This window comes from Streptomyces sp. NPDC059853, from assembly GCF_042731495.1.
GTDB lineage: Bacteria > Actinomycetota > Actinomycetes > Streptomycetales > Streptomycetaceae > Streptomyces.
This window is the reverse complement of sequence record NZ_JBHWJL010000006.1, coordinates 1-46615: the sequence shown is the minus strand read 5'-3', so window position 1 is coordinate 46615 and position 46615 is coordinate 1. Positions and strand designations below refer to the sequence as shown.

Here is a 46615-nt window from a genome sequence, read left to right as displayed (position 1 = left end):
GGGTACCCGCGGAGGTCGGCTCTGGTGGGCCGCGATGTAGCGGACCGCGTCGTCGACCGTGCCGGTCATCTCGTCGTCCGGGATCTTGACCCCGAACCGGTCCTCGGCCTGGACCACGATCTCCAGCAACGACAGCGAGTCGATGTCCAGGTCGTCCACGAAGGACTTCTCCAAGGTCACGTCAGCCGCCACCACATCGGCGATCTCCGCGACGATGTCGCGGAGGTCGGCCAGGATTTCCTCGTTCGTCGCCATCTGCTGTGTCCTTTCCTGAAGGTGCCTGATGCGCGTCGTGGGTCACGGAAGGGCCGGGGCGTGCGCCCGGGTCACCGCGCGTCCGGATCCGTCCGGACGACGAGGGCCGCGTTGTGCCCGCCGAAGCCGAAGGAGTTGCTGAGGGCCACCCGCAGGCCGTCGTGGGCCTGCGCCCGGTGCGGCACGAAGTTGATCTCCGGGTCGATCGGCCGGTGGCAGTTCACCGTGGGGGGCACGGTGCCGGTGCGCAGCGCCTGGATCGCGGCGACCAGTTCCACCGCCCCGGCCGCCCCGATCATGTGCCCGGTCATCGACTTGGTGGAGCTGACCGGGATCCGGGTGATCCGCTCGCCGAGGACCTCGCGCAGGACCGCCGTCTCGACGGCGTCGTTCAGGACGGTCCCGGTGCCGTGGGCGTTGACGTAGTCCACCTCGTCCGGCGCCACCCCGGCGTCGCGCAGCGCGGCCTCGACCGCCAGCCGCGCGCCCCGGCCCCGCGGATGCGGCGCGGTCCAGTGGTGGGCGTCGGAACTCGCGCCGTAGCCGGCGAGTTCGGCGAGCACCGCCGCGCCCCGGGCCGCGGCGGTCTCGGCCGCCTCCAGCACGACCACGGCGGCGCCCTCGCTCATCACGAACCCGTCGCGGTCGGCGTCGAAGGGGCGGCAGGCCGCGGCCGGGTCGTCGTTGCGGGTGGAGAGGGCGCGGGCGTTGCCGCTGCCCGCGAGGTCGATCCTGGTGACACAGGCGTCGGCTCCCCCGGCCACGACCGTGTCGGCGTCCCCCGCGCGGATCATCCGCAGGGCGGCGCCCACCGCGTCGGAACCGCTCGCGCACGCCGTGCTCTGGGCCCGGCTCGGGCCCTGCGCGCCCAGCCGCATGCTGATCTCCCCGGCGGCGCCGTCGATGGCGGTGGTGATCGGGGTGAACGGGCTGATCGCCGCCGTGCCCCGGTCGCGCAGTGTGTTCACCGAGCGGGCGAAGGAGGCGACCGGGCCGTAGCCGCTGCCGATGACGACGGCGACCCGCGGGGCGGTGTCCTCGTCGACGACGAGCTTGGCGTGCTCGCTCGCCTCCAGCGCCGCCGCCAGGGCGTACTGGGCGTAGGGGTCGGTGCGCCGCCGGACCGGAGAGGGCATGTGACGGGCCGCGTCGAAGCCGCGGACCTGGCCGCCGATGCGCGCCGGGAGCCCGGTCAGGTCCATGCCCTCCAGCGTGTCGATGCCGCTGCGGCCGGCCAGCATCGCCTCCCAGGTGGCGGCAGCGGTGTGGCCGAGCGGGGTCACGGCGCCGTATCCGGTGACGACGACCTTGCGGGGAGTGGTGCTCACTGCGGGATCACCTCCGCGTCGCGGATGGGCGGGGGAATGTCGCCGGGATCGACCGGCACCATGAGGACGGCCGTGCCGCCCCGTGCGCAGACCTCCCGCGCGGTGCGCAGTTCGTCGGTCAGCGTGTCCTTGTCGCGCAGCACCCGGTGGTGGATGCCCGCCTCGTCGAACGCGGGCGGCGGCGTGCCGGGCCGGGCGAAGGCGTAGCGGTCCGCGTCCAGGCCGAGCCGGGCGCGCTGGGCGTCCAGCCACCCGTAACCGCCGTTGCACAGCACGACGTAGAGCACCCCGCCGTGGGAGCCCGCCGTCGCCGCGATGTCGCCGCGCGCCGCGACGAAGGCGCCGTCGCCGATGAACGCGGTCACCTCGTGGTCGGGGGCGGCGCGCTTGACCCCGATCGCCGCGGCCGCGCCGAAGCCCAGCGGGGTCTGTTCGGAGGGCACGACCGAGCCGCCGCCGGTGTGGAAGGGGTAGCAGTAGGACCACATGTCCTGGAGGCCGTTCTCGGCCACCAGCACCCGGGGCCCGCTCGCGGTGGCGTCCAGCGCGGCCAGCAGTTCGGCGATGCGGATCCCCGGCAGCCCGGCGGCCCGCGCGCGTTCGTCGTCGGCCTCGGCGGCCATGGCCTTGCGGGCGACGGCGATCTCCCGCGCCCACGGCTCGGTGTGGCCCCTGAGCCCTTCCGCGTGCGCGTCGCTCAGCGCCCGCGACCAGGCGAGTACGGCGCGGCGTGCGTCGCCGAGCACGCGCGGTCCCGGGAACTCGGCCGACAGACCGGCCGGGTCGATGTTGACCTGGAGGACCGGCACCGGTGGCCACGGCGTGCCGCCCTCGGTGACGGTCTCCTCCAGCCGGCCGGCCAGGGAGATCACCAGGTCGCAGGTGGCGAAGAGCTGACGGGCGGGCGCCGAGGCGTAGAGGCCGGCCACGCCGCAGAACAGCGGGTGGCGTTCGTCGACGGCGCCCCGGCCGGAGGCGGTGGTGAACAGGGCCGCGTCCAGGCGTCCGGCGAACCGCTCGACCGCCCCGTCCGCGTTGCGGTGGCGCATCCCGCCCCCGACCAGCACCACCGGGCGCCGGCTCGCGAGGAGCGTGGCCGTGGTCGGGCCGCCGGGGAGCGGGGAGGAGGCGTCCTCCAGCGGTTCGGGCAGGCTCGGCCACGGGCCGGTCCGTACGATCCGCGCGGTGCGGACGTCGTCGGCGACCTCCAGGTAGACCGGCCCCGGCGGGGGCCCCGTGGTCAGGGCGAGTGCCTTGGCGGCGGCGGGGACGACCCGGTCGGGGTGGGCCACCCGGTGGGCCCACCGGACCAGCGGGGCCACCGCCGCGACCTGGTCGAGTTCCTGGAACCCGCCGCTGCCCCGGCCGCGTTCCGGGGTGCCGGCGGCGAGCAGCAGCACCGGCGCCCCGGACTCCCGCGCCTCCAGCAGCCCGGTCGCGGCGTGCGTGACGGCCGGGCCCTTGCCCAGCGCGCACACCGCGGGCCGGCCGGACTGGAGGGCGTAACCGGTCGCCATGTACACCGCGTTGCGCTGGTCGCGGCACGGCACGACGTCCACGCCCGCGGCGTCGAGGGCGCGCAGCAGCTCCATGTCGTCGCCCGGCAGCCCGAAGCAGGTGTCCACGCCGGACCGCACCAGCAGGTCGACGACCGCGGGCCAGGCGCCGTCGTACCGCGCCCCGTCGCCGGTCACGGCCGGCCCGCCGCGACCGGGCCGGCGGAGGGCAGGTACTCGGCCGCCGTCTTGGACATGAGCAGCGGTTCGGAGCGCCGCCGGCCGCCGACGGAGAGGTAGTTCGCCATCATGCCGAGCCCTCCGAACGGCCTGTTGCCGTTCTCGGCGTCCAGCAGGGTCTGGTCGACGCAGACCCGGTGCCGCCTGGACAGCACCTCCACCGCCTGCGGGGCGGTCCCGTACACCATGGCGCCCAGCGCGCGTTCGCCGAAGTAGGGGCTGGACAGCCGCTCGCACAGCCGGGCCTCGTCGGGATAGGTGACGACGTTGAACACCGGCGCGAACATCTCCTCCAGGGGCATCCGGTCCTCGAAGTCCCAGGTGAGGACGGTCGGCTCGACGCGCCGGGTGCGCAGGTCGATCCGGCCGCCCTGCCGGATGCGGTCCGCGTGCCGCAGCAGGTACTCCGAGCACTGGGCGAGGGCGGCGTCGTAGTACATCGGCCCGTAGTCGCTGCCGGGGTCGGTGTTGGGGCCGTAGCGCAGGGCGGAGAGCCGGGCCGAGAGCAGATCGGTGAACGCGCGCGAGCGCTGCTCGGGGACGAAGACGACGTCGGGGCCGTAGCAGTCCTGCCCGGAGTTGTAGAGCCGGATGGTCACCAGGTCGCGGACGGCGTGGTCGAGGTCGGCGTCGGGCGCGACGACGAACGGGTTGAGGCCCTGGCCGAAGAACAGGAACAACTGGTCGGCGGTCAGTTCCTCGCGCACCGTCTCGGCGTTGGCGTAACTGCCGGTGAACACGATGAGGTCGGCCTCACGGACCGGCCCGGAGACGAACGTGCGCTGGGACAGGTCGGACAGCTCGATCGGCAGGCCGTGCACCGGGGCGAGCAGGGCGTGCAGCCGCCGCGCCTGGCTCCCGATCTGCGAGGACGGCCGGAAGCTGACGGTGTCGGTGTAGAGCGAGGCCACCAGGAGGTAGAGCGCGTACGCGTACAGCGGGATGTTCGACGGCATGAACACCGCCGCGCGGGGCACCCGGCCGGGCCGGAAGTGGCGGATCTCCTCCTCGGCCCCGTCGAGGGTGGCCAGGAACGCCTCCAGTTCCGAGACGGCGGTGCGGTGGGGCGAGACCTCGGTGAGGATCTCCAGCACGGCGTCCCGGTGGTCGTGCACCCAGCGGCGGACCGCGCGCAGCGCCTCCAGGCGCTCCGGGAAGGGGATGGTCTCCGGCGCGGTGCGGGACGCGGGGGTCTCGTCACCGGCCGGGCCGGCGGAGGTGGGCGGTAAGGTCATGGCAAGGGACTCCAGTGCGGCGGGGTCGGGCTTTCCGGTGCTGTTCAGGGGGAACTCGCGGACCACGAGGACGTCGTCGGGCCGCTCGTAGCGGGCGAGCACCGCGCGGAACGCCCGCTTCCAGTGCGCGCGGTCGCGGCCGCGCGGGTCGGCCACCACGAAGACCAGGCGGACGCCGCGGCGCTCGTCCGCCAGCGCGACGACCTGGGTCGGGGCTCCGGCCGCCTCGGCCAGCTCGGCGAGGTGGTCGGGGTAGAGGGTGTGGCCGTCGCGGTGCACGGCGCGTTTGCGGCCGATCGGGGCCACCCGGCCCGCGGCGTCGATCAGGCCGATGTCACCGGTGCGGTGCACGGGGCCGGGCACCGGGACGATCCCGCCGTCCTCGCCGAGGTGACCGGTCATCAGCCCCGGGCTGCGCACGACGAGTTCGCCGAGCTGCCCGGGCGGCAGCGGCCGGCCGGCCTCGTCGTGGACCTCGACGACCACGCCGGGCAGCGGGGTGCCGCACCGGACGGGATCGGACGGCGGGGCCAGCGCGATGTTGCCGACCTCGGTCGCCCCGTAGCCGTCGAGCAGCGGCCGGCCGGTGACCGCCGCGAAGCGCTCGGCCAGCGACCGGCCGAGCGGGGCGCCCCCGACGCACCAGGCGCGGACCCCGCTCAGCGTGTCCCGGAGCGCGGGCCGGCTGTCGAACAGGCTGAGCAGGCTGTGATAGGTCGGCGGGGTGGCGTCGACGATCGAGAGGCCGTGCGCCGCGCCGGCCTCCAGCGCCCGGTCCAGCCGGGCCGCCGGCCCGTAGACCACCAGCGTGCCGCCGCGCAGCCACCAGCACAGCACCAGCGACAGGCCGTACTGGTGGGAGTAGGGCAGGACCGGCAGCAGCACGTCGTCGGTGCGGTAGCCCATCCGCTCGGCGCTGAGGGCGAGGTTGTCCAGGATCGATCGCCCGGAGCGCACGATGCCCTTCGGGGCGCCGGTGGTGCCCGAGGACCACGAGATGACCGCGTCCCGCCGGCGCGACCAGGCGGTGAGATCCGGTATCCCGCCGGGCGGGCCGCCCGGCTCCGGGACGGCACCGGGCGGTGCCGAGGCGCCGTCGATCTCCAGCACGACCCGGGCGCGGTCCCGGACCGAGGCGCGGTGCGCCGCCGTGGCGCGGTGGTCGCACAGCACCACCGAGGCGTCCAGGTGGGCGAGGGCCAGCAGGGCCACGACCCATTCCGGCGTATTGGGCCCCGACAGCATCACCCGCGAGCCCGGCCCGATTCCCCGGCGGGCCAGAGAATCGGCCTCGGAACGCACGCGCGTGATGATCTGATCGGTTTCCCACGTGGTTCCGTCAGGCACCAGTAATCGCCTGAAAAGAAACATCCGGCCCCTCCAGGGTGCCTGCGTAGGGACATCGCCGAGCCGGCGCGGAATTCACCGTGATCTGTGGCGCTTTTCAGAGGTCGCCGCGGTGCGGAACACGCGGACGCCGGCTCACAACGGGGAGCGAACACCAGGTGGTGCCGCACATCCGTCCCGGTGGACGGGGAGGTGCGACGGCGCTGTGGGTGTCGCTGCCTCTACCGAGAACACGGCGCGGACCGCCGCGATGGTTCATTCGGAGAGAAATCTAGTTCCGCGAAAGAATGCGGCCGCTCGGGGTGCGGAGCCGGCGCGGTGGGCCGGTGAACCGTACGCGGCCGCCGCTGCGTGTTCAGTATGTGACTCCTTCTCAGTCGACCTTCCCGCACCCATACCGGCGAGTATTCACAGCGATTCGGCCGGCGCCGCACGACGCCGCCCGGGGCAGCACGGCGGGCGCGTACACCGCGCGGCCCCCGCACGCCGTGTTACGCCCCGGCGGTGCCGCCCCCGGGGCCCGGCCGGGTCCGGCCCCGGCATGACGGAGCACGGAGCGCCCGCATGGGGCGCCTCGATGCGGGCCGCCCGGCCGCACCTCGGCACGGGAACCGAGGATCACGGCGCGGTCGACCACTACAACCAGGACCGCCCGGCCGGGCCCATCTACGTGCAACGGGCCTACGAGTACGGCCGGTCGGGCGTGCAGAGCTACATGGGGCTCCCGCTCTGCCTGACCCCCGATGACCTCGTGGCCGGCCGGATCGACATCGCCGCCTGCGGGGTGCCCTGGGACGCCACCGGCACCGGACGCAGCGGCGCCCGGCGCGGCCCCGTCGCCCTGCGCACCAGCGGCATGAACTCCACGCTCGAATTCGCCCTGCCCGACCTGCACACCCGGGTCGACCCCTTCAAGGTGCTGCGCTGCGCGGACTACGGCGACGCCCCGACCGCCTCGGGCAACACCGTGGAAACCTTCGTGGACATCCGCAAGTTCGTCACCACCATCGTCGAGGCCGGCGCCCGCCCGCTGGTGCTGGGCGGCGACCACGGCATCACCTGGCCCTGTCTGACCGCCGTCGCCGACCACCTCGGCCACGGCACGGTCGGCGTCATCCACCTGGGCGCCCACACCGCGATGGAGCCGGTGGAGGGCTGGGAGATGGGCACCGCCCGCAGCGCGCTGCGCCGCGCCGTCGACGCGGGGGTGATCCGCGGCGAGCACGTGATCCAGCTCGGCGCCCGCGGCTTCGACACCAGCGCCGGACTGCGGCCCTGGCTGGACGCGGCCGGGGTACGCCTCCACCCGGCGAGCGAGGTCGACGAGCACGGCATCGACACCGTCACCGACCGGGTGATCGCCGAGGCCACCGCTCCCGGAGCGCCCGCCGCCCACTATCTGTCGATCTCCATCGACGTGGCCGACCCGATGTACGCCCCCGCCACCGGCAGGCCGGAACCGGGCGGACTGCGCAGCACCGCCCTGCTGCGCGCCGTCCGCCGGATCGGCGCCGAGGTCGATCTCGCCGGGGTCGAACTCGTCGAACTCAGCCCCCAGTACGACAACTCGGGCCAGATCACCACGCTGCTGGCCCACCGCACCCTGCACCACGCGCTGACCGGGATGGCCATGCGACGGCTGGGGCTGACCCAGCGCGACTGGCTCCACCCCGACGCCCTCGACCATGGCCTCGCCGACCGTCCCGGAGACCGCTCATGACCGGCACCCACGCCAGCCCCGACCACGCCGACCAGCACGCGCACGACCACGACCACGGGCACCACCACGCGCGGTGGCCCGAGGGGTTCTGGTCGCAGCCACCGCGGCTGGGCGAGGGCCTCGAAGGACACCAGGCCGTCGACGACTACAACACGGACCGCAAGCCCGGGCCCATCCACGTCAACCGGCGCTACGAGGGCGGCTACTCGGGCATCCAGACCTTCGCCAAGCTGCCCGTCTGCCTGACCCCCGAGGATCTGGCGGCCGGCGAGATCGACGTCGCGGTGTGCGGCGTGCCGTGGGACTCCACCACCAGCGGCCGCAGCGGCACCAACCACGGCCCGATGGTGATCCGTTCGGCGGACCACCAGGCCGGTCACGGCCGCCCGCAGCTGAGCCTGGACACCGGCGTGGACGCGTTCGAGGTGCTCAACTGCTGCGACTACGGCGACGCGCCGATCAGCGTCGGGAACACCCCCGTCACCTTCGAGGGCATCCGCAAGTTCGTCGGCACCATCGTCGACGCCGGCGCGATCCCCCTCATCCTCGGCGGCGACCACGCGATCACCTGGCCCTGTGCGACGGCGGTCGCCGACCACTGGGGGTACGGCAAGGTCGGCATCGTCCACTTCGACGCGCACGCCGACACCGGCGCCGACGCCCCGCAGAGCCTGGCCAGCCACGCCACCCCGATGCGCAAGCTCATCGAGTCGGGGGCGGTGCCCGGCTCGAACTTCGTCCAGGTCGGTCTGCGGGGCTACTGGCCCGACCCGGAGACGCTCGACTGGATGAAGGAGCAGCGCATGCGCACGCACTTCATGGCCGAGATCGAGCGCTTCGGCTTCGACCACGTCCTGCAGCGCGCCGTCGAGGAGGCCCTCGACCAGGCCGACCACCTCTATCTGTCGCTGGACATCGACGTCGCGGACCCCGCCTACGCCCCGGGCACCGGCACCCCGGAACCCGGCGGGCTGACCAGCAACGAGATCCTGCGGGCGGTCCGCCGGCTCTCCGCCGAGGTCGGCATCGTCGGCATGGACATCGTCGAGGTCTCGCCGCCCTTCGACGACAAGAGCGAGATCACCTGCCTGCTGGCCAACCGCGCCGCCCGCGAAGCGCTGACCGGGACCGCGATGCGCCGCCTGGGCATGACCGGCGCCGGGCACCCGGCACCCGCCGCCCCGACCACGGAAAGGTGACCGCGTGCGTCCCCAGCACCCTCTCGACCCGCTGACCGCCGAGGAGATCACCCGGGCCGGCGAGATCGTCCGCGCCCACCCCGTGTTCGGCGACCGGACGCACTTCTCGTCCATCACGCTGGCCGAGCCGGGCAAACCGGCGCTCGCAGCGTACGCGCGCGGCGCCGCCGTCCCCGACCGGCAGGCCCACATCGTGCTCTACGACCGTGAGCAGCGGATGGTCCGCGAGGCGCGGGTGTCGCTGACCGGCGGCAGCGTGCTCTCCACGGTGGACCGGCCCGGGCAGCGTCCCCGGATGCAGGACGCCGACTTCGAGGAGGTCGTCGCCGCCATCAAGAAGGACCCCGCGTGGCGGGCCGCGATGCGCCGCCGCGGCCTGACCGACCCCTCCGTGATCGAGGTCCACCCCTGGCCGCCGGGCTACCGCGACGAGCGCGACGACCCCGCACACCGCCGGGTGACCAAGGCGCTGACGTTCGTCCGCCCCGACCGGGAGGACAACCCGTTCGCCCGCCCGGTGGAAGGGGTGGTCGTCACCGCCGACCTCGACACCGCGGAGGTCCTGCGGGTCGAGGACGTCGCCCGGGTGCCGGTCGGCGAGGACGGCGGGCGCCACGGCCCGCGCCTGGCCACCCGCGCAGGCGTACGCCGGCTGGACATCACCCAGCCCGACGGCCCCAGCTTCACCCTGGAGGGCCATCTGCTGCGGTGGCAGAACTGGTCGATGCGGGTCGGCTTCAACGACCGCGAGGGACTGGTGCTCCACCGGATCGGCTACGAGGACGGGGGCCGCCTGCGGTCGGTCATCCACCGCGCCTCGCTCTCGGAGATGTGGGTCCCCTACGGCGACCCCGCGCCCCTGCACCGCAACAAGGCGGTGTTCGACGAGGGCGAGGCGGGGCTGGGCAAACTCGCCAACTCGCTGGTGCTGGGGTGCGACTGCCTCGGCGAGATCCGCTATCTCGACGGCGTGTGCGCCGACTGGGACGGCACACCCTCCGTCATCGAGAACGCGATCTGCATCCACGAGGAGGACACCGGCATCGCCTGGAAGCACACCGGGCCCAGCGAGGACTCCGGGGAGCCCACCACCGACGTCCGCCGCGGCCGGCGCCTGGTCGTCTCCTCGTTCTCCACCCTGGAGAACTACGACTACGGGTTCTTCTGGTACTTCCACACCGACGGCAGCGTGGAGTTCGAGGTCAAGCTCACCGGCATCATCTCCACCGGCGGCGTGCCCGCCGGCGAGGTCCCCGCCTCGGGCGTCGTCGTCGCGCCCGGCGTCTACGGGCCGCACCACCAGCACGCGTTCAACGTCCGGCTCGACATGGCCGTGGACGGGGAGCGCAACTCCGTCGTCGAGTGCGACTCCCGGCCCGCCCCGCTCGGCCCGGACAACCCGCTCGGCAACGCCTGGACCGTGCACACCACGTACCTGGAGCGCGAACAGGAGGCCCAGCGCGTCGCCGACGCCTCGGTCGCGCGCACCTGGACGATCCAGAACGAGAGCGTACGCAACGCCCATGGCGAACCGGTGGGCTACCAACTGGTCCCGCAGAACGGCGTGCTGCCCCTGCTCCACCCCGACAGCCCCGTGCTCGGCCGGGCCCGGTTCGCGACCAGGCACCTGTGGGTGACGCCCTACCGGGAGGGGGAACTCTTCGCCGCCGGGGACTACCCCTACCAGAGCCCGCCGGGCGAGGGGCTGCCCCGCTACACCGCGGGCGACAAGAACGTCCGCGACACCGACATCGTCGTCTGGCACACCTTCATCGCCCACCATGTCGTCCGCCCCGAGGACTGGCCCGTCATGCCGGTGACCACCGCCTCGGTGCACCTGCGGCCGGTCGGCTTCTTCGACCGGAACCCGTCGCTCGACCTGCCGCTGCCCCGCGACACCACGAGCAGCGGCTGCCACCCCGCCCCGGGCGCCGCCACCGGCGCCGACGCGGCCTGCCACCCGTGAACCGGTCCGTGACCTGGCGGCTGCTGATCCTGTCGGTGGGCGCGTTCGTGCTCGCCATCGACGGGTTCGTCCTGCCGGGGCTGCTGCCCGAGGTCGCCGCGGATCTCTCGGTGAGCGTGGCGGCCGCGGGACAGCTGATGACCGCGTTCGGCGTGACCTACGCCGTGAGTTCGCCGGTCATCGCGACGCTCACCGGGCAACTGGACCGCCGGGTCGTCATCGGCACGGGCATGGTGGTGTTCCTGCTCGGCATGGTGCTGCAGGCCGCCGGGCCGAGCTACGGCGTCGTCCTGACCGGGCAGGTCGTCGCCGCGCTCGGCGCGGCCGCCTTCCAGGCCAACGCCTTCGCCGTCGCCGGTGTCCTCGCCCCGCCCGGCCGCAGATCCCGGGCCTTCGCCCTGGTCGCGGCGGGCGCGGGCCTGGCCGCCGTCCTCGGCATGCCCATCGGGCTGCTGATCGGCCAGTTGTGGGGATGGCGCGGCACGCTGTGGACCATCGCCGCGATGGCCGCGATCGCGGCGGTGCTGGCCGGCCTGTTCGTGCCCTCGGTACGACTCCCGGCCACCACGCTGCGCGAACGGCTCGCGGTGCTGGTGAATCCGGCCGTCCTGGCGCTGCTCGTGGTCAGCGCGCTGCTGATCACCCCGCAGTACCTGCTCGGCTCGTACATCTCGGCGGTGGTGGGCATCAGCGCGCCGGGCGACAGCTCGGCCGTCGTGCTCGCCCTGCTGCTGTACGGCGCCGGGGTGTTCGCCGGCACCCGCCTCATCGGCCGGTTCGCCGACCGCTTCGCGGCGGTCGCGGTGATCGTCACCGGTCTCGGCGTCGTCGCGCTGAACGCCGTGCTCCTCGCCGCCGTCCAGCACTGGCTCCTGCCCACCCTGGCCGTCCTGTTCATCCTGGGCATGACGGCCCTGTCGCTGGTCGTCCCGCAGCAGAACCGGGTGTTCGTGGCGGGCGGCGACGTCGCGGTGATCGCCCTGAGCCTGTCCGGGGCGATGAACCACGCCGGTGCCGCGCTGGGCGCCGGCCTCGGCGGCGTCGTCCTCGCCGGGGCCGGCCCGCTCTGGCTCGCCCCCACCGCGGCGGTGCTCGCCCTCGGCGTCATCGCGGTCGTCCTGATCACCGCCCCCGAGTCCGCCGCCCGGCGGGCCCGCGCCCCGCGGGCCCGCGCCGAGGAGGCCGGGACGAGCTGAACCGGCCGGCGCCCGGCGTCAGGTGACGGTCAGCCGCAGCAGGCTCGTCTCCGTCAGCAGCCACAGGTCCTCGCCGTCCGGGGTGGGCAGCACCGCCGTCAGGGGGCCGAGGTCGTCGGTCAGGAACGGCTCGGGCGAGGCGTTCGGCAGCGGGTAGCGCCACAGGGTGCCGGATTCCGTGGTCATCCACAGGGAGCCGGCGATCTGGGTCAGGTCGGTGGGGTTCTCCGTGGCCGGGACCGTGGTGTCGGCCGGGGGGAGCGGGTTCTCGGGGGTGATGGGCAGCACGTCGGTGGTGGCGCCGTTGCCCGGGTCGATCGTCCACAGCTGGCCCATCGGGTCCCAGGCCAGGCCGCGCAGGTCGGTGTGGCCGGTGGAGATGGCGGCGGTGGCCGCGGGGCGGGCGGGGTCGATGCGCAGGATCTCGCCGGCCGGTCCCGTGCTGGTGTACAGCAGGCCGTCCGGGCCGAAGGCCATCAGCCCCGCGCCGCGCGGCAGATCGCGGGCGGCGGCGGATCCGGTGGGGCGCAGGGTGCCCGCGTCGTAGGTGTAGCGGGAGATCCGGTTGCTCTGCGCGCCCTCGTAGGCGATGTACACCGCCTCGTCGGACGCGGCGATGTCCACGATCGTCGGCTCGCCGGTGGTGCTCTCCACCTCCCCGGCCACGGTGAGGTCCCCGGTCGCCGGGTCGAGGTGGTGGACGGTGCCGCCGGTGGCGGGGGTCAGCAGCAGGGTGCCGTCGGGCAGCGCGGCGGCGCGGCGCAGACCGGCCGGGAGGTCCTCGGCGACCGTCTCGGCGATGGCCACCGTGCCGTGCTCGGGAGCGATGACGACCGGGTCGGCCGGGGTGTCCCCGGGCTCCTGCGCGGGCGGCGGGGCGGACGGCGTGCCGTCCGGGCCGGTGGGCTCCTCCCCGGGCGCCGCCCCGGGGGCCGCGCCGAGCTGCGCGGCCCGGTCGGCCGCCGGGCCGCCCGCACAGGCCGTGGTGAGGGCGGCCAGCGCCGCCGCCGCCGCCAGCGCGCGCCGCATCGTGCCTAGACCGCCATGCCGTAGATGATGGTGAACAGCGTGCCGAGTGAACCGATGATGAACACCCCGGTCAGCCCGGCCACGATCAGGCCCTTGCCCTGTTCCGCGCTGAAGGAGTCCCGCATCGCGGTGGAGCCGATCCGCTGCTTGGCCGCTCCCCAGATGGCGATGCCGAGGCAGATGAGGATGGCGAGGGCCATGATGACCTGGATCATCGTCCGGGCCTCGTCCCCCACCGTGGCGAACGGCCCCCAGTCCGGGGCGATACCGCCGATGAGTTCAGTGATGTCCTCTGAGTCGGCCGCAAGGAACATCCGGGTTCACCGCCCAACTGGCTTGAGTACGTGCTGTGCTGTTCGATACGCGTTCCGCTTGCGATTGTGCCACGCCGCACTGTCCGAAGTACGGTCCGCGGCTGTTGTGTTCGGGGGAACGCCGGGCAGACTTGGGGTGATCGAGGGGAGCGGTGGGAGATGCGCAAGGTGGCGCTGGTCGCCGGGCTGGGACTGGGGGGCCTGGCGTTGTTCGTGGCGCTGCTGGTGGTGGGCGTGTACACCGCCGCCGCCGGGATCATCGGGGGTGCCGGCAAGAACGGCGGGAAGCTCGCGAAGAACGCCGTGCCCGCCGCGTACGAGGATCTGGTGCAGGAGTGGGGGAACCTCTGCCCCGAGCTGTCGCCCGCCCTGCTCGCCGCCCAGCTGAACCAGGAGAGCGGCTGGAACCCGGGGGCGCAGAGCCACGCCGCCGCGCAGGGCATAGCGCAGTTCATCCCGAGCACCTGGGCGGTGCACGGGCTGGACGCCAACGGGGACGGGGTCGCCGATGTGTGGGATCCGGAGGACGCCATCCCGTCGGCGGCCAGTTACAACTGCTCGCTGGCCTCCTATGTGCGCGATGTGCCCGGCGACCCGGTGGACAACATGCTCGCCGCCTACAACGCGGGCCCGTACGCGGTGATCCAGTACGGCGGCGTCCCGCCGTACACCGAGACGCAGAACTATGTGCGCATCATCCGGGGCGCCGAGGAGAGCTTCGCCGCGCCGCCGGAGGACGGGCAGCGGCTGGATCCGTCGGAGCTGGCGGCGGGCGCCGTGCACTTCGCGCAGGACCAGCTCGGCACCCCGTATCTGTGGGGCGGCAACGGCACGCCCGAGCACGAGGGGCGGTTCGACTGCTCGGGGCTGAGCCGGGCCGCGTACGAGTCGGTCGGCATCGAGCTGCCCCGGGTCGCCAACGATCAGTGGGCGACCGGGCCGCATCCGGAGCGTGACGAGCTGCTGCCGGGCGATCTGGTGTTCTTCGCCAATGACCTGACCGATTCCCGCAGCATCCACCATGTGGGGATCTATGTGGGCGGGGGGTACATGATCAACGCCCCGTACACTGGCGCCGTGATCCGCTTCGACCCCATCGATTCGGCCGATTATTTCGGCGCGACGCGCCCCACCGCGGGGTAGTAGTCTGGTCGTCGCGCTGCGTCACATCACGGGCGTCTCTCTTCGATAACGCTGTGATGGTCTTTCGGGGACATCGGAACTCCGGGCGCGGCGGATGACGTTTCCTGGACGGGTACGCGGGTGCTCCTCCCCCCACCCCACGACGACATCATGAAGGGGCCGTAACGGCACATGGCTGGACTCGACAACCCCGACATCGATGTCGATCTTCTCTACAAGATCAACGGCTATGCCGAAAGCCTGCCCGGCTGGGTGTCCGACGCCGTGACGTTCCTGGTGGAGTACGGCTTCGCGATCGGCCTGGTGCTGGCGGTGCTGGGCACCTGGTTCCTGGTGCGTTCCCGTCCCGGCTCCGCGCAGGCGGTGGCCGGGGTGTCCTGGGCGCTGGGCGCGGCCGGTGTCTCGTACCTGATCAACCAGCCGATCAGCAGTTTCGTGGCCCGCCCCAGACCGTTCATCGACCATCCGGATCTGCATGTGCTGGTGCAGGGCAAGGAGGGGTGGTCGTTCGTCAGCGATCACTCGGCCGGGGCCATGGCGATCGCCGTGGGGCTGCTGCTGGTGCACCGCAAGATCGGGATCGCCGCGATCGCGCTGGCGATCGTGCAGGGCGTGGGCCGGGTCTTCACCGGGGTGCACTACCCCACGGACGTGCTGGGCGGTTTCGCGCTGGCCACGGCGGTGGCGCTGCTGCTGTCCCCGCTGGCGCTGTACGCGCTGACCCCGCTGGTGCGGGTGCTGGCCGGTACCCGGGTGTTCGGCTGGGTCGCGGCCGGGGAGGACGTCCGGCCGGAGGCGGAGCGGGAGCCGGGTGACCACGTCGACGGCGGTGAGCCGGGCGGCGAGGACGGCGGCGGCCGGCACCGGGCGCGGGCCCGGCGCGGAGTCGGTGCCCAGTCCCCCTCCTGATCGTTTCCCTGTCTCTTCTTCCGCACGGCCCTCTCCGCCGCTGGTCTCAGGCGGGGCGGGCCGTTGCCGTGTGGGCGGCGGCCTCGTCCCGGGCCAGGGGCCGGGAGCGGCGGGCCGGCCCGTACCAGCCGCAGCTGCACCGGGGGGCGATGAAGGGTCCGCGTTCCTGGAGGGTGACGTCGTGCCTCGGGGGGACGTCCGCGCTGGCTTCCTGCACCTCTCCACGGTAACCACCGGGTGTCCGCCCGGCCCGTGACGGGTGGGCGGGGCCCTCGTTAGGCAGGCCATGGTGGGCAGAATCGCCTCGCTGGCCGCCCTGCTGCTCGCGGTGAGCGGGTGCACGGGAACCGGTGCGGCGGCGGAGGAAGACGCCGGGGCGCGGCAGGCGCGGGAGACGGTGCGGCAGCTGCCGGAGGCGCTGGCGGGCGCGGGCAGCTCGCTGGTGGCGACGGCGATGGAGATGACCTCGGGCGGTACCCGGGTGACGGTCAGGGGCGAGGGCGGCTACGACTTCGCGGCGCGCTCGGGTGAACTGAGGGTGACGCTGCCGCTGGAGATGCCGGCCGGGCGGGTGCCGCCGGTGACGGAGGTGTTCACCCCGGGCGCCCTGTACATGAAGAACCGGGGCGCCGGGGTGCCGGCCGACAAGTGGGTGCGGCTGGATGTCACCACGCTGACGGACGGCAATCTGGTGGCGAACGGGGCCACCGAGCCGCTGCTGGCGGCCGAGCTGCTGCGCGGCGTGGTGAGTGTGCGGGAGCTGCCGGGGACGGAGCTGCGCGGGGAGCGGGTGCGGCACTTCCGCGGGGTGACGGATCTGGTGGTGGCGGCGCGGGAGGCGTCGGGCCCGGCCGGGGAGCAGCTGGCGGCGGCGCTGGCCGGGCCGGCGGACCCGGCGGTGCCGTTCGACGCCTATCTGGGGGAGGACGGGCTGCCGCGCAAGATCCGGCTCCAGTTCAGCCTGGGCAGCGAGACGGGTCCCGAGGGGATCGACGTGGCCTCCACGGTGGAGTTCTCCGGCTTCGGCACACCGGTGCCGGTGACCCTGCCGGGGCCGGAGGACATCTACACGGGGGCGGTCGGCTGATCCGGCGGCGGCCGTCCGGGGCTCAGGTGCGCAGCAGGCGGGCGATGGCGGCGGTGGCCTCCTCGACCTTGGCGTCGATCTCGGGGCCGCCCTCCTGGGCGGCGTGGGCGACGCAGTGCCGCAGGTGTTCCTCCAGCAGCTGGAGCGCGAAGGACTGGAGCGCCTTGGTGGAGGCGGAGACCTGGGTGAGTATGTCGATGCAGTAGACGTCCTCGTCCACCATGCGCTGGAGGCCGCGGATCTGGCCCTCGATGCGGCGCAGCCGTTTGAGGTGGGCGTCCTTGTCCTTGCTGTAGCCGTGCGGGCCGTGGGGGGCCGCCGCGGCCGGAACGGCGGGTGTCGTCTCCTCGGTGGCGGTCATGATCGTCCTTCCCTGCGGCCGTATACCCCCGATGGGTATAGCGTAACGAATGTGCCGTCTGCCTGGCAGTATCGTGCACCGCCCGGGTGACATGTGGCGGCGTCCGGTCCACCGGGCTGCCCTGTGGGGTTCATTTTCTGTTCACTTATGACCTTCAGTCGCTTCATCTGCTCTGCTTACTTTCGGTCTCGGACGTCTCCCGGAAGGAAATGAACGACAGTGAAGCTCGGCGCGGCAGCGGCCCTGGTCACCAGCGCCCTGCTCCTCACTGCCGCCTGCGGTAGCGACGACAATTCGGGGCTGCCCGGTGCGGTGGACTTCTCCGCGGACCACATCGAGTGCGCGCCCTCCGGCTCGCTGCTCGCCTCCGGGTCCAGCGCGCAGGCCAACGCCATGGAGGTCTGGGTGAACACCTACCAGGCCAATTGTGACGACAGCCAGATCAACTACAAGGCGACCGGCTCGGGCGCCGGCATCCAGGAGTTCCTCCAGGGCAGGACCGCCTTCGCCGGCTCCGACTCCCTGCTGGGCGACCAGGAGCTGGCGGACTCCCGCGCGGTGTGCCGGGACGGCGGCCAGGCCATCCACCTGCCGATGGCCGCGGGCCCCATCGCCATCGGCTACCACCTGCCCGGCGTGGACGACCTCGTCCTGGACGCCCCGACGCTGGCCCTGATCTTCGACTCCGGCATCACCCGCTGGAACGATCCGGCCATCGCGGCGCTCAACCCCGGCACCGACCTGCCCGACCTCCCCATCACCCCGTTCCACCGCTCGGACGGCTCGGGCACCACCGACAACCTCACCCAGTACCTGCACGGCTCGGCCCCCGAGCAGTGGCCGTACGAGCCGGGCAAGAACTGGACCGGCAAGGGCGGCCAGGCCGCCGACGGCTCCTCCGGGCTGGTCGGCATGGTGCAGCAGAACCCCGGGGCCATCTCGTACTTCGAACTGTCCTACGCCCACCAGAACGGCATCAGCACCGTCGCCATCGACACCGGCGCCCCCGAGCCGGTCGGGGTCTCCGTGGAGAACGCCTCCAGCGCCATCGCGGCCGGCGAGGTCGTCGGCACCGGGGACGACCTGGCCCTCGAACTCGACTACGCCACCCGCGAGCCCGGCGCCTACCCGATCGTGCTCGTCACCTACGAGATCATCTGCGACAAGGGCAACAACCCGGGCACGCTGGATCTCACCAAGGCCTTCCTCGGCTACGCCGCGGGCGAGGAGGGGCAGGGCGCGCTCGCCGAGATCGACTACGCGCCGATCCCGGACGGGATCATCGACCAGGTGCGCGACCGTGTGGCCGGGATGTCCTGACATGACGCACCCACCCGCCCCGAACGCTGCCGACGCCGTCCGTACCTGCGAGCCGATATGAGCGGAACACCCATGGGAACGCCCGCCACCGCCCCCCGGAAGAACACGGTGCGCCTCGGTGACCGGATCTTCAGCGGCCTCTCCAAGGGCTCCGGCATCGCCCTCCTGGTGATCATGGCGGCCATCGCCGTCTTCCTCACCATCCGCGCCGCGATCGCCATCGCCCACAACGAGGGAAACTTCCTCACCACCTTCCAGTGGGACGCCAACGCCTCACCGCCGGTCTTCGGCATCGCGGTACTGCTGTTCGGCACCGTGGTCTCCTCGGTGATCGCCATGACGCTCGCCGTCCCGGTGGCCATAGGGATCGCGCTGTTCATCTCGCACTACGCGCCGCGCCGCCTGGCCGGGATCATCGGCTACGTGGTGGACCTGCTGGCCGCCGTGCCGAGCATCATCTACGGCCTGTGGGGCGCGCTCTTCCTGGTGCCGCACATGACCGGCCTCTTCGACTGGCTCGACCGGTTCTTCGGCTGGACCGGGATCTTCGCCTACGACGGCACCCCGGCCCGTTCCCTGATGACCGTCGGCATCCTGCTGGCCATCATGATCCTGCCGATCATCACCAGCGTCACCCGGGAGGTCTTCAAGCAGACCCCCAAGGCCCACGAGGAGGCCGCCCTGGCCCTGGGCGCCACCCGCTGGGAGGTCATCCGCATGACGGTGCTGCCCTTCGGCCGCTCCGGGATCATCAGCGCCTCGATGCTGGGCCTGGGCCGCGCGCTCGGCGAGACGATGGCCGTGGCCACCGTCCTGTCGCCCAGCTTCCTCATCAACGCCAGCCTGCTGGAGTCCGGCGGCGGCACCTTCGCCCAGAACATCGCCAGCCAGTTCAAGGAGGCCGGCTCCATGGGCCGCGACGCGCTCATCGCCTCCGGCCTGGTGCTGTTCGTCCTCACCCTGCTGGTCAACGGCGCCGCGCGGCTCATCATCGCGCGCCGCAAGGAGTACTCGGGGTCCCTGTGAGCCAGACACACCGGGCGGCCGTGCCGCAGACGACGACGAGGCCCGCGGGTTGCCACGCGGGCCGGGCAACGAACGCGAGGGGCAACGCATGAGCCAGACCACCGTGACCGAAGAACCGCCGCGGCCCCGGCCCTCGGTGCGGCCCACCACCCTGCGCCGCCCCCGGCTGCCGGGCTGGTCGCGCGGCGCGCTGCTGCTCGGCTCCGCCGCCATCGGCACCGCCACCGGCCTGGTCGCCGGCCTGGAGAGCCGCATGCAGTGGGGCCTGATCGCCGCCCTCGTCTTCGTCGTGGGCGGGTTCGCCCTCACCTCGGCCGTCGAGGGCCGCCGGCAGGCCGTCGACCGGCTGGCCGCCTCCCTGGTGTGGACCAGCTTCCTGGTCGCCGTCATCCCGCTGGCCTCCCTGCTGTGGGAGACCATCGCGCGCGGCATCCCCGGCGTCAGCTGGTACTTCCTGACCCACTCCATGAACGGCGTGCTCAGCTGGCAGGACGGCGGCGGCATCTACCACGCGCTGCTCGGCACCGTCCAGCAGGTGCTGCTCGCCTCCGTCATCGCCATCCCGCTCGGCCTGCTCACGGCCGTCTACCTGGTCGAGTACGGCTCGGGGCGGCTCGCCCGCGCCATCACCTTCTTCGTGGACGTGATGACCGGCATCCCCTCCATCGTGGCGGGCCTGTTCATCCTCTCCATGTGGATCATGATGATGGGCTTCGGCTACTCCGGCTTCGCCGGCGCCCTCGCCCTGTCCATCCTGATGATGCCGATCGTCGTCCGCTCGACGGAGGAGATGCTCAAGCTCGTCCCCAACGAACTGCGCGAGGCGTCCCTGGCCCTCGGCATCCCCAAGTGGCGCACCATCCTCAAGGTGGTCCTGCCCACCGCGATCGGCGGCATCACCACCGGCATCATGCTCGCCCTGGCCCGGATCGCCGGCGAGACCGCGCCGATCATCCTGCTGGTCTTCGGCAACAACATGATCAACGGCAACCCCTTCGAGGGCGCCCAGTCCTCGCTGCCGCTGTTCGTGTACGAACAGTGGGCGTTCGGCACCGAGTCCGCCTACGACCGGGCCTGGGCCGCCGCCCTGGTGCTGATCGCCTTCGTCATGATCCTCAATCTGGCCGCCCGGGCCGTCGCCCGCTGGAAGGCCCCGAAGTCCGGCCGCTGACGGCCACCATGCAAGGAGGCACACCCCCATGGCCAAGCGCATCGACGTCACCGGCCTGACCGCGTACTACGGCACCCACAAGGCGATCGACGACATCTCCATGCACGTCGAGCCGATGTCGGTGACCGCGTTCATCGGCCCCTCCGGCTGCGGCAAGTCCACCTTCCTGCGCACCCTCAACCGGATGCACGAGGTCACCCCCGGCGGCCGGGTCGAGGGCAAGGTGCTGCTCGACGACGAGGACCTGTACGGGCCGGGCGTCGACCCGGTGTCGGTGCGCCGCACCGTCGGCATGGTCTTCCAGCGGCCCAACCCGTTCCCCACCATGTCCATCTACGACAACGTCGCGGCCGGGCTGCGGCTGAACGGCTCGTACCGCAAGTCCGAGCTGGACGACATCGTGGAGAAGAACCTGCGCGGCGCCAACCTGTGGAACGAGGTCAAGGACCGGCTGCACAAGCCCGGCTCCGGCCTCTCCGGCGGCCAGCAGCAGCGGCTGTGCATCGCCCGCGCCACGGCCGTCGAACCCGAGGTGCTGCTGATGGACGAGCCCTGCTCGGCACTCGACCCGATCTCCACCCTGGCCATCGAGGACCTGATCGGGCAGCTGAAGTCGACCTTCACCATCGTGATCGTCACCCACAACATGCAGCAGGCGGCCCGGGTCTCGGACCGCACCGCGTTCTTCAACCTGGCGGCGGTCGGCCAGCCCGGCAAGCTGATCGAGATCGGCGACACCGACCGGATCTTCTCCAACCCCACCGTGCGCGCCACCGAGGACTACATCTCCGGCCGCTTCGGCTGAGCCGGACCGCCCCGGCGGCCCGCCCGGCTGAGCGGCCCGCCCCCAGCCGGGCGGGCCGCTCAGGTCCTGCCGCGGCTCAGGCGGTGCGGTAGGCGTCGACGACGGTGACGACGGAGACGTTGCCCGCCCCGTCCGTCAGCGTCGCACGCAGCGACACCGAGCCGCCGGCCGCCGGGTTGTCCACTGCGGCCGCGCCGTCCTCGACGGGCGCGGCGGACCAGCTCGCGCCACTGTCGAAGGACACCTCGACGGTGAGCGAGTCCACCCCATTGTCCAGCGCCGCGCCCTGGATCACCAGCGGAACGGCGAAGCCGTCCACCCCGGCCGGGGCGGTGGAATCCAGCGCCAGGGCGGGGGAGAAGCGCACCCCGGAGGCCGGCAGGAGCACGGTCTCCTCCGAGCCGCCCGCCGAGGTGAAGGTGAACGAGGCGGTGACCTCGGTGCTCACCGGGAAGACGGCCGTGTCACGGCCGACGGTGGCCACCAGCTCGTACGCGGCCTCGTCGGCCGGCAGTTCGAAGGACGCGTACTCCAGCAGGTCCTCGAAGACGGCGAACTCCTCGCCGTTCCGGTACAGGACGGTGCGGGCGTTGTCCTCGTCGTACGGCGAGTCGGCGGCGTGACCGGCGCCGTCCGCGAAGGGCATGAGCGCGCCGTACAGGGTGTCGCCCTCGCGGACCAGGCCGCCGTTCACGCCGTCGAGGACCGGACCGAACACCCCGACGTTGAAGGTGCGCTCCACGCTCTCGCCGGGCTCGTACCCGCGCGGCTCACTCGAGAAGTAGCTGTCCGACGTGGTGGCCCACAGGTCCTGGCTCCAGTCGCTGTCCGTCGTCTCGACGAACACCCGGGTGGTGCGGGGCAGTTCCTTGTCCGTACCGGAGGCGAAGCCCAGTACGGCGGCCCGGGTGAACAGCACACCGGTGTCACCGGGGACGGGAGAGCCCTGGTGGGTGACGATCTCCGCCAGGTCCTCGGGCTTGATCCGCCGCTCCAGGCCGGTGAAGAAGCCCTCGTCGTGGAGGTACGCGCCCTGGTACTGGATGTCGTCCCGCTCCCAGGTGGTGCCGGCGAACCCGGAGAGCAGGGTGCCCTCGGCGGGGTCGCCCAGCTGCGCGGTGCCGAAGCCCTCCGGCAGACCGGCGGCGGACCAGGCGCTGTCGAGACCGAAGCCGTCGCCCTCCAGCGTGAAACCGGCCAGGAGTTCGGACTGCTGCGCGGCGTCGTCCGGGGAGGCGTACACCACCTCGGCGGCGTCACGGGCGTCGGCGGTGACCGTGACGTCCTCGGTCACCGTCAGACCGGGGACCACCAGCCAGTCGACGCTGTTGGTGTTCTCCTGTCCGGCGTCCAGGCCGAGCACCGAGACGGCGAGCGCGTACTCACCCTCCGGGACCCGGGTGGTGCCGTACACGTCCAGCCACTCGCCGGTGGTCAGGTCGTACAGGTCGCCGAAGTAGAACTCGGCGACCTCGCCGTCGCGGCCGGTGACGTCCAGGGTGATGTCGAACTTCTCCGCCTCGCGCTCGACGGCCCCGGCGGTGCGCACGGTCTGCCCGTCGTCACCGGTGGCGGTCAGGTACACGCTGTGGATGCCGTACTGCTCGCCGCGCGCGGTGTGGGCGGTGACCTCGACGGTGGCGGTGCCGCCCGCGGGCACGGTCAGCTGCTCGGCGGCGAGGGTGTAGAAGTCCTCGGGGGCCGGGGCGCCGTCGGGGCCGAGGGTGTCGAGGGCGAGGTCGAGGGTGACGTCGGTGTCGCCGAGGTTGCGGTAGGTCAGCTCGCGGGTCACCGGGTCGGCGTCCTCGTGCGGGAAGGGCACGACGCCGAAGCTGAGCGAGGTGGTCTCGGCGATGACGGTGGTCTCCAGCGCGGCCGGTACGTCGATGCGTCCGGAGCCCTGCTGAGTGGCGGCGAGCCCCTCGCCGCCGACGGTGGAGCCGGTGAGGGCGGCCTTGATCTGCTCGCCGGTCCAGTCGGGGTGCCGCTGCTTGAGCAGGGCGGCGGCCCCGGAGGCGTGCGGGGTGGCCATGGAGGTGCCGGAGATCGAGACGTAGCCGTCGGCGACCGGGTCGCCGTACTCCCAGATCGCGGCGTCGGGGGCACCGGCGGCGGCGATGTCCACGCCGGGGGCGGTGACATCGGGCTTGAGGGCGCCGTCGCGGGTGCGCGGGCCGACCGAGGAGAAGTCGGCGAGCTGGTCGGACTTGTCGACGGCGCCGATGGTGAGCGCGGCGTCCGCCGTACCGGGGGTGCCGATGCTGCCGGGGAACGGCCCGGAGTTGCCGGCCGCGATGACGAACAGCGCGTCCGAGGTCGCCGACAGCTGGTTGACGGCCTCCTCCATCGGGTCGATCTCCGGGCCGGCCGAGCCGCCCAGGCTCATGGAGACGATGTCGGCGCCCTGCTCGACCGCCCAGGTCATCCCGTCGATGATGTCCGACTCCCAGCCGTAGCCGTCGTCGTCCAGCACCTTGGCGCTGATGATCTCCGCGCCGGGGGCGACCCCGGTGTAGGCCCCGCCGGAGTGCGCGCCCGTTCCGGCGACGGTGGAGGCGACGTGGGTGCCGTGGCCGTCGCGGTCCACGGCGTCGGCCGCGTCGGAGAAGTTCTCGGCGGCGGTGACCTTGCCGTCCGCGAGGTCGGGGTGGGCGTCGCTGACGCCGGTGTCGACGACGGCGACCGTCACGCCCTCGCCGTCGTAGCCCGCTTCCCACGCCTCGGGCGCGCCGATCTGCGGCACCGACTCGGCGAGCGTCGTGTGCGCCACGCCGTCCAGCGCGATCGCGGTGATGCCGGGCGCGGCGGCCAGGGCGAAGGCGTCGTCGCCACCCGCGCTCCGGGTGAGCGCGGCCCAGACCCCGGTGGTCTCCTCGGCGGTGACGGTGAGCGCCTCGCCGTTGATGGCCGTCAGGGGCGTGCTGTCCTCCGCGCCCTCCGGCGCGGCCTCGGCCAGCAGGGCGGCGGCGCTGTCCTGGGAGCGTGCCGCGCCGCCGTAGGTGACGATCAGCGGCAGCCCGCCGGCCCGCTGGTAGCGGTCGGTCGCGAGCTGGGTGACGTTGAACAGCCGCTGGTCCAGGCTGCCGGCCCGGATCAGGGCCCGGGCGTCCTGCGGGATGACGTAGGAGTCGCCGTCGATGGTGAGGTGCTGGACGGGTATGGACGCGCGGCCCTCGGCCCGTATCAGCCCGGTGACCCGGCCGTCCTGGCCGACGACCACCTGGTCGCCGGTGATGAGGGTGACGCGTACCCCCGGGCTCTCGGAGGTGATGGAGTCGATGCCCCCCTGGGGTCCGTCCGGGGCGGCCACGGCCGGTACGGCCGCGCCCGCGGCCATCGCGACCGCGATGGCGCCGGCGGCGAGGGATCGATGGAATGTCTTCCGCAACTGTGCCCCCACATGTCGGTGGTGTACCGATGGCGGGAGGCGTCAGCAGCCCCCCGCGCCGCCCAGATCATGTCCAGGCCGGTCGGGGCACGCGATCGCGATCGACGGAGAAAGTGTGTGGAGGCTGCGGATATTTCTCGTGGTTGCCTGATTACTGGCCGTGTTGGCGGCGATTTTCGGCCGACGCCGGCCGACGCTGGGCGACGCCCGGCCGGGCTCAGCCGGTGAAGAGATGGATCCCCCAGAAGGTGACCGCCGCCACCCCGCCCGCCGCCGGCATCGTGATGAACCACCCCGCCACGATCGACTTGGCCACCCCCCAGCGCACCGCGCTGACCCGCTTGGTGGCACCCGCGCCCATGATCGCCGAGGTGATCACATGGGTGGTGGAGATCGGGGCGTTGAAGATGTAGGAGGCCGAGTACAGCACCGAGGCCGCCGTGGTCTCGGCGGCGAAGCCGCGGGGCGGGTCCAGTTCGATGATCCGGCGCCCCAGCGTCCGCATGATGCGCCAGCCGCCCGCGTACGTCCCCAGGGAGAGCATCCCGGCACAGGCGATCTTGACCCAGACCGGGATCGCGCCGCCCTCCGGCTCCACGTCCGCGATCACCAGCGCCATGAAGACCACGCCCATGGTCTTCTGCGCGTCCTGGAGGCCGTGGCCGAGCGCCATGCCGGCGGCGGAGACCGTCTGCGCTATCCGGAAGCCGCGCTGCGCCCGGTGCGGGTTGGCGCGCCGGAAGGCCCACAGGATGCCGACCATCACCAGATAGCCCAGCACCAGGCCGATGAGCGGCGAGACGAACATGGGGATGACGATCTTGGTGAGCACCCCGTTCCAGTGCACCGTGCTCGCCCCGGCGAGCGCGGCGCCGACCAGGCCGCCGAACAGGGCGTGCGAGGAGGACGAGGGCAGCCCGAAGTACCAGGAGATCATGTTCCAGGTGATCGCCCCGAGCAGCCCGGCGAACAGGATGATCATCCCCTGTTTGCCGGTGGGGGTGTCGATCAGCCCCTCGCTGACGGTCTTGGCCACGCCGCTGCCGAGGAAGGCCCCGGCCAGGTTCATCACCGCGGCCATGGCCAGGGCGACGCGCGGGGTCAGCGCCCGGGTGGAGATGGAGGTGGCGATCGCGTTCGCCGAGTCGTGGAAACCGTTGGTGTAGGTGAAGAAGAGGGCCGCGCCGATGACGACGAGGAGGGCGAACGTGTCCACGTGGGTCAGGACTCCTTGACCACGATGGTCTCCACCGTGTTGGCGACCGCCTCGAAGGCGTCCGCCGCTTCCTCAAGGACGTCCACGACCTGCTTGAGCTTCATGACCTCTATGGCCTCGTAGCTGCCGTTGAAGAGGTGGGCGAGCAGTTTGCGGTGGATCTGGTCGGCCTGGTTCTCCAGCCGGTTGACCTCGATCCAGTACTCGTTGAGGTGCTCCATGGTGCGCAGGTGGGGCATCGCCTCGGCGGTCAGCTCGGCGGCCCGGTTCAGGACCTCGATCTGCTGGGCGATGCCCTTGGGCAGCTCGTCCAGCTCGTAGAGGACGACGAGGTCGACGGCCTCCTCCATGAAGTCCATGATGTCGTCGAGCCGGGAGGCCAGCCGGTAGATGTCCTCACGGTCGAACGGGGTGATGAACGAGGAGTTCAGCTGGTGGAAGATCGCGTGCGTCGCGTCGTCCCCGGCGTGCTCCGCCGCCCGCATCCGGTCGGCGATTTCTCCGCGCGTGGCGGGCTCCGCCCCCAGTAGCTCCATCAGCAGCCTGGAGCCACTGAGGACGTTGTCGGCCGAGATGGCGAACAAGTCGTAAAAGCTCGTCTCCCGGGGCGTCAGGCGAAATCGCACTGGAGTTCCTCTGGGGTTCATCAACGGGTGTACCCGATGATGCTAAGGGCTGATTCCAGCCACGGCTAACCATCCGGCAGCAGTTGTTACCTTTGCGCTGCGGATCAGCGGTTGCCGTTGTACGGCCCGTAGGGGCCGTCGCTGCTGCTCCAGCCGCCGCCCCGGCCACCGCGCCCGCCGACACCGGTGATGGCGGGCTTCACGTCCACGATGTAGACGATGGCGGCCACGGTGCCGGCCAGCACCAGCAGCATCATCGGGATGATCAGCTGGGCCGCGACCGACACGCCCAGGATGACCAGCCAGAACGGCTTGGTCTGCTTGTCCGCGGCCCGGTAGGCGTCCTCGCGCTGGAGGGCGGCGTGCACGAGGGCGTACACGCTCAGGATCAGCAATCCGAGCGTGATGAGCCCCCACAGGGAGTAGAACCCGTTCAACAGCATGCTGTCCACCACCATGGTCCGCGCAGTCCGTCCGAGTCCACGCTACCGGGCGCGGGGCCGGGCGCGTAGTGCTGAAAGGTGCCGAAAGTCACCTCAGACCCGCGGCGAGGCGTCCTCGCCGGTGTCCTTCGCGGTCTCACCCTTGGTCAGGCGGCCGTTCTCCGGCTCGGCGCGCTCCACGATCACCTCGGGGGTGTCCGCCTCGCGCTCCTTGGCCTCCTCGGCCTCCCGGGCGGCCCGCTCGGCGCGCCAGGTCTCCACCGCGCCCTTGCCGCGCTCGCTCAGCTCGTCGTAGGTCTCCCTGGCCTTGGCGGCGTACACCCGGAAGGTGCTCTGCGCCTGCTCGCGCAGCTCGGGGGCGTGGCTGCGCAGCTCGCGCAGCTTCTCGGCGGCCAGGTCCGCGGTCCCCGCCGCGGCGTAGGTCGCGGTGGTGACCGTCTTGCGGATCTCGTCGGTGATGGTCATGGTGACTCCTTCTCCTGTCGGCTCCGGTCGTTGCGGAACGAGGTGTAGATCTGGAGGAGCGCCTGCTTCTGCTCGTCGGACAGCTCCGGGTCGGCCAGCACGGCCGCCGGTACCCCGCCCCCGCCGGGCTCCTCCCGGACGGCCTCCGCGTCGAGGATCCCGGCCTGCACGTACAGCGTCTCGGCCGAGATCCGCAGCCCCTTGGCGATCTGCTGCAGGATCTCCGCGCTGGGCTTGCGCAGCCCGCGCTCGATCTGGCTCAGATACGGATTGGACACCCCGGCCATGTCCGCGAGCTGCCGCAGCGACAGCTTCGCCTGCCGCCGCTGCTCCCGCAGAAACTCGCCGAGTGAGGCCATGACTCCAGCGTGCAGCATGCTGCTAACTTTTGCAAGCGATGCGCTAGCAGATGTGCGCCACGCCACCCGGAACGCACCCCGGACGGCGCCACCGATCGCCTGCCCCGGCCCACGGCATACGATTCCCGAAGAATCTTGTCGCCGGAAAGGGGCCCCTCGCATGACCGACTTCCGGTCGATCTACCAGCACGGATTCGCCCGGGTCGCCGCCTGCACCGGCCACGCCGCCATCGCCGACCCGCCCGCCAACGCCGCGTCCGTCCTGCGCCAGGCCCGCCGCTGCGCCACCGACGGCGTCGCCGTCGCCGTCTTCCCCGAGCTGGGCCTGTCCGGCTACTCCATCGAGGACCTGCTGCTCCAGGACGCCCTGCTGGACGAGGTCGAGACCGCGCTCGCCACCGTCGTCGCCGGCTCCGCCGACCTGCTGCCCGTCCTCGTCGTCGGCGCCCCGCTGCGCCACCGGCACCGGATCTACAACTGCGCCGTGGTCGTCCACCGCGGCCGGATCCTCGGCATCGCGCCCAAGTCGTACGTGCCGAACTACCGCGAGTTCTACGAGCGCCGGCAGATCGCCCCCGGCGACGACGAGCGCGGCGGCACCCTCACCTTCGGCGGCACCGCCGTCCCCTTCGGCACCGATCTGCTCTTCGCCGCCGACGACGTGCCCGGCCTCGTCCTGCACGCCGAGATCTGCGAGGACATGTGGGTCCCGGTGCCCCCCAGCGCCGAGGCCGCCCTGGCCGGCGCCACCGTCCTCGCCAACCTCTCCGGCAGCCCCATCACCGTCGGCCGCGCCGAGGACCGCCGGCTGCTGTGCCGCTCCGCCTCCGCCCGCTGCCTGGCCGCCTACGTCTACGCCGCCGCCGGCCTCGGCGAGTCCACCACCGATCTGTCCTGGGACGGACAGACCATGATCTACGAGAACGGCGCCCTGCTCGCCGAGAGCGAGCGCTTCCCGCAGGGCGACCAGTACGCGGTGGCCGACGTCGATCTCGACCTGCTGCGCCAGGAACGCCAGCGGATGGGCACCTTCGACGACAACCGGCGCACCCACGCCGCACGCACCGCCGGCTACCGCCGCGTCCCCTTCCGGCTCGGCGCGCCCGGCACCGACCTCGGACTGCGCCGCACCGTGGAACGCTTCCCGTTCGTCCCCGCCGACCCCGACCGCCTCGCCCAGGACTGCTACGAGGCGTACAACATCCAGGTCGCCGGCCTCCAGCGGCGGATGGCCGCCATCGGCGACCCCAGGATCGTCATCGGCGTCTCCGGCGGCCTCGACTCCACCCACGCGCTGATCGTCGCTGCCCGCGCCATGGACCGCGCCGGCCGCCCGCGCAGCGACATCCTCGGCTTCACCCTCCCCGGCTTCGCCACCAGCGAGCACACCAAGGCCAACGCGCACGCCCTCATGCGCGCCCTCGGCATCACCGCCGCCGAACTCGACATCACCCCCACCGCCACCCTGATGCTCCGGGAACTGGGCCACCCGTTCTCGGCCGGCGAGCCGGTGTACGACGTCACCTTCGAGAACGTCCAGGCCGGGCTGCGCACCGACTACCTCTTCCGGCTCGCCAACCAGCGCGGCGGCATTGTGCTCGGCACCGGCGACCTGTCCGAACTGGCGCTCGGCTGGTGCACCTACGGCGTCGGCGACCAGATGAGCCACTACAACGTCAACGCCGGGGTGCCCAAGACGCTCATCCAGCACCTCATCCGCTGGGTCATCTCCACCGACCAGTTCGGCGCCGAGACCAACGACACCCTCACCGCGATCCTCGACACCGAGATCAGCCCCGAACTCGTCCCCGGCGAGGAACTCCAGTCCACCGAGTCGAAGATCGGCCCGTACGCGCTGCACGACTTCACGCTGTTCCACATCCTGCGGTACGGCTTCCGCCCCTCGAAGATCGCCTTCCTCGCCTGGCACGCCTGGCACGACCGGGAGCGCGGCACCTGGCCGCCGATGTTCCCCGAGGCCGACCGCGTCGCCTACGACCTGCCCGAGATCCGCCACTGGCTGGAGACCTTCGCCCGCCGCTTCTTCGGCTTCGCCCAGTTCAAGCGCTCCGCGCTGCCCAACGGCCCCAAGGTGCTGGCCGGCGGCGCCCTCTCCCCGCGCGGCGACTGGCGCGCCCCCTCCGACAGCACGGCGGACGCCTGGCTGCGCGACCTCGCCCGCTGGAAGGACGCCGACTAAGCCCCGGCCCGGCCCCGCTTGACCCTCACACCGTGTCAGGCGATGCCCTGGGAAGCACCATGTTCAGTATCGGAGACTTCTCCCGCTACGGCGGGGTGTCGGTGCGCATGCTGCGCCACTACGACGCCCTCGGCCTGCTCGTGCCCGCCCGCACCGACGCGTACAGCGGCTACCGCTGGTACGAGGCCGGTCAGCTGGTCCGGCTCCACCGCATCGTCGCGCTCAAAGGGCTCGGCTTCTCGCTCCAGCAAGTCGGGGAGATCCTCGACGAACGGGTGAGCGGCGCCGAACTGCGCGGCATGCTGCGGCTGCGCAGCGCCGAGCTGGCGGCGGCCCTGGAGGCCGACACGCTGCGGCTGGCCGGCGTGGAGGCGAGGCTCCGCATCATCGAGAGCGAGGGACGCATGCCCACCCACGATGTCGTCGTCAAGAAGATCCCGGGTCTGCGAGTGGCCGAGCTGACCGCTGTGGCGTCCGGCGCCTCCGTGGCGGCGATCGGCCAGGTGGCCGGGCCGCTGTTCGACCGGCTCGGCGACCTGATGGCCGAGGCCGGGGTCGAGGCCACCGGCCCCGGGATCGCCCGCTACACCCCGGCCGCGGACGGCGATGGGATCGTCGTGCACGCCGGCTGCCAGGTCGCCGTGGACCCCGGCCACCCCGGTGCCGCCGCCGCGGGCCTGGCCATCACCGACCTGCCACCGGTCGAGACCGCCGCCACGCTCGTCCACCGCGGGCCGATGACCGAACTGCTGCCCAGCCTCCAGACCCTGGCCCACTGGATCGACGCGCACGGCTACCGCTCCGCCGGACTCGCCCGCGAGCTGTACCTGGACTGCCCGCCCGGCGGCGACTGGGTGACCGAACTCCAGGAGCCGGTGACCCGTGCCCCCGGGACCGCCCAGCCGGCCCAGGACCTGCCCGACTAGCCGGCCGCGCCGAACAGCTCCAGCAGCTCCGTCTTGGCGAACATCCGGGCGGTGTCGATGGCCGACGGCTGACCGGCCGCCGGATCGGCGCCCGCCGCCAGCAGCGTGCGGACCACCTCCGTCTCGCCCTTGAACACCGCCCCCGCCAGCGGCGTCTGGCCCCGGTCGTTCGCCCGGCCGGGGTCGGCACCGCGCGCCAGCAGCGCCTCCACCGTGGCCGCGTGCCCGTGGTACGCGGCCAGCATCAGCAGCGTGTCCCCCTTGTCGTTGCTGAGATTCGGCGGCACCCCGGCGTCCACGTACGCGGCGACCGTGGCCGTGTCCCCGTCCCGGGCGAGATCGAAGATCTTCGCCGCGAGCTGGAGCACCTCCGGGTCGTGCGCGGGCTCGTTGCTCTTCGGGGACGTCATGGGCGGTGCCTCCTGGGGACGGAAAGCGGGCGGGCCGGGGGCTCCAGCCTACGTACTCTGGCGGCCATGACCCCGCCGATGTTCCGGATGGACCGGGTGATACTGCTCGCCGGGCTGCCGCTGCTCGTGGACACCGTCCTGTTCGCCGTGCGCCACGCCGAGGAGCCGCCGCCCGTCCTGCTCGTCACCTGGCTGCTGGGCGCCCTGTGCTGGGCGGCCCTGGGCCTGCGGCACCGCGCGCCGCTCGCCGTCGCCCTGTTCACCCTGGTCGCGGCGGGCGTCTACTACCCGCTGTCCTCGGTGGACGGACTGACCCCCGGCGTCGCCTTCGTCCTCGCCCTCTACGCCCTCTCCCGCGCCGGACAGCTGATCGCCGCCGTCACCCTCGCCGTCGCCACCATGCTGGCCATGACCTACGGCGAGTTCGTCGCCTCGAACGCCGGCGAGCGGCACGTGGACAACATGTCGATGGTGCTCTTCGAGGGCTGGTTCCTCGCGGTCATCGCCTTCGGCCACGCCATGCGGGTGCGCCAGGCCTACCAGGAGGAGAGCGAACGCCGCGCCGCCGTCGCCGAGCGGCTGCGCATCTCCCGCGAGATCCACGACGTCCTCGGCCACAGCCTCTCGCTGATCAGCGTGCAGGCCGGTGCCGCCCTGCACCGCAGCGCCAAACGGCCCGGCGAGACGGCCGAACTGACCCGCGCCCTGGAGTCCGTCCGCGACACCAGCAAGGACGCCCTGCGCGAACTGCGCGGCACCCTCGGCATGCTGCGCCGGGGCGACGAGGAGCCGGGGGCCGCCCCCACCGCCCCCGCGCCGGGACTCGCCGATCTCGGCCGGCTCGCGGACCGGGCCCGCGCCACCGGCCTCACCGTCACCGTCCGCACCGACCCCGACCCGCTCCCGGCGGACGCGGTGGGAACCGGCACCGCGCTGGCCGCGTACCGCATCGTCCAGGAGTCGCTGACCAACGTCACCCGGCACGCGGCCGGGGCCACCACCGTGCGCGTCGAGGTGACCCGGGACGCGGACGCGCTGCGGATCCGCGTCGAGGACGACGGAACCGGCGGCGCGCCCCCGGACAGCCGCGCCGCGGAACCCGGCGACGGCACCGGCACCGGCATCGGCGGCATGCGGGAGCGGGCCCGGGCCCTCGGCGGTGAGCTGACCGCCGGTCATACTGACTCCGGCTTCCGGGTGGCCGCCCGGCTGCCGCTGGCACCCCTCCCCGAAGGACAGGCATGATCCGGGTACTCCTCGCCGACGACCAGCGACTGGTCCGGGCCGGTTTCCGCTCCATCCTGGACGACGAGGACGACATCGAGGTCGTGGGCGAGGCCGGCGACGGCCACCAGGCGCTGCGGCTGGCCCGCGACCTGCGGCCCGACGTCGTGCTGATGGACATCCGGATGCCCGACCGCGACGGCCTCGCCGCCACCGGCGACATCGCCGCCGACCCCCGGCTGGCGGAGGTCAGGGTCGTCATCCTCACCACCTTCGACCTGGACGACTACGTCTACGGCGCGCTGCGCGCCGGCGCCTCCGGCTTCCTCCTGAAGGACACCGAACCGGAGGAACTGCTGCACGCGGTACGGGTCTGCGCCCGGGGCGACGCGCTGATCGCCCCCGCCATCACCCGGCGGCTGATCGCCGAGTTCGCCGGCCGCGTCAAGCAGCCCGACCCCGGCCCCCGGCTGAACGCGCTCACCGAACGCGAGCGCGAGGTCCTCGGTCTGGTCGGCGCCGGGCTCAGCAACGACGAGATCGCCCGCCGGCTGGTGCTCAGCCCGTCCACCGCCAAGACCCACGTCTCCCGCATCATGACCAAGCTCGGCGTCCGCGACCGCGCCCAGCTGGTGGTCCTCGCCTACGAGAGCGGCATGATCACCCCGGGCTGGCTCGCCTAGGCCGTCTCTTCCGGATCTCCGCGGGGCCGCGCCGCCGGCTACTGGGGGCACCACCCGGCCGAAGGCCGGGGGAACCCCGCCGCGTTGCCGAGCTGCCCGGAGGACACCACCCTGAGGGCACTCCGGCGCCTTGCGACGCACCGCATCCGGCAACGCGGCCTGATCCACGAAGACCCGAAAGAGACGGCCTGGCGCGCCGGGCACCACCGGGGGAGTACGGACCGCCCCCGGTGCGGTACCCCGGTGGTACGCCGGGTGTACGCCACGGGCCGACGCGCCCGGGGGTGTCCTGCCGCGAGCGTGGGGGCGTGGATCCGCAGACCCTCGATCTCGCCCGGTGGCAGTTCGGCCTCACCGCCGCCGGACACTTCCTGTTCGTCTCCCTGACGCTCGGGCTGGCGCCGCTGCTCGCGGTGCTCCAGACCCGCGCGACGCTGCGCGGCGGCGCCCCGGTGCACACGGCGATGGTCCGCTACTGGGGCCGGCTGTACCTGATCAACTACGGCGTCGGCATCGTCACCGGCCTGGTGATGGAGTTCCAGTTCGGGATGGCCTGGAGCGGTCTCGGCCACGCGGCGGGCGCCGTGTTCGGCGCCTCGCTCGCGGTGGAGACGGTCTTCGCGTTCTTCGTCGAGTCCGTCTTCCTGGGGCTGTGGATCCTCGGCTGGGACCGGTTCAACCGGTGGGTCCACCTGGGGATCCTGTGGGTGGTCACCGGTACCGCCTACCTGTCGGCGTACTGGATCCTGGTCACCAACGGCTTCCTGAACAACCCCGTCGGGTACACCACCGACGGTGACGGCGCGCTGCTGCCGGCCGACCCGGTGGCGCTGCTCACCAACCCCTCCACCCTGCTCGCCTTCGGCCACATCGCGGGCGGCGCCCTGGTGACCGCCGGGCTGTTCCTGGCCGGGGTCAGCGCCTACCACCTCTCCCGGCGCACCGGGCACCACGAGCTGTTCCGCCGCTCCCTGCGCCTGGGGGTCTTCACCGCGCTGCCCGCGCTGCTCGTCACCGTGGTCTTCGGCGGGGTGCAGCTGGCCTCGCTCACCACGCTCCAGCCGATGAAGTCGGCGGTCTTCCGGCAGGACGCCGCCGAGACGGCCCGGCTCCAGGCCGAGCTGACGGAACGTTTCGGCCCCGGTGACTACCTGCCCCACGAGGCGCTCACCCGGGGCGCGGGCACGGTCATGATGCTGATGTTCGCCCTGCTGATGTACGGGCTGCTGGCCTCGGCGATCCTCGCCTGCTCCCACCGCGCGGTGCACCGGTTCCGGCTGTGGCACGGGGTGCTGATGGCGATGGTGCCGCTGCCGTACGTGGCGATGACCGCCGGCTGGGTCTTCCGGGAGGCCGGCCGCCAGCCGTGGGTGGTGTACGAGGTGCTGCGCACCGAGGACGCCGTCTCCGATCTCTCCGCCGGGGCGATGGCGCTGTCGCTGGCCGTCTTCGGCACCCTCTTCGCCGTCCTGATCGCGGTGAACACGGTGCTGCTGCTGCGCACCGCCCGGCGCGGCCCCACCGCCCCGCTCACCGGGCCGGTGCCCCCCCCCCCCCCCCCCCGTACCCCCCCGCCGCCCCCCGGCCCCGCCCCCCCCCCCCCCCCCCGCTCGTACCGCCCGGCCCGCCCCGCTCACCCGCCCCGCCCGCCGCGCCGCTCGCCGGCCCCGCCGACCGCTGAGAAGGACGCCCCCCCATGGAAACGCTCGCCATCGGCCTGCTGGGTTTCTTCACCGCCGGGTACTTCGCGCTCGCCGGGGCCGACCTCGGCCTCGGCATGCTGCTGCCGCTGCTGGGCCGCGACCGCGCCGACCGGGACCGGATCGCCGCCGCCCTCGCCCCGTACTTCCTGGGCAGCGAGGTGTGGCTGGTGGCCGCCGCCGGGGTGTTCATCGGCTGCTTCCCCGCACTGGAAGGGGAGTTGTTCACCGAGCTTCTGCCGGTCCTCGTGCTGCTGCTCTCCGGCTGGATGGTGCGGGACGCCGGGCTGTGGTGGCGGGTGCACGGCGGCCGGGTCCCGGACGTCATGATCTGCGCCGGCAGCTGGACGGTGGTGGCCGCCTGGGGCTGGGCGCTGGCCGGACTGCTCGGCGGCGCGGGCGGCGCGGCGCTCGCCACGGTCGCCGGGGTGGCGCTGCTGTTCGCCGCGCACGGCCTGGGCTACGGCGCGCTGCGGCTGACCGGCGAGCCGTACCGGCGGGCGCGGCAGCTGGCGGGCGGCCGGGGGCGCGGCCCGGCCTTCGCGCTGACCGGGGCCGTGCTGGCGGCGCTGCCGCTGCTGGCGGGCGCCGGGCTGCCGCTGCGGGAGCACGCCGCCGCGGGCCCGGCGCTGGGGCTGCTGGTCCCGGCGCTGACCGCGTTCGTCCCGGTGCTGCTCGCCGCCCAGCTGTGGCTGTGGCGCGCGGCGGCCCGTACCGGGCGGCGCGAGGGTGCCGGGCGCACCACCGCCTTCTTCTTCTGACGCCCCATCGGCTCTCTTCCGTTCCACCGACCGAGAAAGTGGAGATGTCATGACCGTTTTCGAACGGCTGGCCGGGTTCTCGCACCGGCACCGCTGGACGGCCCTCATCGTGTGGGTCCTCGTCCTGGCCGCCCTGTGGGCGGGCGCCTCGGCTGCCGGGGACCGCTACCGCCAGGACCACTCCCTGCCGGGCAGCGAGTCGCAGCGGGCGCTGGAACTGCTCACCGAGCACGGCTCGGACCAGGCGGGCGACAGTCTGGAGATCGTCCTGCACGACACCGGCGGTCTGGAGCGCACGGCCGTGCGCGAGCGGGTGGAGGCGATGCTCGCGGAGGTCGCCGGACTGCCGGGGGTGGCGCAGGTGCGCTCCCCGTACCAGGACGGGGCGGCCGCGCTCTCCGCGGACGGCACCGTCGGCTACGCCACGGTGGTGCTGGACGCGCGGTCCGAGCAGCTGGCCGTGGCGGACACCCGGCGCCTGTACGACACGGCGAGCGCGGCGGCCGGTGACGGGCTGCGGGTGGAGCTGGGCGGGGACGCGGCGCGGGCGCTGGCCGGGAGCGACGGGGGTGGCGCGGAGGGGGCCGGGATCATGGCCGCGCTGGTCATCCTGGTCTTCATGTTCGGCACGGTGATCGCCGCCGGGCTGCCGGTCATCACGGCGGTCTTCGCGGTGGGCAGCACCCTGGCCGTGATCGTGCTGGCCTCGCACTGGTTCACCATCGCCGACTACACCCCGTACGTGATGATGCTGGTCGGCCTGGGCGTGGGCATCGACTACGCGCTGCTGGTCTTCGCCCGGTTCCGTTCCGAGCTGGTGGCGGGTGCCGGGCCGGAGGAGGCGAGCCGCCGGGCGCTGGACGCGGCCGGGCGGACCGTCTTCTTCGCCGGCTGCACCGTGATCCTGGCGCTGCTGGGTCTGGTGGCGCTGGGTCTCGGCTCGCTCCAGGGCATGGCGCTGGGCGTGGCGCTGACGGTGCTGGTCACCATGCTGGCCTCGCTCACCCTGCTGCCGGCGCTGCTGGCGGTCTTCGGGGCCCGGTTCGCCCGCCAGTTCCCGGCCCGGGCGGCGCGGCGCGCGGCCCGGGGCAGGGCGGCCACCGGCGCGGGCTGGCGCCGCTGGGGGGCGGCCGTGCAGCGGCGGCCGGTGGCGGTGCTGCTGGTCTCGGTGGCGGCACTGGGGGCGCTGGCGGTGCCCGCGGCCCAGCTGCGGCTCGGCTTCGCCGACGCGGGCAACGATCCGGCCGGGTCCACCAGCCGGGCGGCGTACGACCTGATGTCGCGGGGGTTCGGTCCCGGCTTCAACGGGCCGCTGGTGGTGGTGGCGGAGGAGCCGGGCGGTACGGCGGTGGCGGCCGCCGGGGAGGCGGCCGGGGTGCTCGCCGGGACGCCGGGGGTGGCCGCCACCACCCCGCCGGTCCCGGCCGCCGACGGCACGGTGGCCACGGTGATCGTCTTCCCGGCCTCCGCGCCGCAGGACGAGGCGACCTCCGAGCTGGTGACGGCGCTGCGGACCGAGGTGCTGCCCGGGCTCGCCGAGCGGACCGGCGCCGGATATCTCGTCGGCGGCGCGACGGCCGCCGTCGAGGACTTCTCGGCCACGGTCGCCGGGCGGATGCCGCTGTTCGTGGCGATCGTGGTCGGTCTCTCGGTGCTGCTGCTGATGGTGGTCTTCCGCTCCCTCCTCATCCCGCTCAAAGCGGCGCTGCTGAATCTGCTCTCCATCGGGGCCGCGCTGGGCACGGTCACCCTGGTCTTCCAGCACGGCCTGCTGGGCTTCGAGCCGGGCCCGATCGAGGCGTTCATCCCGGTGCTGATCTTCGCCATCGTCTTCGGGCTGTCGATGGACTACGAGATCTTCCTCATCTCCCGCATCCACGAGGAGTGGACGCGTAGCGGGGACCACCGGCTGGCGGTCCGGGAGGGGCTGGCGCACACCGGGTCGGTGATCACGGCGGCGGGCGCCATCATGATCGTGGTGTTCTCCGCGTTCATGCTGAGCGCGGACCGGATGCTCCAGCAGTTCGGGTTCGGGATGGCGGTGGCCATCCTCCTGGACGCGGTGGTCATCAGGTGCCTGATCGTCCCGGCGGCTATGCGCCTGATGGGACGCCGCGCGTGGTGGCTCCCGGCCCCGCTGGCCCGGCTGCTGCCTGCGGTGGAGCTGGAGAAGCCCCGGCACCGGCCGGCACCTCCGCACCCGGGTGTCTGACCCGCGCCGCGTACCCGGCGTAGGCGGCCTCCACAGCGCTGGGGCTGGGCACGCGGCCCAGCCCCAGCGGTTTGGCCGCCCGTCTCAGCACGGTGCTGATCGTGCCGGCGGTGCGTTCGAGCTGTTCCGGCAGATCGGCGGCGGAGGTGGAGCGGACTATCTGCGCTTGTCGTACGACATCGGTGAACACGGACTGGACGCGCTTGTACGCCAGATAGCGGGGCAAATCCCTGGCCACCCCGGCCGAGGCGCCCGGCAGCGCGGCCTCGACGGCCTGCGACCAGCGGTGGGTGAGCCCGCGCTGCCAGCCGGCCGGATAGCCCATCAGGTGCAGATGCGTGGCGAGATCGTAGACGGGGTCACCGAGCAGGGCCAGTTCCCAGTCGATGGTCCACAACTCGCCGTCGGATGCGGCGATGATGAGGTTGTCCCGGTGCAGATCGCCGTGCAGCAGGCAGAACGGCCGGTCCGTGAGCTGGTCCGCCTCGCGGGCCAGCGCCCCGTACGGGCCGAGCACCGCGTCGCCTTCGATGCGCAGCGCCGCGAACAGCCGGTGCAGCTCCGGGCGGTGCACCTCGTACACCCGGGTGCGGGTGAAGCTGATCAGCCGGCGCAGGAAGTCCCCGCTGGTGCGGGGTCTGCGCCCGGCCGGGCAGCGGTGGACCAGTTCGAGCGCGCCCGGCCGGATCGCGGCCAGTTGTCCGAACAGCTCCATCAGCCGCGCCAGATGATGCTCCGGGAGCGGGGTGCCCGGGGGGTGCGGGCGGGAGAGGGTCTCCCCCTCGATGTAGCCGTGGACGCGCAGCCCGTCCTCGCCCACGTGGTGGACGGGCGGGATGCGGTCCATGCCGAGCAGGGACAGTTCGATCAGTACGTCCTCCTCCGCGGCGAAGCACCGCGGATCGAAGTGCGCCACGCCGGGCCGTGCCCGGCCGGCCTTCAACCGGCCCAGTCCGGCCAGCTGGCCTTGCGGGCTGAGCACATGCCAGACCCGGTGGTGGCCACCGAGCAGGGGCATTGTCTGTCTCGTCATGATCGGCTCCGAGAGCTGTACGGTCGCGAGGTAGCGACACCGTACGCCCCCAGAGCCTCATGACATGAGGCAAAGCACTCAAATCACCCGTGAGTTGGGGCAATAAGCGCAGTCAGGACATGCTCCAGCGAGCGAGTGACATAATCGGCGCCCGCGCGGCGGAAGGCCGCGGCCTGCGCGTCGTCCAGCGCGTAGCCGAGGAACTCCACCCCGGCCGAGCGCGCGGCGGCCAGATCCGTGCTCGTGTCGCCGATCATCAGCGCCCGCCCCGCCGGGGTGCCGGTGGAGCGCAGGGCGCGCAGGACGGCGTCGGGATGCGGCTTGAGCAGGGTGATGTCCCGGGTCCGGCCGTGCACCCGGCCGGCCACGTAGCCGGACAGCTGCTGGCGGCGCAGATAGAACTCGGCCGCCAGCGGGGAGTTGTTGGTGACGATGGCGACCTGGCGGCCCCGGGTGGAGAGCGCGGCGATCAGCGGTGCGGCGTACGGGGTGGGGGCCGCGGTGGCGGCGGCGGAGATCTCCTCCCGGGTGAGGGCCGCCTCGATGCGGTGCACCACGGCGGGGGAGGGGTGGTGCCTGGCGATGCCGCGCAGTACCTGCTGCGGGTCGGGGGAGGCCCGTAACTGGGGCGTCAGCAGCCAGTCGGCGCCCAGTTCGACGGCCAGGGCGCGCAGTCGGTGCGCGATGGCATCGGCCGGACGGGCGGAGAACAGGTGGCAGATGGGGCCGTCGAAGTCGAAGAGAACACAGTGGGCGTTACTGAGAAGTCTCCTCATCTAACCGAGTGTGAGTGGTCGCGAGATCGTTGACCAGAGGGACTCGAACCACAGGCGGGACTCGGTGACGAAGGCGGCCTCCTGCTCGTCGCGGCTGTCCTTGTCCGACGAGGAGCGGAAGATCTTGGAGGACAGGCCCAGCACGTCGTAGATCTCCAGCTGTTCCTTCTCGTACTCCACGGTGCGCGGCACGACGGTGTAGTACGCGGTGAGGGCCTCGGAGCCGTTGAGGAGATACAGCTTCTGCAGCGGGGTGACGGCCACGGTGCGGATCTCGACGCTCACCTCGGGCACGAGGTGCATCTCGGCGAGGGAGTTGAGCTGGTGGCGCAGTGAGGTGGAGAAGGTCCGGGTGAGTTCGCGCAGCCGGGCCATGGGGCGCGGGTCGGTGGGGTCGGTGACCAGCCGGGGGTAGGCGAGCGGGGCGTCCCAGGAGGGCAGCAGCACCCGCACGGTGATGGAGCGCGGCTTCAGTTCGCCCGCCGAGATCGCTATGAGCGGCCCGGCCAGGGCGGAGCTGAGCGTCTCGGTGGTCAGGGTGAAGGCGTCGATGGACACCCGCTCGGCCTGGAAGGCGAGGGCGATCCGGTCGGCGACCTCGACGCCAGCCGGGCGCGGGGTGTCGGAGGCGGGTGCGGAGACGACGGCGGGGGCGCCCCGGCCGCGCGCGCTCACGAAGCCCTCGCGTTCGAGGACCGCGAGGGCCTGGCGGACGATGCCCCGGTTGACGCCGAACTCCTCGGAGAGGGCGCGCTGGGTGGGCAGCCGGGAGTTCCGGGGCAGCTCGCCGGAACGTATCCGGCTGCGCAGCGTCTCGGCGATGCGTTCGGGGGCGATCTCCTCGCTCACGCGGACACCTTACAACTTGACATCGGGCGGCAGAGGTTGGCGGGAAAGAGTTTGGCCAGTTCGACCAACTGGGGATAACCATCTTAGAGTTGGTCGCCAACTTCACCAACTACCGAAAAGAATTCTGCCAGTTGCCGCCGATGTGTCGATGAGGAGGAGGGATCATGATCGTTTCAACCATCATCGCCGCTGCCTTCGCCATCGTGGTCGATCAGGCAGTGGAGGTTCAGTTCGGGCTGCCGGGCGTGATCGGGTTGCTGATCCTGCGGACCGGCTTGCGGAAGCGCAACTTCACCTGCACCTGTGTCGGAATCACAGTGCTGGTGATGCTGGGACTGAACACGCTGTGAGAAGCGCCTCTGGGCGCCCGACAACCCGACCGGGAACGGTCAGAAGCTGTCCGGGCACCAGGGGCGCGCTCCCGTGCTCAGCAGCGTGTTCGCCCGGGCCACCGCACCCGGCGTCTCCTCGGTGAGCCGGCCGGCCGCGGCCAGCCGCACCGCACTGATGTCCCCCAGACAGAGCGTGCCCAGCACCCCCGCGTCCAGCGTCAGATCGGCGCTCCGCGTGGTCGGCACGCACTGCGCACCCTCCTCCGAGGCGGTCAGCGCGAACCGCCCCTCCGCGAGACCCATCGCGTCGCGCACCTCGAACACCAGCTCACCGGCGGCGGCGTACGAACGGGCCGTCAGCAGCGCCGGAACGTCCAGCGGACGCAGCCAGAAGAAGTCGCCCTGGTCGGTGAGCCGGGCCGAGCGCGGGTCCGGCAGCAGCAGCGGCAGCAGATCGTCCGGGCCCCGGTTCTCCGCGCGCAGCGTGGTGACCCAGTCGATGGACAGCAGGAAGTGCCACAGCCCGCGCTGCGCGGCCGGGGTGGTGGCGATCAGATCGTGCACCGTGGCCGTGTTGTCCGGGAGATCGACGTCCCACTTCTTGTCCGTCGTGTACTTGAGCAGGCCCTGCGGCACCCCGGCGCCGTCCCGGTAGACCACGTAGAACGGGTCCTGCCAGGTGTCGTGGCCGAACCGCACCTCGCCGGTGAACCTCTCCCACCACAGGGCCGGACGGTTCACCGCACCGGGCTGGCCGCGCCGGAAGCGGTCGTGCAGCTCCGGGCCGATCTTGCGGACCTCGGCGCCGTCGACGAACGCCACCGAGGCGCCCTCCTCGGGCGGCGTCCACCGCGACGGGACGCCCGAACGCAGCCCCTTGACGGTGAAACCGGCGAGCGAGGCCGCCGGACCGTACCCGAACCGGCCATAAATCCGGTACTCGGCGGCGATCAGCGTCGCGGCGGCGTCGCCGCGCTCCTTGGCCTCCGCCAGATCCGTGCCCATCAGCCCGCTGAGCAGACCCCGCCGCCGGTAGGCGGGGTTGACCGTCACCGCGCTCACCGCGTTGACGTCCAGCAGCCGGCCGCCCGGCATCGTCAGCTCCTGGCCGAAGCTCTTGAACGTGGCCACGCACTGGTCCCCGTCGAACACGCCGCGCGCCCGCCGGTACTCCTGCTTCTCCCGGCGCAGCTTCAGTTCGTCGTCGGTGAGGGGGGACGGGTGCTGGAAGCCCAGCATCACCGCCCGGTTCCAGGCGTCGGTGTCGGCGTCGCTGCCGGCGACAATACGGGTGCTCAGGGACATGTCCCTGAGGCTAACCGGGCCTCCCGCGGGCCGCCACGGAATATCCGGGCCACCGGGCGGGGCGCCCGCGGACACCCCGCCGGGCCGCCGGGCCCCGTCAGGCCAGCAGGTCGTCCACCTGGGCCTCGCCCTCCCGGTACCGGCGGGCGATCTCCGCGCTGCACCCGTCCGCCGTCCGCTGGAGCGCCTGGCGGCGCCGGGACACCCGCGTCTCGTAACGGGCGAGCCGGCCCAGCGCGTCGTGCAGTTCGTCATCGGTGCGGGCCAGCAGATCCGACAGCTCCACCTCCGCCAGCATCTCCTCCGCCAGCTCCCGGTACCGCTGTCCCGACGGCGGCCCCACCGTCACATGGCGGGCCGAGGACCGGTGCGGCGACGGGCTGTCGGCCAGGATCTGCGGCAGCCGGTCCAGCAGATCGGCGTCCGGCGCCAGCCGTCTGCGGCGCTCCGCCTCCAGGATGTCGATCCGCCCCTGGAGCAGCCGCCGCACAAAGCTCAGATCGGCCTCCTCGCGCTGCGCCTCGCGGCGCAGCTCCCGCAGTTCGGCCAGCCGCAGCCGGCGGAGCCGGGCGAGGGAGTGCGCGGGCTCGCCGGTCTCGCCGCCGAGCCGTACCCGTGGTGCGCCGTCCCTCCGGGCGGACGCGTCGTCGGCGACCGTGGTGGTGGCAGTGGCGGCAGGCTGTGAGCCGGGGCCCGGTGTGATCATGCGGAATTGTCCCCTCATCCCCATTTCGGGTTGCTGGCACGGTACGTACCCCGTGCCACGCATCGTGTCACTGTGTACCCACCCGACGCAGCGTCTTCGCATGCATCCGGCCGCCATTCAGTGCGAGGGAACGTTCCGGCATGATGTCCGGCATGCGAGCTGTGGTGCAGAGAGTGGACGGTGCGCGGGTCACCGTGGACGGCGAGACGGTGGGCGAGATCGTTGGCCAAGGACTGTGTGTGCTGGTCGGCGCCACGCACGAGGACACCGACGAGCAGGCCGCGCGGCTGGCGAAGAAGCTCTGGACGCTCCGTGTGCTCGATGCTGAAAAGTCCTGTTCGGATGTGGGCGCTCCATTGCTGATTGTTTCGCAATTCACACTCTACGGTGACGCCAGGAAGGGCAGACGGCCCACCTGGAACGCCGCCGCGCCCGGTGAGGTGGCCGAACCCCTGGTCGAGAGGTTGTGTGCTCATCTGCGCGCGCTGGGGGCACAGGTCGAGACGGGACGATTCGGCGCGAAAATGCGGGTCGAGCTGACCAACGACGGGCCCTTCACCGTCCTGCTGGACGTCTGACGGTGCGCCCGCCCCTCAGCCGCGCCGCCGGGATCCTCGCCCCCGTCCTGCTCCTGCTGACGGCCGGCTGCGGCACCGCCCCCGCCGGCACCCCCGCACCCCGGGAGGCGGACGCCGCCGCCCCGCGGCCGAGCACCCCCGCCCCCGAACGCCCCGACTGCCCCGAGTCCGGCGTGCGCGTCACCGAGGACGGCGGCGACGCCGCCCTCGGCCTGCGCGTCCTGGGCCTGCGGCTGACCAACTGCGGCACCGGACCGTACGACCTGCACGGCTACCCCGCCGTCGCCGTGCTGGACGAGGACGGCGACCCGTACCCGGTGAAAGTCCTGCGCGGCACCGGGCCCATCACCGGCGAGCTGGAGGCCCTGGACAGCGAGCCCCGGCCGCTGACGCTGGCACCCGGGGAGTACGCCACGGCCGCGCTGGTGTGGCGCAACACCGTCGACGACCTCTCCCGCCCCCTCGCCAACGGCGAACGGATCAGCGTCAGCCCCGCCGAGGGCCTGCCCGCCCAGCGCGTCCCGGCCGTCGTGGACCTCGGCACCACCGGCACCCTGGGCGTCGGCCCCTGGCGCGAGCCCGACCCGCCGGAGGCGGCGGACGCGGCGGACCCGGGTGACGCGCCGGATGGGCCGGACACCACCGGCTAGCCCTAGGGCTCGACGATCGTCTCCTGCGCCGCCGGGGTGTCCCCGGCGAGCAGCGGGGCGTCCGCCGGGACGTTGCGCTTCACCAGGGCCAGCGCGATCGGGCCCAGTTCGTGGTGGCGGGCCGAGGTGGTGACGAAGCCCAGCTGCCGGCCCTCCGCCCCGTCCGCCGCGAGCCGCACCGGCGCCCCGTGCTCGGGGATCTTCACCTCGCTGCCGTCCAGGTGCAGAAAGACCAGCCGGCGCGGCGGCCGGCCCAGATTGTGGACCCGGGCCACCGTCTCCTGGCCCCGGTAGCAGCCCTTGGCCAGATGCACCGCGCTGCCGATCCAGCCCAGCTCGTGCGGGATCGTCCGGTGGTCGGTCTCCCGGCCGAGCCGCGGCCGGTGCCCGGCCACCCGCAGCGCCTCGTACGCCAGCACCCCGGCCGCCGGGCCCGCCCGGTCCGCGAACGCCGCCAGCTCGCCGCGCGGCACGAACACGTCCCGGCCGTACGGCGTCTCGCGCACCACCCAGTCGCCCGGCACCTCGGTGATCGAGCCGGCCGGCAGGAACACCACCGCGAACGCGTCCGTGCGGTCGGCGACCTCCACCCGGTAGAAGAAGACCATCGACTCCAGATAGCCGATCAGCGCCGCCCGGCTGCCGGGCTCGGTGTGGATCCAGGTGGTGGTGCCGTCGTCCACCAGGTACAGGGCGTGCTCGATGTGGCCCTTCGCGGACAGGATCAGCGCCTCGGTGGCCTGCCCGGCGGGCAACTGCTCCACGTGCTGGGTCAGCAGCAGATGCAGCCAGCTCAGCCGGTCGGCGCCGGTGACCGTGATCACCTCGCGGTGCGACAGGTCCACCAGGCCCCGTCCCTGGTCCAGGGCCCGTTGTTCCCGGAAGAGATCACCGTAGTGCGCGGCGACCCCGCCGTCGGGGGCGTCCGCGGCGACCGCGCCGGGCAGGGACAGCAGAGGACTGGCGTACGACATACCGCCAGCCTAGGGCCTGTCGGCAAACGAGCGCCGTCCGCCCGAAGGGCCCGCGGGCCGGGCGGGACTTCGACGGCAGGTCCTACGGCGCGGCCGTGCCGTCCGGACCGGCCGCGCAGTCCCCGCAGCGGCCGAAGATCGCGAAGTGCCGCAGATCGGTCTCGAACCCGAACCCCTCGCGCAGCTGCCGCGCGAACGGCTCGGCGACCTCCAGGTCCGCCTCCAGCACCGTGCCGCAGTCCCGGCACATCAGATGCAGGTGGTGGTGGCGCTCGGCCAGGTGGTAGGTGGGGGCCCCGTGCCCGAGGTGGGCGTGCGAGACCAGGCCCAGCTCCTCCAGCAGCTCCAGCGTGCGGTAGACGGTGGAGATGTTGACCCCGCCGGCGGTACGCCGCACCTCGGTGAGGATGTCCTCCGGCGTGGAGTGCTCCAGCTTGTCGACAGCCTCCAGCACCAGCTGCCGCTGGGGCGTCAGCCGGTATCCGCGGTCACGGAGCGAGGTCTGCCAGTCGGTGCTCACCACGAGCCCAGTGTAGGAGGAATCGGCCAGGGCATAGGGTCGCCCGTTAGCGCCTCCGCACGGAGGCGGCCGGAGGGGATCGGCGGCCCCCGTGCGGGGAGGCGGTTCCCACCCTGCCCGGGGGTATGTCAAACCGGCGTAAAGCCCACAGCGCACGGGAGGAAACGAAGCGATGGATCTCGGACTGGCGGAGCGGGTCTATGTCGTCACCGGAGGCAGCAAGGGCCTGGGCCACGCCACGGCCGCGGCCCTGGTCGCGGACGGGGCCAGGGTGGTGCTCTCCTCCCGGGACGCGGAACGCGTCGAGGCCGCCGTGGCGGCGCTGGGCGCCCCGGACCGGGTGACGGGCCTGGCCGCCGACCTCGCCGACCCGGAGGCGGCCGGCCGGCTGGCCGCGCTCGCCCTGGAACGGTACGGGCGGCTGGACGGCGCGCTGATCTCCGTCGGCGGGCCGCCGCCCGGCACCGCCGCCTCGGTCAGCGACGAGCAGTGGCGCACCGCCTTCGAATCGGTCTTCCTCGGCAGTGTCCGCGCGGCCAGGACCTTCGCCGCCGCCCTGACCGGGGAGGGCGCCATCGGCCTGGTGCTGTCCAGCTCGGTGCGCTCGCCGGTCGGCGGGCTCGGCATCTCCAACGGGCTGCGTCCGGGCCTGGCCATGGTGGCCAAGGACATGGCGGACGAGTTCGGGCCGCGCGGCATCCGGGTGCTCGGGCTGCTGCCGGGCCGGATCGCCACCGACCGGATGACGCAGCTGGACGCGGCGTTCCCCGACACCCGCAAGGCCGCGCTGGCGGGCATCCCGCTGGGCCGCTACGGCGAGCCGGAGGAGTTCGGCCGCACGGCCGCGTTCCTGCTCTCCCCGGCGGCTTCCTACCTCACCGGTTCGGTCGTCCCGGTGGACGGCGGCGCGCTGCGCGCCCTGTGAGACCGGCGGGGCGCCGGCGGAGCGGGCGGGTGGTGTCGGCGGACTCAGCCAGCTCGGGGGCGGCGAAGATGCGGGGGGTGGCGGTCATGTAGAGGCGGCGGTCAGCGTGGATACGCTTCGCGTCGTTGACGACGGCCCACTTCTTGTCGGCGCGGCCCGCGATCCGGTGCGCCTCGTCCATGACCGCCAGGTCGAACGGCGGCACCG

44 protein-coding genes and 1 pseudogene are annotated in these 46615 nt (G+C 72.8%); 22 read left to right on the top strand and 23 right to left on the bottom strand.

Features of this window, described 5'->3' with window-relative positions; genetic code table 11:
• The 4 genes from ACFV5N_RS01430 to ACFV5N_RS01415 form a co-directional block, all read right to left on the bottom strand.
• Positions 1-255: acyl carrier protein (locus ACFV5N_RS01430; protein WP_385592482.1), on the bottom strand; the 255-nt coding region annotated here is incomplete at its 3' end.
• Positions 256-326: 71 nt separating this feature from the next.
• Positions 327-1583 carry a beta-ketoacyl-ACP synthase II gene (gene fabF, locus ACFV5N_RS01425; RefSeq protein ID WP_385592480.1) on the bottom strand — a complete coding sequence of 419 codons (1257 nt, stop codon included), beginning with the start codon at positions 1581-1583 and terminating at the stop codon, positions 327-329.
• Positions 1580-3277, bottom strand: a complete 1698-nt coding sequence (locus tag ACFV5N_RS01420) for a thiamine pyrophosphate-binding protein (RefSeq protein WP_385592478.1) — start codon at positions 3275-3277, stop codon at positions 1580-1582. The genes fabF and ACFV5N_RS01420 overlap by 4 nt, the downstream gene beginning before the upstream one ends.
• Positions 3274-5925 carry an aldehyde dehydrogenase family protein gene (locus tag ACFV5N_RS01415; protein WP_385592476.1) on the bottom strand — a complete coding sequence of 884 codons (2652 nt, stop codon included), beginning with the start codon at positions 5923-5925 and terminating at the stop codon, positions 3274-3276. Before ACFV5N_RS01415 ends, ACFV5N_RS01420 begins: the two co-directional genes overlap by 4 nt.
• 517 nt (positions 5926-6442) lie before the next feature.
• On the opposite strand from ACFV5N_RS01415, the gene ACFV5N_RS01410 reads away from it, so the two are divergent.
• The 4 genes from ACFV5N_RS01410 to ACFV5N_RS01395 are packed head-to-tail and all read left to right on the top strand — an operon-like array spanning position 6443 to position 11982.
• Positions 6443-7621, top strand: a complete 1179-nt coding sequence (locus tag ACFV5N_RS01410; protein ID WP_385592474.1) for an agmatinase family protein — start codon at positions 6443-6445, stop codon at positions 7619-7621.
• A complete protein-coding gene (gene speB, locus ACFV5N_RS01405) occupies positions 7618-8820 on the top strand; it encodes an agmatinase (protein ID WP_385592472.1) in 1203 nt (400 codons plus the stop codon). Before ACFV5N_RS01410 ends, speB begins: the two co-directional genes overlap by 4 nt.
• A 4-nt stretch (positions 8821-8824) precedes the next feature.
• Complete coding sequence (locus ACFV5N_RS01400) at positions 8825-10786, top strand: primary-amine oxidase (protein WP_385592470.1); 1962 nt, start codon at positions 8825-8827, stop codon at positions 10784-10786.
• The gene (locus ACFV5N_RS01395; protein WP_385592468.1) at positions 10783-11982 is read left to right on the top strand and encodes an MFS transporter; all 1200 of its coding nucleotides are present in this window, start codon (positions 10783-10785) and stop codon (positions 11980-11982) included. The genes ACFV5N_RS01400 and ACFV5N_RS01395 overlap by 4 nt, the downstream gene beginning before the upstream one ends.
• 18 nt (positions 11983-12000) lie before the next feature.
• Here ACFV5N_RS01395 and ACFV5N_RS01390 read toward each other — a convergent pair whose 3' ends face one another.
• Positions 12001-13011: a PQQ-dependent sugar dehydrogenase gene (locus ACFV5N_RS01390; protein ID WP_385592466.1), complete on the bottom strand. Its 1011-nt coding sequence runs from the start codon at positions 13009-13011 to the stop codon at positions 12001-12003.
• Between the two features lie 5 nt (positions 13012-13016).
• Positions 13017-13325 carry a hypothetical protein gene (locus ACFV5N_RS01385; RefSeq protein ID WP_019431847.1) on the bottom strand — a complete coding sequence of 103 codons (309 nt, stop codon included), beginning with the start codon at positions 13323-13325 and terminating at the stop codon, positions 13017-13019.
• A gap of 159 nt (positions 13326-13484) precedes the next feature.
• Between ACFV5N_RS01385 and ACFV5N_RS01380 the strand changes: the two genes are divergently transcribed.
• Positions 13485-14468: an NlpC/P60 family protein gene (locus tag ACFV5N_RS01380; RefSeq protein ID WP_385592464.1), complete on the top strand. Its 984-nt coding sequence runs from the start codon at positions 13485-13487 to the stop codon at positions 14466-14468.
• A gap of 171 nt (positions 14469-14639) precedes the next feature.
• Positions 14640-15377: a phosphatase PAP2 family protein gene (locus ACFV5N_RS01375; protein ID WP_385592462.1), complete on the top strand. Its 738-nt coding sequence runs from the start codon at positions 14640-14642 to the stop codon at positions 15375-15377.
• A gap of 46 nt (positions 15378-15423) precedes the next feature.
• Here ACFV5N_RS01375 and ACFV5N_RS01370 read toward each other — a convergent pair whose 3' ends face one another.
• Positions 15424-15594, bottom strand: a complete 171-nt coding sequence (locus tag ACFV5N_RS01370) for a hypothetical protein (RefSeq protein WP_019431844.1) — start codon at positions 15592-15594, stop codon at positions 15424-15426.
• 69 nt (positions 15595-15663) lie between these two features.
• On the opposite strand from ACFV5N_RS01370, the gene ACFV5N_RS01365 reads away from it, so the two are divergent.
• A complete protein-coding gene (locus tag ACFV5N_RS01365) occupies positions 15664-16464 on the top strand; it encodes a hypothetical protein (protein WP_385592460.1) in 801 nt (266 codons plus the stop codon).
• A 22-nt stretch (positions 16465-16486) separates the two neighbouring features.
• On the opposite strand, the gene ACFV5N_RS01360 is transcribed toward ACFV5N_RS01365, so the two are convergent.
• A complete protein-coding gene (locus ACFV5N_RS01360) occupies positions 16487-16825 on the bottom strand; it encodes a metal-sensitive transcriptional regulator (protein WP_385592458.1) in 339 nt (112 codons plus the stop codon).
• Positions 16826-17044: 219 nt separating this feature from the next.
• Between ACFV5N_RS01360 and pstS the strand changes: the two genes are divergently transcribed.
• The 4 genes from pstS (at position 17045) to pstB (ending at position 21147) form a co-directional block, all read left to right on the top strand.
• Positions 17045-18145 carry a phosphate ABC transporter substrate-binding protein PstS gene (gene pstS, locus ACFV5N_RS01355; RefSeq protein WP_385592456.1) on the top strand — a complete coding sequence of 367 codons (1101 nt, stop codon included), beginning with the start codon at positions 17045-17047 and terminating at the stop codon, positions 18143-18145.
• Between the two features lie 72 nt (positions 18146-18217).
• The gene (pstC, locus tag ACFV5N_RS01350; RefSeq protein ID WP_385592454.1) at positions 18218-19171 is read left to right on the top strand and encodes a phosphate ABC transporter permease subunit PstC; all 954 of its coding nucleotides are present in this window, start codon (positions 18218-18220) and stop codon (positions 19169-19171) included.
• 88 nt (positions 19172-19259) lie between these two features.
• Positions 19260-20342, top strand: coding sequence for a phosphate ABC transporter permease PstA (pstA, locus tag ACFV5N_RS01345; protein WP_385592452.1), 1083 nt, complete (start codon positions 19260-19262; stop codon positions 20340-20342).
• 28 nt (positions 20343-20370) lie between these two features.
• A complete protein-coding gene (gene pstB / locus ACFV5N_RS01340) occupies positions 20371-21147 on the top strand; it encodes a phosphate ABC transporter ATP-binding protein PstB (protein WP_375062749.1) in 777 nt (258 codons plus the stop codon).
• A gap of 76 nt (positions 21148-21223) precedes the next feature.
• Here the strand turns inward: pstB and ACFV5N_RS01335 are convergent, their stop codons facing one another.
• The 6 genes from ACFV5N_RS01335 to ACFV5N_RS01310 all read right to left on the bottom strand — a co-directional run bounded on the left by ACFV5N_RS01335 (position 21224) and on the right by ACFV5N_RS01310 (position 27662).
• Positions 21224-24535: a S8 family serine peptidase gene (locus ACFV5N_RS01335; protein ID WP_385592450.1), complete on the bottom strand. Its 3312-nt coding sequence runs from the start codon at positions 24533-24535 to the stop codon at positions 21224-21226.
• A gap of 217 nt (positions 24536-24752) precedes the next feature.
• A complete protein-coding gene (locus tag ACFV5N_RS01330; RefSeq protein WP_385592448.1) occupies positions 24753-25751 on the bottom strand; it encodes an anion permease in 999 nt (332 codons plus the stop codon).
• Positions 25752-25756: 5 nt separating this feature from the next.
• Positions 25757-26377: a DUF47 domain-containing protein gene (locus ACFV5N_RS01325; RefSeq protein ID WP_385592446.1), complete on the bottom strand. Its 621-nt coding sequence runs from the start codon at positions 26375-26377 to the stop codon at positions 25757-25759.
• Positions 26378-26481: 104 nt separating this feature from the next.
• Positions 26482-26820 carry a DUF2516 family protein gene (locus ACFV5N_RS01320; RefSeq protein ID WP_385592444.1) on the bottom strand — a complete coding sequence of 113 codons (339 nt, stop codon included), beginning with the start codon at positions 26818-26820 and terminating at the stop codon, positions 26482-26484.
• A gap of 93 nt (positions 26821-26913) precedes the next feature.
• Complete coding sequence (locus tag ACFV5N_RS01315) at positions 26914-27285, bottom strand: hypothetical protein (protein ID WP_385592442.1); 372 nt, start codon at positions 27283-27285, stop codon at positions 26914-26916.
• A complete protein-coding gene (locus ACFV5N_RS01310) occupies positions 27282-27662 on the bottom strand; it encodes a helix-turn-helix domain-containing protein (protein WP_385592441.1) in 381 nt (126 codons plus the stop codon). The genes ACFV5N_RS01315 and ACFV5N_RS01310 overlap by 4 nt, the downstream gene beginning before the upstream one ends.
• Before the next feature lie 142 nt (positions 27663-27804).
• Between ACFV5N_RS01310 and ACFV5N_RS01305 the strand changes: the two genes are divergently transcribed.
• The gene (locus tag ACFV5N_RS01305) at positions 27805-29844 is read left to right on the top strand and encodes an NAD(+) synthase (protein ID WP_385592439.1); all 2040 of its coding nucleotides are present in this window, start codon (positions 27805-27807) and stop codon (positions 29842-29844) included.
• 59 nt (positions 29845-29903) lie between these two features.
• Entirely contained in the window at positions 29904-30770 is an 867-nt protein-coding gene (locus tag ACFV5N_RS01300) for a MerR family transcriptional regulator (RefSeq protein WP_385592437.1), read from the top strand.
• On the opposite strand, the gene ACFV5N_RS01295 is transcribed toward ACFV5N_RS01300, so the two are convergent.
• Positions 30767-31180, bottom strand: a complete 414-nt coding sequence (locus ACFV5N_RS01295) for an ankyrin repeat domain-containing protein (RefSeq protein ID WP_385592435.1) — start codon at positions 31178-31180, stop codon at positions 30767-30769. The two genes, ACFV5N_RS01300 and ACFV5N_RS01295, sit on opposite strands and share 4 nt — an antisense overlap.
• Before the next feature lie 66 nt (positions 31181-31246).
• Between ACFV5N_RS01295 and ACFV5N_RS01290 the strand changes: the two genes are divergently transcribed.
• The 5 genes and pseudogenes from ACFV5N_RS01290 (at position 31247) to ACFV5N_RS01270 (ending at position 37760) form a co-directional block, all read left to right on the top strand.
• On the top strand, positions 31247-32425 hold the full coding sequence (locus ACFV5N_RS01290) for a sensor histidine kinase (RefSeq protein ID WP_385592433.1): 1179 nt from the start codon (positions 31247-31249) through the stop codon (positions 32423-32425).
• Positions 32422-33087 carry a response regulator gene (locus ACFV5N_RS01285; RefSeq protein ID WP_385592431.1) on the top strand — a complete coding sequence of 222 codons (666 nt, stop codon included), beginning with the start codon at positions 32422-32424 and terminating at the stop codon, positions 33085-33087. Before ACFV5N_RS01290 ends, ACFV5N_RS01285 begins: the two co-directional genes overlap by 4 nt.
• 230 nt (positions 33088-33317) lie before the next feature.
• Positions 33318-34547, top strand: a pseudogene (locus ACFV5N_RS01280) (cytochrome ubiquinol oxidase subunit I); the annotation flags it as partial.
• 236 nt (positions 34548-34783) lie between these two features.
• Positions 34784-35548 carry a cytochrome d ubiquinol oxidase subunit II gene (locus tag ACFV5N_RS01275; protein WP_385592429.1) on the top strand — a complete coding sequence of 255 codons (765 nt, stop codon included), beginning with the start codon at positions 34784-34786 and terminating at the stop codon, positions 35546-35548.
• A 49-nt stretch (positions 35549-35597) separates the two neighbouring features.
• A complete protein-coding gene (locus ACFV5N_RS01270) occupies positions 35598-37760 on the top strand; it encodes an MMPL family transporter (protein ID WP_385592427.1) in 2163 nt (720 codons plus the stop codon).
• On the opposite strand, the gene ACFV5N_RS01265 is transcribed toward ACFV5N_RS01270, so the two are convergent.
• The 3 genes from ACFV5N_RS01265 to ACFV5N_RS01255 all read right to left on the bottom strand — a co-directional run bounded on the left by ACFV5N_RS01265 (position 37642) and on the right by ACFV5N_RS01255 (position 40418).
• On the bottom strand, positions 37642-38793 hold the full coding sequence (locus tag ACFV5N_RS01265; RefSeq protein WP_385592425.1) for a phosphotransferase family protein: 1152 nt from the start codon (positions 38791-38793) through the stop codon (positions 37642-37644). The two genes, ACFV5N_RS01270 and ACFV5N_RS01265, sit on opposite strands and share 119 nt — an antisense overlap.
• Before the next feature lie 83 nt (positions 38794-38876).
• Entirely contained in the window at positions 38877-39569 is a 693-nt protein-coding gene (locus ACFV5N_RS01260; protein ID WP_385592424.1) for an HAD family hydrolase, read from the bottom strand.
• The gene (locus ACFV5N_RS01255; protein ID WP_385592422.1) at positions 39570-40418 is read right to left on the bottom strand and encodes a winged helix-turn-helix domain-containing protein; all 849 of its coding nucleotides are present in this window, start codon (positions 40416-40418) and stop codon (positions 39570-39572) included.
• A 164-nt stretch (positions 40419-40582) separates the two neighbouring features.
• On the opposite strand from ACFV5N_RS01255, the gene ACFV5N_RS01250 reads away from it, so the two are divergent.
• Positions 40583-40768, top strand: coding sequence for a hypothetical protein (locus tag ACFV5N_RS01250; RefSeq protein WP_019431820.1), 186 nt, complete (start codon positions 40583-40585; stop codon positions 40766-40768).
• Between the two features lie 39 nt (positions 40769-40807).
• Here ACFV5N_RS01250 and ACFV5N_RS01245 read toward each other — a convergent pair whose 3' ends face one another.
• A complete protein-coding gene (locus ACFV5N_RS01245) occupies positions 40808-42055 on the bottom strand; it encodes a GNAT family N-acetyltransferase (RefSeq protein ID WP_385592420.1) in 1248 nt (415 codons plus the stop codon).
• Between the two features lie 97 nt (positions 42056-42152).
• The gene (locus ACFV5N_RS01240) at positions 42153-42761 is read right to left on the bottom strand and encodes an ABC transporter substrate-binding protein (RefSeq protein WP_385592418.1); all 609 of its coding nucleotides are present in this window, start codon (positions 42759-42761) and stop codon (positions 42153-42155) included.
• Between the two features lie 152 nt (positions 42762-42913).
• Between ACFV5N_RS01240 and dtd the strand changes: the two genes are divergently transcribed.
• Together dtd and ACFV5N_RS01230 are read left to right on the top strand one after the other, a co-directional pair.
• The gene (gene dtd, locus ACFV5N_RS01235) at positions 42914-43339 is read left to right on the top strand and encodes a D-aminoacyl-tRNA deacylase (protein WP_385592484.1); all 426 of its coding nucleotides are present in this window, start codon (positions 42914-42916) and stop codon (positions 43337-43339) included.
• A gap of 2 nt (positions 43340-43341) precedes the next feature.
• Positions 43342-43989, top strand: a complete 648-nt coding sequence (locus ACFV5N_RS01230) for a DUF4232 domain-containing protein (protein WP_385592417.1) — start codon at positions 43342-43344, stop codon at positions 43987-43989.
• A gap of 2 nt (positions 43990-43991) precedes the next feature.
• On the opposite strand, the gene ACFV5N_RS01225 is transcribed toward ACFV5N_RS01230, so the two are convergent.
• On the bottom strand, positions 43992-44963 hold the full coding sequence (locus ACFV5N_RS01225; protein WP_385592415.1) for a YgfZ/GcvT domain-containing protein: 972 nt from the start codon (positions 44961-44963) through the stop codon (positions 43992-43994).
• Between the two features lie 82 nt (positions 44964-45045).
• Positions 45046-45486: a Fur family transcriptional regulator gene (locus tag ACFV5N_RS01220; protein WP_385592413.1), complete on the bottom strand. Its 441-nt coding sequence runs from the start codon at positions 45484-45486 to the stop codon at positions 45046-45048.
• Positions 45487-45655: 169 nt separating this feature from the next.
• Here ACFV5N_RS01220 and ACFV5N_RS01215 point away from each other — a divergent pair, with 169 nt between their 5' ends.
• Positions 45656-46408, top strand: coding sequence for an SDR family oxidoreductase (locus ACFV5N_RS01215; protein WP_385592412.1), 753 nt, complete (start codon positions 45656-45658; stop codon positions 46406-46408).
• Here ACFV5N_RS01215 and ACFV5N_RS01210 read toward each other — a convergent pair.
• On the bottom strand, positions 46359-46615 hold a 257-nt coding region (locus ACFV5N_RS01210; protein WP_385592411.1), incomplete at its 5' end, for a DEAD/DEAH box helicase family protein. The genes ACFV5N_RS01215 and ACFV5N_RS01210 overlap by 50 nt on opposite strands.

Excerpts from the sequence above, each read along its gene's own strand:
- ACFV5N_RS01260 (WP_385592424.1), bottom strand. The coding sequence starts at position 39,569 with ATGAGGAGACTTCTCAGTAACGCCCACTGTGTTCTCTTCGACTTCGAC.
- ACFV5N_RS01290 (WP_385592433.1), top strand. The coding sequence starts at position 31,247 with ATGACCCCGCCGATGTTCCGGATGGACCGGGTGATACTGCTCGCCGGG.
- ACFV5N_RS01305 (WP_385592439.1), top strand. The coding sequence starts at position 27,805 with ATGACCGACTTCCGGTCGATCTACCAGCACGGATTCGCCCGGGTCGCC.
- ACFV5N_RS01365 (WP_385592460.1), top strand. The coding sequence starts at position 15,664 with ATGGTGGGCAGAATCGCCTCGCTGGCCGCCCTGCTGCTCGCGGTGAGC.
- ACFV5N_RS01250 (WP_019431820.1), top strand. The coding sequence starts at position 40,583 with ATGATCGTTTCAACCATCATCGCCGCTGCCTTCGCCATCGTGGTCGAT.
- ACFV5N_RS01225 (WP_385592415.1), bottom strand. The coding sequence starts at position 44,963 with ATGTCGTACGCCAGTCCTCTGCTGTCCCTGCCCGGCGCGGTCGCCGCG.
- ACFV5N_RS01315 (WP_385592442.1), bottom strand. The coding sequence starts at position 27,285 with ATGACCATCACCGACGAGATCCGCAAGACGGTCACCACCGCGACCTAC.
- ACFV5N_RS01360 (WP_385592458.1), bottom strand. The coding sequence starts at position 16,825 with ATGACCGCCACCGAGGAGACGACACCCGCCGTTCCGGCCGCGGCGGCC.
- dtd (WP_385592484.1), top strand. The coding sequence starts at position 42,914 with ATGCGAGCTGTGGTGCAGAGAGTGGACGGTGCGCGGGTCACCGTGGAC.
- ACFV5N_RS01300 (WP_385592437.1), top strand. The coding sequence starts at position 29,904 with ATGTTCAGTATCGGAGACTTCTCCCGCTACGGCGGGGTGTCGGTGCGC.
- ACFV5N_RS01265 (WP_385592425.1), bottom strand. The coding sequence starts at position 38,793 with ATGACGAGACAGACAATGCCCCTGCTCGGTGGCCACCACCGGGTCTGG.
- ACFV5N_RS01285 (WP_385592431.1), top strand. The coding sequence starts at position 32,422 with ATGATCCGGGTACTCCTCGCCGACGACCAGCGACTGGTCCGGGCCGGT.
- ACFV5N_RS01295 (WP_385592435.1), bottom strand. The coding sequence starts at position 31,180 with ATGACGTCCCCGAAGAGCAACGAGCCCGCGCACGACCCGGAGGTGCTC.
- ACFV5N_RS01375 (WP_385592462.1), top strand. The coding sequence starts at position 14,640 with ATGGCTGGACTCGACAACCCCGACATCGATGTCGATCTTCTCTACAAG.
- ACFV5N_RS01270 (WP_385592427.1), top strand. The coding sequence starts at position 35,598 with ATGACCGTTTTCGAACGGCTGGCCGGGTTCTCGCACCGGCACCGCTGG.
- ACFV5N_RS01390 (WP_385592466.1), bottom strand. The coding sequence starts at position 13,011 with ATGCGGCGCGCGCTGGCGGCGGCGGCGGCGCTGGCCGCCCTCACCACG.
- ACFV5N_RS01410 (WP_385592474.1), top strand. The coding sequence starts at position 6,443 with ATGACGGAGCACGGAGCGCCCGCATGGGGCGCCTCGATGCGGGCCGCC.
- pstC (WP_385592454.1), top strand. The coding sequence starts at position 18,218 with ATGGGAACGCCCGCCACCGCCCCCCGGAAGAACACGGTGCGCCTCGGT.
- ACFV5N_RS01275 (WP_385592429.1), top strand. The coding sequence starts at position 34,784 with ATGGAAACGCTCGCCATCGGCCTGCTGGGTTTCTTCACCGCCGGGTAC.
- ACFV5N_RS01320 (WP_385592444.1), bottom strand. The coding sequence starts at position 26,820 with ATGCTGTTGAACGGGTTCTACTCCCTGTGGGGGCTCATCACGCTCGGA.
- ACFV5N_RS01245 (WP_385592420.1), bottom strand. The coding sequence starts at position 42,055 with ATGTCCCTGAGCACCCGTATTGTCGCCGGCAGCGACGCCGACACCGAC.
- ACFV5N_RS01380 (WP_385592464.1), top strand. The coding sequence starts at position 13,485 with ATGCGCAAGGTGGCGCTGGTCGCCGGGCTGGGACTGGGGGGCCTGGCG.
- ACFV5N_RS01415 (WP_385592476.1), bottom strand. The coding sequence starts at position 5,925 with ATGTTTCTTTTCAGGCGATTACTGGTGCCTGACGGAACCACGTGGGAA.
- ACFV5N_RS01215 (WP_385592412.1), top strand. The coding sequence starts at position 45,656 with ATGGATCTCGGACTGGCGGAGCGGGTCTATGTCGTCACCGGAGGCAGC.
- ACFV5N_RS01385 (WP_019431847.1), bottom strand. The coding sequence starts at position 13,325 with ATGTTCCTTGCGGCCGACTCAGAGGACATCACTGAACTCATCGGCGGT.
- speB (WP_385592472.1), top strand. The coding sequence starts at position 7,618 with ATGACCGGCACCCACGCCAGCCCCGACCACGCCGACCAGCACGCGCAC.
- pstB (WP_375062749.1), top strand. The coding sequence starts at position 20,371 with ATGGCCAAGCGCATCGACGTCACCGGCCTGACCGCGTACTACGGCACC.
- ACFV5N_RS01310 (WP_385592441.1), bottom strand. The coding sequence starts at position 27,662 with ATGCTGCACGCTGGAGTCATGGCCTCACTCGGCGAGTTTCTGCGGGAG.
- pstA (WP_385592452.1), top strand. The coding sequence starts at position 19,260 with ATGAGCCAGACCACCGTGACCGAAGAACCGCCGCGGCCCCGGCCCTCG.
- ACFV5N_RS01240 (WP_385592418.1), bottom strand. The coding sequence starts at position 42,761 with ATGATCACACCGGGCCCCGGCTCACAGCCTGCCGCCACTGCCACCACC.